The organism is Winogradskyella eckloniae (genome assembly GCF_013249045.1).
Taxonomy (GTDB): domain Bacteria; phylum Bacteroidota; class Bacteroidia; order Flavobacteriales; family Flavobacteriaceae; genus Winogradskyella; species Winogradskyella eckloniae.
In genome coordinates, this window is sequence record NZ_JABRWP010000010.1 from 57,672 (window position 1) to 115,342 (window position 57,671).

At 33.2% G+C, this 57,671-nt stretch carries 53 protein-coding genes (2 of these 53 cut by a window edge); 35 read left to right on the forward strand and 18 right to left on the reverse strand.

Going from position 1 to position 57,671, the window contains the following annotated elements:
- The 3 genes from HNV08_RS14590 to HNV08_RS14600 form a co-directional block, all read left to right on the forward strand.
- Positions 1 to 417, forward strand: partial view of an MFS transporter gene (locus HNV08_RS14590; protein ID WP_173282095.1) — the final stretch only. Its footprint begins 996 nt before the window's first position; only the last 417 of its 1,413 coding nucleotides appear in the window; its start codon lies beyond the left edge, outside the window; its stop codon occupies positions 415 to 417.
- A gap of 54 nt (positions 418 to 471) precedes the next feature.
- Positions 472 to 1,461: a T9SS type A sorting domain-containing protein gene (locus tag HNV08_RS14595; protein ID WP_173282096.1), complete on the forward strand. Its 990-nt coding sequence runs from the start codon at positions 472 to 474 to the stop codon at positions 1,459 to 1,461.
- A gap of 65 nt (positions 1,462 to 1,526) precedes the next feature.
- Entirely contained in the window at positions 1,527 to 2,531 is a 1,005-nt protein-coding gene (locus HNV08_RS14600) for a LacI family DNA-binding transcriptional regulator (protein WP_173282097.1), read from the forward strand.
- Between the two features lie 72 nt (positions 2,532 to 2,603).
- Here HNV08_RS14600 and HNV08_RS14605 read toward each other — a convergent pair whose 3' ends face one another.
- Positions 2,604 to 3,017, reverse strand: a complete 414-nt coding sequence (locus HNV08_RS14605; RefSeq protein ID WP_173282098.1) for a hypothetical protein — start codon at positions 3,015 to 3,017, stop codon at positions 2,604 to 2,606.
- A gap of 205 nt (positions 3,018 to 3,222) precedes the next feature.
- On the opposite strand from HNV08_RS14605, the gene HNV08_RS14610 reads away from it, so the two are divergent.
- The gene (locus HNV08_RS14610; RefSeq protein WP_206677694.1) at positions 3,223 to 4,548 is read left to right on the forward strand and encodes a M20/M25/M40 family metallo-hydrolase; all 1,326 of its coding nucleotides are present in this window, start codon (positions 3,223 to 3,225) and stop codon (positions 4,546 to 4,548) included.
- A gap of 23 nt (positions 4,549 to 4,571) precedes the next feature.
- The gene (locus HNV08_RS14615; RefSeq protein WP_173282099.1) at positions 4,572 to 5,174 is read left to right on the forward strand and encodes an alpha-ketoglutarate-dependent dioxygenase AlkB family protein; all 603 of its coding nucleotides are present in this window, start codon (positions 4,572 to 4,574) and stop codon (positions 5,172 to 5,174) included.
- Positions 5,175 to 5,188: 14 nt separating this feature from the next.
- Here HNV08_RS14615 and HNV08_RS14620 read toward each other — a convergent pair whose 3' ends face one another.
- The gene (locus HNV08_RS14620) at positions 5,189 to 6,427 is read right to left on the reverse strand and encodes a 3-deoxy-D-manno-octulosonic acid transferase (protein ID WP_173282100.1); all 1,239 of its coding nucleotides are present in this window, start codon (positions 6,425 to 6,427) and stop codon (positions 5,189 to 5,191) included.
- A 280-nt stretch (positions 6,428 to 6,707) separates the two neighbouring features.
- Between HNV08_RS14620 and HNV08_RS14625 the strand changes: the two genes are divergently transcribed.
- The 3 genes from HNV08_RS14625 to HNV08_RS14635 are packed head-to-tail and all read left to right on the forward strand — an operon-like array spanning position 6,708 to position 10,167.
- Positions 6,708 to 7,856, forward strand: a complete 1,149-nt coding sequence (locus HNV08_RS14625) for a DegT/DnrJ/EryC1/StrS family aminotransferase (RefSeq protein ID WP_173282101.1) — start codon at positions 6,708 to 6,710, stop codon at positions 7,854 to 7,856.
- A 3-nt stretch (positions 7,857 to 7,859) separates the two neighbouring features.
- A complete protein-coding gene (galE, locus tag HNV08_RS14630) occupies positions 7,860 to 8,879 on the forward strand; it encodes a UDP-glucose 4-epimerase GalE (protein WP_173282102.1) in 1,020 nt (339 codons plus the stop codon).
- A 10-nt stretch (positions 8,880 to 8,889) separates the two neighbouring features.
- The gene (locus HNV08_RS14635; RefSeq protein WP_173282103.1) at positions 8,890 to 10,167 is read left to right on the forward strand and encodes a metal-dependent hydrolase family protein; all 1,278 of its coding nucleotides are present in this window, start codon (positions 8,890 to 8,892) and stop codon (positions 10,165 to 10,167) included.
- A gap of 4 nt (positions 10,168 to 10,171) precedes the next feature.
- On the opposite strand, the gene lspA is transcribed toward HNV08_RS14635, so the two are convergent.
- The 3 genes from lspA to HNV08_RS14650 all read right to left on the reverse strand — a co-directional run bounded on the left by lspA (position 10,172) and on the right by HNV08_RS14650 (position 13,348).
- Positions 10,172 to 10,675, reverse strand: coding sequence for a signal peptidase II (gene lspA, locus HNV08_RS14640; protein ID WP_194242027.1), 504 nt, complete (start codon positions 10,673 to 10,675; stop codon positions 10,172 to 10,174).
- A gap of 12 nt (positions 10,676 to 10,687) precedes the next feature.
- The gene (gene fabD, locus HNV08_RS14645) at positions 10,688 to 11,581 is read right to left on the reverse strand and encodes an ACP S-malonyltransferase (RefSeq protein ID WP_173282104.1); all 894 of its coding nucleotides are present in this window, start codon (positions 11,579 to 11,581) and stop codon (positions 10,688 to 10,690) included.
- Positions 11,582 to 11,794: 213 nt separating this feature from the next.
- Positions 11,795 to 13,348: an NAD(P)/FAD-dependent oxidoreductase gene (locus HNV08_RS14650; protein ID WP_173282105.1), complete on the reverse strand. Its 1,554-nt coding sequence runs from the start codon at positions 13,346 to 13,348 to the stop codon at positions 11,795 to 11,797.
- 125 nt (positions 13,349 to 13,473) lie between these two features.
- On the opposite strand from HNV08_RS14650, the gene HNV08_RS14655 reads away from it, so the two are divergent.
- A complete protein-coding gene (locus HNV08_RS14655; RefSeq protein WP_173282106.1) occupies positions 13,474 to 14,478 on the forward strand; it encodes an App1 family protein in 1,005 nt (334 codons plus the stop codon).
- Here HNV08_RS14655 and HNV08_RS14660 read toward each other — a convergent pair.
- From HNV08_RS14660 to HNV08_RS14675, 4 genes are all read right to left on the reverse strand, one after another.
- A complete protein-coding gene (locus HNV08_RS14660; protein ID WP_173282107.1) occupies positions 14,475 to 15,089 on the reverse strand; it encodes a deoxynucleoside kinase in 615 nt (204 codons plus the stop codon). The two genes, HNV08_RS14655 and HNV08_RS14660, sit on opposite strands and share 4 nt — an antisense overlap.
- Positions 15,090 to 15,092: 3 nt before the next feature.
- Positions 15,093 to 15,887 (reverse strand): hypothetical protein, encoded by a 795-nt coding sequence (locus HNV08_RS14665; protein ID WP_173282108.1) that lies wholly within the window; start codon positions 15,885 to 15,887, stop codon positions 15,093 to 15,095.
- A 95-nt stretch (positions 15,888 to 15,982) separates the two neighbouring features.
- Positions 15,983 to 16,666 (reverse strand): response regulator transcription factor, encoded by a 684-nt coding sequence (locus HNV08_RS14670; protein WP_173282109.1) that lies wholly within the window; start codon positions 16,664 to 16,666, stop codon positions 15,983 to 15,985.
- A complete protein-coding gene (locus HNV08_RS14675) occupies positions 16,659 to 18,170 on the reverse strand; it encodes a sensor histidine kinase (protein ID WP_173282110.1) in 1,512 nt (503 codons plus the stop codon). The genes HNV08_RS14670 and HNV08_RS14675 overlap by 8 nt, the downstream gene beginning before the upstream one ends.
- 126 nt (positions 18,171 to 18,296) lie before the next feature.
- On the opposite strand from HNV08_RS14675, the gene HNV08_RS14680 reads away from it, so the two are divergent.
- The 3 genes from HNV08_RS14680 to HNV08_RS14690 all read left to right on the forward strand — a co-directional run bounded on the left by HNV08_RS14680 (position 18,297) and on the right by HNV08_RS14690 (position 23,004).
- On the forward strand, positions 18,297 to 19,157 hold the full coding sequence (locus HNV08_RS14680; RefSeq protein WP_173282111.1) for a GLPGLI family protein: 861 nt from the start codon (positions 18,297 to 18,299) through the stop codon (positions 19,155 to 19,157).
- A gap of 114 nt (positions 19,158 to 19,271) precedes the next feature.
- Positions 19,272 to 20,180, forward strand: a complete 909-nt coding sequence (locus HNV08_RS14685) for a GLPGLI family protein (RefSeq protein ID WP_173282112.1) — start codon at positions 19,272 to 19,274, stop codon at positions 20,178 to 20,180.
- Between the two features lie 100 nt (positions 20,181 to 20,280).
- Positions 20,281 to 23,004: a TonB-dependent receptor gene (locus HNV08_RS14690; RefSeq protein ID WP_173282113.1), complete on the forward strand. Its 2,724-nt coding sequence runs from the start codon at positions 20,281 to 20,283 to the stop codon at positions 23,002 to 23,004.
- Positions 23,005 to 23,081: 77 nt separating this feature from the next.
- Here HNV08_RS14690 and HNV08_RS14695 read toward each other — a convergent pair whose 3' ends face one another.
- The 5 genes from HNV08_RS14695 to HNV08_RS14715 all read right to left on the reverse strand — a co-directional run bounded on the left by HNV08_RS14695 (position 23,082) and on the right by HNV08_RS14715 (position 31,841).
- Positions 23,082 to 24,656 carry a hypothetical protein gene (locus HNV08_RS14695; protein WP_173282114.1) on the reverse strand — a complete coding sequence of 525 codons (1,575 nt, stop codon included), beginning with the start codon at positions 24,654 to 24,656 and terminating at the stop codon, positions 23,082 to 23,084.
- Between the two features lie 380 nt (positions 24,657 to 25,036).
- Positions 25,037 to 27,454, reverse strand: a complete 2,418-nt coding sequence (locus tag HNV08_RS14700; protein ID WP_173282115.1) for a sodium-translocating pyrophosphatase — start codon at positions 27,452 to 27,454, stop codon at positions 25,037 to 25,039.
- A gap of 158 nt (positions 27,455 to 27,612) precedes the next feature.
- A complete protein-coding gene (locus tag HNV08_RS14705; RefSeq protein ID WP_173282116.1) occupies positions 27,613 to 28,140 on the reverse strand; it encodes an inorganic diphosphatase in 528 nt (175 codons plus the stop codon).
- 126 nt (positions 28,141 to 28,266) lie between these two features.
- Positions 28,267 to 30,777 (reverse strand): DUF5686 and carboxypeptidase-like regulatory domain-containing protein, encoded by a 2,511-nt coding sequence (locus tag HNV08_RS14710; protein ID WP_173282117.1) that lies wholly within the window; start codon positions 30,775 to 30,777, stop codon positions 28,267 to 28,269.
- 86 nt (positions 30,778 to 30,863) lie between these two features.
- Positions 30,864 to 31,841, reverse strand: a complete 978-nt coding sequence (locus tag HNV08_RS14715) for a pyruvate dehydrogenase complex E1 component subunit beta (protein ID WP_173282118.1) — start codon at positions 31,839 to 31,841, stop codon at positions 30,864 to 30,866.
- Between the two features lie 175 nt (positions 31,842 to 32,016).
- Here HNV08_RS14715 and HNV08_RS14720 point away from each other — a divergent pair, with 175 nt between their 5' ends.
- The 7 genes from HNV08_RS14720 to HNV08_RS14750 all read left to right on the forward strand — a co-directional run bounded on the left by HNV08_RS14720 (position 32,017) and on the right by HNV08_RS14750 (position 39,025).
- On the forward strand, positions 32,017 to 33,042 hold the full coding sequence (locus HNV08_RS14720) for a T9SS type A sorting domain-containing protein (protein WP_173282119.1): 1,026 nt from the start codon (positions 32,017 to 32,019) through the stop codon (positions 33,040 to 33,042).
- Positions 33,043 to 33,160: 118 nt separating this feature from the next.
- Positions 33,161 to 33,907 (forward strand): electron transfer flavoprotein subunit beta/FixA family protein, encoded by a 747-nt coding sequence (locus tag HNV08_RS14725; RefSeq protein WP_173282120.1) that lies wholly within the window; start codon positions 33,161 to 33,163, stop codon positions 33,905 to 33,907.
- Between the two features lie 101 nt (positions 33,908 to 34,008).
- Positions 34,009 to 34,971 (forward strand): electron transfer flavoprotein subunit alpha/FixB family protein, encoded by a 963-nt coding sequence (locus HNV08_RS14730; protein WP_173282121.1) that lies wholly within the window; start codon positions 34,009 to 34,011, stop codon positions 34,969 to 34,971.
- A gap of 185 nt (positions 34,972 to 35,156) precedes the next feature.
- A complete protein-coding gene (locus HNV08_RS14735; RefSeq protein ID WP_173282122.1) occupies positions 35,157 to 35,771 on the forward strand; it encodes a bifunctional nuclease family protein in 615 nt (204 codons plus the stop codon).
- 15 nt (positions 35,772 to 35,786) lie between these two features.
- The gene (locus tag HNV08_RS14740) at positions 35,787 to 37,499 is read left to right on the forward strand and encodes a nucleoside transporter C-terminal domain-containing protein (protein ID WP_173282123.1); all 1,713 of its coding nucleotides are present in this window, start codon (positions 35,787 to 35,789) and stop codon (positions 37,497 to 37,499) included.
- A gap of 203 nt (positions 37,500 to 37,702) precedes the next feature.
- Positions 37,703 to 38,527 (forward strand): thymidylate synthase, encoded by an 825-nt coding sequence (locus HNV08_RS14745; RefSeq protein WP_173282124.1) that lies wholly within the window; start codon positions 37,703 to 37,705, stop codon positions 38,525 to 38,527.
- A 9-nt stretch (positions 38,528 to 38,536) separates the two neighbouring features.
- A complete protein-coding gene (locus HNV08_RS14750; RefSeq protein ID WP_173282125.1) occupies positions 38,537 to 39,025 on the forward strand; it encodes a hypothetical protein in 489 nt (162 codons plus the stop codon).
- 71 nt (positions 39,026 to 39,096) lie between these two features.
- Here the strand turns inward: HNV08_RS14750 and HNV08_RS14755 are convergent, their stop codons facing one another.
- A complete protein-coding gene (locus HNV08_RS14755) occupies positions 39,097 to 39,399 on the reverse strand; it encodes an isoamylase early set domain-containing protein (protein WP_173282126.1) in 303 nt (100 codons plus the stop codon).
- Between the two features lie 287 nt (positions 39,400 to 39,686).
- Between HNV08_RS14755 and HNV08_RS14760 the strand changes: the two genes are divergently transcribed.
- Positions 39,687 to 40,619 (forward strand): dihydrofolate reductase, encoded by a 933-nt coding sequence (locus tag HNV08_RS14760; RefSeq protein WP_173282127.1) that lies wholly within the window; start codon positions 39,687 to 39,689, stop codon positions 40,617 to 40,619.
- A gap of 77 nt (positions 40,620 to 40,696) precedes the next feature.
- Here HNV08_RS14760 and metK read toward each other — a convergent pair whose 3' ends face one another.
- Positions 40,697 to 41,950, reverse strand: coding sequence for a methionine adenosyltransferase (metK, locus tag HNV08_RS14765; RefSeq protein WP_173282128.1), 1,254 nt, complete (start codon positions 41,948 to 41,950; stop codon positions 40,697 to 40,699).
- 374 nt (positions 41,951 to 42,324) lie between these two features.
- Between metK and HNV08_RS14770 the strand changes: the two genes are divergently transcribed.
- From HNV08_RS14770 to HNV08_RS14830, 13 genes are all read left to right on the forward strand, one after another.
- The gene (locus HNV08_RS14770; protein ID WP_173282129.1) at positions 42,325 to 43,527 is read left to right on the forward strand and encodes a polysaccharide lyase family 7 protein; all 1,203 of its coding nucleotides are present in this window, start codon (positions 42,325 to 42,327) and stop codon (positions 43,525 to 43,527) included.
- A gap of 33 nt (positions 43,528 to 43,560) precedes the next feature.
- Positions 43,561 to 43,971, forward strand: coding sequence for an RrF2 family transcriptional regulator (locus tag HNV08_RS14775; RefSeq protein WP_173282130.1), 411 nt, complete (start codon positions 43,561 to 43,563; stop codon positions 43,969 to 43,971).
- Positions 43,972 to 44,186: 215 nt separating this feature from the next.
- A complete protein-coding gene (locus tag HNV08_RS14780; protein WP_173282131.1) occupies positions 44,187 to 44,807 on the forward strand; it encodes a phosphoadenosine phosphosulfate reductase domain-containing protein in 621 nt (206 codons plus the stop codon).
- Positions 44,808 to 44,816: 9 nt separating this feature from the next.
- The gene (locus HNV08_RS14785; RefSeq protein ID WP_173282132.1) at positions 44,817 to 46,910 is read left to right on the forward strand and encodes a HEPN domain-containing protein; all 2,094 of its coding nucleotides are present in this window, start codon (positions 44,817 to 44,819) and stop codon (positions 46,908 to 46,910) included.
- Positions 46,911 to 46,914: 4 nt separating this feature from the next.
- Entirely contained in the window at positions 46,915 to 47,688 is a 774-nt protein-coding gene (gene cobA / locus HNV08_RS14790; protein ID WP_173282133.1) for a uroporphyrinogen-III C-methyltransferase, read from the forward strand.
- Positions 47,689 to 47,737: 49 nt separating this feature from the next.
- The gene (locus HNV08_RS14795) at positions 47,738 to 48,787 is read left to right on the forward strand and encodes an NAD(P)/FAD-dependent oxidoreductase (protein ID WP_173282134.1); all 1,050 of its coding nucleotides are present in this window, start codon (positions 47,738 to 47,740) and stop codon (positions 48,785 to 48,787) included.
- The gene (locus HNV08_RS14800; protein WP_173282135.1) at positions 48,787 to 49,116 is read left to right on the forward strand and encodes a 2Fe-2S iron-sulfur cluster-binding family protein; all 330 of its coding nucleotides are present in this window, start codon (positions 48,787 to 48,789) and stop codon (positions 49,114 to 49,116) included. Before HNV08_RS14795 ends, HNV08_RS14800 begins: the two co-directional genes overlap by 1 nt.
- Before the next feature lie 164 nt (positions 49,117 to 49,280).
- Positions 49,281 to 50,006 (forward strand): serine O-acetyltransferase EpsC, encoded by a 726-nt coding sequence (epsC, locus tag HNV08_RS14805; protein ID WP_241697238.1) that lies wholly within the window; start codon positions 49,281 to 49,283, stop codon positions 50,004 to 50,006.
- A gap of 5 nt (positions 50,007 to 50,011) precedes the next feature.
- Complete coding sequence (gene cysM / locus HNV08_RS14810; RefSeq protein ID WP_173282137.1) at positions 50,012 to 50,893, forward strand: cysteine synthase CysM; 882 nt, start codon at positions 50,012 to 50,014, stop codon at positions 50,891 to 50,893.
- A gap of 250 nt (positions 50,894 to 51,143) precedes the next feature.
- A complete protein-coding gene (locus HNV08_RS14815) occupies positions 51,144 to 52,232 on the forward strand; it encodes an acyloxyacyl hydrolase (RefSeq protein ID WP_173282138.1) in 1,089 nt (362 codons plus the stop codon).
- Between the two features lie 4 nt (positions 52,233 to 52,236).
- A complete protein-coding gene (locus tag HNV08_RS14820; RefSeq protein WP_173282139.1) occupies positions 52,237 to 52,980 on the forward strand; it encodes a head GIN domain-containing protein in 744 nt (247 codons plus the stop codon).
- 92 nt (positions 52,981 to 53,072) lie between these two features.
- Entirely contained in the window at positions 53,073 to 54,074 is a 1,002-nt protein-coding gene (locus HNV08_RS14825) for a DNA cytosine methyltransferase (protein WP_173282140.1), read from the forward strand.
- A gap of 43 nt (positions 54,075 to 54,117) precedes the next feature.
- A complete protein-coding gene (locus HNV08_RS14830) occupies positions 54,118 to 54,612 on the forward strand; it encodes a hypothetical protein (RefSeq protein ID WP_173282141.1) in 495 nt (164 codons plus the stop codon).
- A 13-nt stretch (positions 54,613 to 54,625) separates the two neighbouring features.
- Here HNV08_RS14830 and HNV08_RS14835 read toward each other — a convergent pair whose 3' ends face one another.
- Both HNV08_RS14835 and gldA read right to left on the reverse strand, forming a co-directional pair.
- Positions 54,626 to 54,814: a hypothetical protein gene (locus tag HNV08_RS14835; RefSeq protein ID WP_173282142.1), complete on the reverse strand. Its 189-nt coding sequence runs from the start codon at positions 54,812 to 54,814 to the stop codon at positions 54,626 to 54,628.
- Between the two features lie 4 nt (positions 54,815 to 54,818).
- A complete protein-coding gene (gene gldA / locus HNV08_RS14840) occupies positions 54,819 to 55,712 on the reverse strand; it encodes a gliding motility-associated ABC transporter ATP-binding subunit GldA (protein WP_173282143.1) in 894 nt (297 codons plus the stop codon).
- A gap of 337 nt (positions 55,713 to 56,049) precedes the next feature.
- On the opposite strand from gldA, the gene HNV08_RS14845 reads away from it, so the two are divergent.
- Positions 56,050 to 56,877: a prephenate dehydratase gene (locus HNV08_RS14845; RefSeq protein WP_173282144.1), complete on the forward strand. Its 828-nt coding sequence runs from the start codon at positions 56,050 to 56,052 to the stop codon at positions 56,875 to 56,877.
- Positions 56,874 to 57,671, forward strand: the 5' portion of a protein-coding gene (locus HNV08_RS14850; protein WP_173282145.1) for a pyridoxal phosphate-dependent aminotransferase. It continues 345 nt past the right edge of the window; only the first 798 of its 1,143 coding nucleotides appear in the window; it begins with the start codon at positions 56,874 to 56,876; the stop codon falls past the right edge of the window. Before HNV08_RS14845 ends, HNV08_RS14850 begins: the two co-directional genes overlap by 4 nt.

A 57,671-nucleotide genomic window follows, 5' to 3' on the forward strand; every position in this document is an offset into this window, starting at 1 on the left:
TTTTTATTTATTCCTGGTAAACCTTATATGTTTCTATTTGCTTTACCATTTTTCTCATTTGGAATTGGCGGATTGTTTACATTAATGATGTCAATGACCGCAGATGTGATTGACTTAGATGAGTTAAAAACAGGGAAACGACGAGAAGGTGTTTTTGGAGCGATATATTGGTGGATGGTCAAGTTTGGTTTTGGGATTGCAGGAGGATTAAGTGGAGTCATTTTAACTATTATAGGTTTTGATTCTGCATTAGAAGTGCAGCCAGAAAGTGCCATATCTGGTTTAAGGTTATTCTTTTCTGGATTTCCAATTTTAGGAACTCTTATTGCCATGTATATCATGCGAAATTATGATGTTACGGAAGCACGTGCCAATGAAGTTAGAGAAGAATTAAATAGACGAAAGACGATGTTGTAATTGGAGTTCTGAAACTTTTTTTATAAATTAATAACTATAAATAAATAAACAATTATGAAAAAAACTACATTTTTAATTTCAATGCTAATAGTTAGCATAGTATCCTTTGCTCAAAGTAATATTACTTTTAGTGTGGATATGGCAGGACAAACATTTACACAAGCCTATGTAAGTGGAAGTATTAATGGATGGAGTGGAGATGCAAATCCATTGACAAATACCTCAGGAACAATTTGGGAGGCAACTTTGCCTTTAAATGATGGTGAATATGAGTATAAATTTACGTTCGATAATTGGGCAGGCCAAGATAGCTTTTCTCAAGGTGATATTTGTACAATTACTAATTATGGTAATACCAATAGAAGATTAGTTGTTGCAGGTGCCGATATGGTGTTACCAACAGCAATGTTTGGTGCATGTGCAGAAAATACGGATGGCAATGATGGCCCTTTTACCGTTACCTTATCTGTTGATATGAGTGGTTATACAGGAACCATAGGAACTGTTTTTGTGAATGGTGAAAACTTTAATTCACAAGGATTTGGAGCATGGTGTGGATCTTGTGGAAATGAAATGACAGATATGGGAAGTGGTATTTGGGAAAAAACCCTGACGTTAGAAGAGTTTGCTTACCAATTTAAGTTCACCGTTGATGGTTGGACTGATCAAGAAAGTTTTAATCCTGGAGATCCTGAAACTTCAACAGATGGAACTTTTACGAACCGATATATTAAGGTAGATGGAAACAAAACGCAGAGCTATGTATGGAATGCGCCACAACAAACTTTAAGCATAGCATCGGTTGGGTCGCAATTAGACAATCTTAGAGTGTATCCTAATCCTGCGGTAGATGCTTGGCATATTATTACAGATACTATTATGGTAAGTGTAGAAGTCCTGGATATTTTAGGGAAAAACGTTGTTATGGTGCATCCTGAATCTTCTGAAGTAGAAATAAATGCATCAGAATTTAATGACGGTATATACTTAGCCAGAATTACAACAGCTTTGGGTACACAAACGATGAAATTGATTAAAAACTGATATAAGAATTTTTTAATATCAGAATTAAAGAGCGTATATTATACGCTCTTTTTAATTTAAAAAGTATGACAACACTAAAGGAATTAGCTAAGCTCTTAAATATTTCGGTTTCTACCGTTTCAAAAGCACTAAATGATAGTCATGAAATAAGTGAAAATACAAGAATACGTGTTAAAGGGTTAGCCGAAAAACTTAATTATAAACCCAATAGAATAGCACAGCAATTAAAAACAAATAAATCAAAAACCATCGGTGTTATACTTCCAACGGTTACAAATCCGTTTTTTGCTGAGGTGTTACACGGTATAGAAAAGACGGCAACAAATAACGATTATGATATCATTGTGTGTTTGTCTAATGAAACTTTTATTAAGGAAAAACGGAGTCTTGAATTGTTGTCTAATGGAAGTGTTGATGGATTTATAATGGCCGTTGCAAGAGAAAGTCAGGTAAAAAATGAGACTGCGCATATTTTGGAGGTTATTGATAGTAAACTTCCTGTATTAATGTTTGATAGAGTCGTTAATGAAATCACATGTAATAAGGTCATAGTTGATGATTTTCAATCGGTATATGACGCAACTACATATCTAATAGAAACAGAAAAAAGAAAGCACATTTTATTGGTAAGTAATATTGAAGAACTCAGCGTAGGTAAATTGAGAACTGAAGGTTATGTTAAGGCATTAGAGGATCATAAATTAAAACCTCATATTTTAAAATTAGATCATGCCGTAGATACAGATATAGAAAAAACAATACATGATTATTTGAAGGCTAATGATACAATTGATGCCATTTTGTCCATAGACCATATTACCGGAATAGTGGCTATAAATATGGCAAAGAAATTAAATCGAAATATTCCAAAGGACCTGTCAGTTCTAGGTTTTGGTTTTGATCACACGCCACTCTTAGCAAGTCCTAAAATTTCAATAATACATCAAAAAGCACACGAAATAGGTGAGATATCTTGTAAGTTATTAATTGATAGTTTAAAAAATGACACTAATAAATTACAAACAGTTGTGATACCTAGTAATCTTAAATTAAGTGAATCTACTATGTAAATTCTGTAAAAATTGCCACAAAAAAAAGCCTGATATAACATCAGACTTTTTGTATTTTAGATAAAAGAAATATTACATTCCTTTTACTTTATCTACAGCACTTTTACCTGCTTCTTTTGCTCCGTCAACTGCATTTTTTCCAGCTTCTTTAGCACTGTCTACTGCATCACTAGCAGTTTCTTTTACGCTATCAACAGCGTTAGCAGCACCTTCTTTTACGCTATCTACAGCATCACCAGCAGCTTCTTTAGCGCCATCAACTGCATCACCAGCAGCATCAACAGCATCATTAGCAGCACCTTCTACAGCATCAGCAGCGCTATCTACAGCATCTCCTGCAGCGTCAGCAGCATCTTCTAAAGCATCACCTGTAGCATCAGCAGCGTTTTCAACAGCATCAGCAGCATTTTCAGCAGTTTCTCTACAAGAAGTAAATGATAATCCTAATACAGCAACTAGTGCTAAACTTAATACAACTTTTTTCATTTTAATAGTTTTAGTGTTAATTTTTGTTAATGCACGAAAATAGTAATTTCAACGTAATTTTAACATTAATTTTTGAATTATTCTCTGTACAACTTTGGTATATACGTATATAAGATAGGGTTTGGACTTTAATTTCTTGTTTTTTTTAATCTCACAACTGCTATTAATATTAAATTTACAGATAGAATATTTATAACCACTTCCTATGATACCTTTTAAAGTCTTTAATAAGAAAATACCCTTTGCTCTAGTAGTGTTAACGATGTCAATGTTTGGTTTTGCACAAAACAATAGACTAGAACGAAAAATTGTGAAAGCAGTTGATAAACATCTAGATGGTGCTATTGAATTGATAAAAACGTCTGTTAATATCAATAGCGGTACAATGAATTTTGAAGGTGTTAGAGCGGTTGGTACATTGTTTCAAAATGAACTCGATAAACTAGGGTTTCAAACTCAACTTACAGACGGGACGGCATATTGCAGAGCCGGACATTTAGTGGCGACAAAAAAAGGTACAAAAGGACCAAAGATTTTAATGATAGGACATTTAGATACTGTTTTTGAATTAGATAGCCCTTTGCAAGAATATACTATGGAAAACGATTCTATTATGAAAGGTCCTGGTGTTGCCGATATGAAAGGTGGTGACGTGATTATCATTTTAGCATTACAAGCCTTAAAAAATGCAGGTGTATTAGAGGATATGACCATAGAAGTTATTATGACAGGTGATGAAGAAAAAAGTGGAAAGCCTCTAGAATTGTCTAAAAAAGATTTAATAGAAGCCGCAAAACGTTCTGATATAGCCTTAGGATTTGAAAATGGGGATAACAACCCCAAAACGATTGTTGTTGCTCGTAGAGGTTCGTTAGATTGGGAACTTAAAGTGTCTGGTGTTCGGGCCCATTCTTCGCAAATATTTTTGGATGATGTAGGCGTAGGTGCAATCTATGAGACATCGAGGATTTTAAATGAATTTTACAAACAACTCTCTAAAGAAAAAAACTTAACATTTAATCCTGGTTTTATAATTGGAGGTACAGCATTAAAGCCAGATGCAGATGCAACTGGAGGGCATGCTTATGGAAAATCTAATGTGGTCTCTCAAGAAACCATAGTACGTGGCGATTTACGAGCAGTTTCTTTAGACCAATTAAAAAAAGCAAAAGAAACTATGAAAAAGATTGTTTCTGAAAGCTATCCAAAAACCGAAGCACAACTTGTGTTTTCTTCAGGAGGTTATCCGCCATTATCATTATCAGAAGGAAATACAAAGTTGTTAAATTATTTTAATACTGTAAGCGAAGATTTAGGGTTTGGCTCAGTGACTGCGGTTAACCCAAGACATGCTGGAGCTGCCGATATATCATTTACTTCAGAATATGTAGATATGGCCATTGATGGTTTAGGACTAACAGGAGGTGGTGGAGATCATACAATCTATGAATCTGGTAATTTAAATACGGTAGAAAGACAAGCAAAAATTACCGCAGTATTAATGTATAGACTAGTAAATTCTAAGTTTTAGAATACCATTTAAAATGATTTCTTTTGGATTTATTTAATGCGGACATAAATTTAAACCACCTTCCATTTGATGGCATCGTTAATTATTATGGTCCTATAATGCCTATAAAAAAAGCTCAAGATTATTATGAAAGATTACTTCGTAATATTAATTGGGAAAATGATAAAGCCATACTATTTGGGAAGCTTATTGTTACCAAGCGTAAGGTGGCTTGGTATGGAGATCAGGAGTTTAATTACACCTATTCTAACACTACAAAGTACGCCTTGCCTTGGACTACAGAACTTTTAGAACTAAAGGAACTGGTAGAAAAGAAATCGGGAGAAACCTATAACTCTTGTTTGCTTAATTTATATCATACAGGCGAAGAAGGCATGGCATGGCATAGTGATGGAGAAAAAGATTTAAAAAAAAATGGTGCAATTGGCTCATTGAGTTTTGGTGCGGAACGTAAATTCATGTTTAAACATAAAGTGACCAAACAAAAGGTAGATTTTTATCTCGAAAAAGGAAGTCTTTTAGTAATGAAAGGAGCAACACAAACCAATTGGTTACACCGTTTACCACCAACTAAAAAAGTAAAAAAACCAAGAATAAATCTAACGTTTAGAACCATAACGTTGTAATTGAAAATATAGGTCTAAGCTTCTAAATATTTCATAATCTTATGGACAGCCCCTTTGTTAGAATCTATATAGTTTTTATTAATATTACCTTGATTTTTTCTAAGCGTTTCGTCAGTAATTAATGTTGCTAAAGTAGTATTAAATGCAGTAGCATTGGGTACACTAATAACACCTTTTAAATCAATTAGCCTTTGCGCTTCAGGAAATTTATCGTAGTTTTTTCCTATTAGTATCGGAATGCCAAAAACAGCAGGTTCTAATATGTTATGCAGTCCTGTAGTACCAGCTCCTCCACCAACATAAGCCATATCAGCATAACGGTATACTTTGCTTAAATAGCCAATAGTATCTAGGATAAAAACAGAATAGCTTGAAAGATCTAATTGGTCATTTAATTCAGAATAACAAACGGTTTCTACACGTAATTGTGATTTTAAAGAGGTGATATAACTAGGCTTTATGTTATGTGGAGCGATAACAAATTTTATATTCGGATTAGTATTAGAATTAATAAAATCGAGATATAGTTTATCATCCTCTGGCCATGTGCTTCCAAAAATAATACATGTTTTATTATTTTTAAAAGCTTCAATAAAGGCAACGGTATTGTCTGTGTTTAATTGGTTATTAACACGATCAAATCTTGTGTCACCAGAAACTGTTATTGTATTATAATCAATGGTTTCAAGTAATAATTTTGAATTTTTATCTTGAGTAAAAATATGGTTAAAGGCAAATAAGGCAGATTTGGTATAGCTGCCATACCATTTAAAAAATGTTTGATCTTTTCTAAAAACAGCAGAGATAAGTATCGCTTTTAATTGTCGTTTTTTGAGTTCATTTAAAAAGTTGGGCCAAATTTCGTACTTAACAAATAAGGTGTAATTAGGATTTGCTATATCTAGAAATTTTTTAGCATTTGCCTTGGTGTCTAAAGGTAAATAAACAACGACATCCGCAATTTTAGCGTTCTTTCTAACCTCATATCCTGAAGGTGAAAAAAAAGTAAGGACTACTTTATAATTTGGGTATTTTGCCTTTAAAGCTTCAAAAACAGGAAGTCCTTGTTCGTATTCTCCTAGCGAAGCACAATGAAACCAAAAAGTATGGTCTGTAGGTTTTATTGAATTTTGAAGTTGTAAATAGGTGTTTTTTCTACCATCAACACCTTGTTTCAATTTTGTATTGAATACGGCCAAAATTCGAATAAAAAAACTAGCGATATAAATTCCTATAGAATAGAGTGCTTTCAAATACTAATATTTATGCTAAAATACAGTTCTTTCAATTAATTACGTTGTTATAGCGCGTACAATTTTGTATTTTCGCTTAGCTCATCTGTACTTTTCGTTTTTAACCGAGAATGTAACAAAAAATATAGAATTGAACCTATTTTTGAAAAGGAGAGCTCATAATACATTAGAAATTAGCTAAACATATTAGGATTCTAGATTTTCACTACGCATAAGTATAAATTAAAGCTTACAGAGCAACTAGTGGTCTTAATTATTTACCAAAATGTAATCTTAGAGAATGAAAAAAATTCAAATGGTTGACCTTCAGGGTCAATATGCAAAAATAAAAGATGTTGTAGATCCTTCCATTGAAGAGGTAATGAATAGTGCAGCATTTATTAATGGTCCTAAAGTACATCAATTTCAAAAAAATCTTGAAGACTATTTAGGCGTAAAACACGTTATTCCTTGTGCTAATGGTACAGATGCTTTGCAGATTGCTATGATGGGCTTAGGATTACAGCCTGGAGACGAAGTGATTACGGCAGATTTTACATTTGCTGCAACTGTAGAAGTTATTGCATTATTGCAATTAACACCCGTTTTAGTGGATGTTGATCCAGTTACATTTAACATTGATGTTAATGCTATTAAAAAGGCAATTACCCCAAAAACAAAAGCGATAGTACCTGTACATCTGTTCGGTTTGCCAGCAGAGATGGATGATATTATGGCATTGGCTAAGGCTCATAATCTTTTTGTTATTGAAGATAATGCGCAAGCTATTGGTGCAAGTTATACACATAGCGATGGCCGAAAAACTAAAGCAGGTGTTATTGGAGATGTTGCATCGACCTCTTTTTTTCCTTCAAAAAACTTAGGTTGTTATGGTGATGGTGGTGCAATTTTCACAAATAATGATGCTTTAGCACATCGTATTAGAGGGATTGTAAACCATGGAATGTATGAGCGTTATCATCATGATGTGGTAGGTGTAAACTCAAGGTTAGATTCTATACAAGCTGCCGTTTTAGATGCAAAACTACCACACCTTAATTCGTATAATACAGCAAGGCGTAGTGCAGCCAGAAAATATAATGAAGCCTTTAAAAATCATCCAAGTATTATTACACCGACAGGTTTAGATGCTGATGATCACAGTGATGAACACGTATTTCATCAATACACGTTAAATTTAAAAGGTGTAGATAGAGATGCTTTGGTTGCTCATTTGCAAAGCAATAACATACCTTGTGGTGTATATTATCCTATTCCATTGCATAGACAAAAAGCTTACAGCGATGAGCGTTATAATGAAGCTGATTTTACAGTAACTAATCAACTCGTAAAAACAGTAATTTCATTACCAATGCATACAGAATTAGATGATGAACAAATTAATTTTATAACAAGCACTGTGCTTAATTTTATAAATAGCAATTCTTAAAACATGAAAATATTAGTTACAGGAGGACTGGGTTTTATTGGTTCGCATACCGTTGTAGAATTACAGAATGAAGGATTTGACGTTGTAATTATTGACGATTTATCTAATTCTACAGTAAAAGTATTAGATGGTATTGAAGCGATATCAAAGAAAAAGCCACTTTTTGAACAATTAGATTTAAAAGTAAAATTAGACGTCCAAGATTTTTTTAAACGTCATAGTGATATTGTGGGCGTTATTCATTTTGCAGCAAGTAAAGCTGTAGGAGAAAGTGTAGAAGCACCCTTAAAGTATTATGAAAATAATATCACCACGTTAGTTTATTTGCTACAAGAATTAAAAGGGTTATCTAAAAAGAATTTTATTTTTAGTTCATCTTGTACAGTATATGGCCAAGCAGATGAATTACCAATTACAGAAAATGCACCTGTAAAACCTGCAGAGTCGCCATACGGTAATACAAAACAGATAGGCGAAGAAATTATAAGAGATACCTGTAAAGTTAACGATGATATCAATGCTATAGCCTTGAGGTATTTTAACCCAATTGGAGCGCATCCTTCTACTGAAATAGGCGAATTACCTATTGGAGTACCGCAAAATTTAGTGCCATTTATTACACAAACAGGTATAGGTATGCGTGAGCAACTTTCCGTTTTTGGTGGTGATTACCCAACATCAGATGGTACGTGTGTTAGGGATTATATTCATGTCGTTGATTTAGCGAAAGCTCATGTTGTAGCACTAAAGCGCTTGTTAGAACATAAAAACGAATTAAATTATGAATTTTTTAATCTAGGAACAGGCAAAGGAAGTACTGTTTTAGAAGCCATACAATCCTTTGAACGCGTTTCTGGTAAGGTATTAAACTATAAAATTGTAGACAGAAGAGAAGGCGATATTACAGCAGCATATGCAGAAACGACCAAAGCCAACAAAGTTCTTGGCTGGAAAACACAGTTAAATTTAGATGATGCCATGGATTCTGCATGGAAATGGGAACAAAAAATTAGAAATACATAAAAATCAACTTATGAAAATTTTACTTCGAATTCTTGTATTGCTTTGTTCAATTTCGTTGACTGCACAAAATACTTATTTGCATTGCGGAAAATTAATAGATACAAAATCGGGTAAAATACTTAAGGAGAAAACAATCATAATTACTGGAAGTAAAATAAAGTCTATAGAAAACGGTTATTTAGATTCAACTAATAGTGAAGACGTAATGGTTGACTTAAAGTCTAAAACCGTTATGCCTGGTTTAATTGATATGCATGTTCATATCGAAGGAGAAACCAATCCTAAATCATATTTAGAAGATTATACATTAAATGACGCTGATATAGCGTACAACTCTGTGAACTACGCAAATATTACATTAATGAGTGGTTTTACAACAGTAAGAGATTTAGGAGGATCTGGTGTAAATGTTTCCTTAAGAAATGCAATAAATGCCGGAAAAATAACTGGTCCAAGAATTTTTACAGCAGAAAAAGCATTAGCTACAACAGGAGGTCATGCAGATCCTACAAATGGCGCTAAAAAATCTATTATGGGAAATCCTGGACCTAAAGAAGGTGTTGTGAATGGTGTAGAAGATGCAAAAAAAGCAGTGAGACAACGTTATAAAAACGGAGCAGATCTAATTAAAATTACAGCAACAGGTGGCGTTTTAAGTGTGGCAAAAAGTGGCCAAAACCCACAGTTTTCTGTAGAAGAAATAAAAGCTATTTGTGAAACAGCTGATGATTACGGATTTCATGTTGCCGCACATGCACATGGCGACGAAGGAATGCAACGTGCTATTTTGGGAGGTGTAAAAACTATAGAGCATGGTACGCTTATGAGCGAAGAAACCATGGCATTAATGAAAAAACATGATGTTTATTTAGTGCCTACAATAACAGCCGGAAAATTTGTGTCAGAAAAAGCAAAAATTGACGGTTATTATCCAGAAATTATTGTGCCTAAAGCATTAAATATTGGTCCTAAAATTCAAGATATGTTTGGAAGAGCCTATAAAGCTGGAGTTGGCATAGCATTCGGAACTGATGCTGCAGTTTTCTATCATGGAGATAACGGTAAAGAATTTGGCTACATGGTTGAAGCTGGAATGCCTGAAATGGAGACGCTTCAAAGTGCCACCATTACAAATGCCATGTTGTTGAAAATGGAAAATGAGATTGGACAAATTAAACCTAATTATATTGCCGATATTATTGCTGTAGATGAAGATCCAACTAAAAACATTTCTACAATGGAGAATGTCACTTTTGTGATGAAAGAAGGTGTTATTTATAAGCAATAAATAATTAAGCAGATTGCTGTAATTTATTTTCTTTTTTTCTATGAAGAAAACCACTCCATAGTAACATAACCATTCCTAAAGACACAGAAAGATCGGCAACATTAAAAATTCCGGTTTTAAATACACCACCTAAATTAATAAAGAAAAAGTCAGTGACTTGACCAAATACAATTCTGTCAAAAACATTTGCAATTCCACCACCAACAATACAACAAAAAGCAATTAAGCTTAATTTGTCTAGTTCTTTTGTTTTTACAATATAATAGATAACGTAACCTAAAACAATTGTAGGTAACACTAACAAGAATATTAATCTAAGTGTAGGATTCATATCGCTTCCCATACCTAAAAAAGCACCTTTATTTTCAACCCAAATTAATTGAAAATACTCGCCAATGACGTCTATTACTTTCTTAAATTCTAAGGTGTTTCGTACTATTACTTTAGAGATTTGATCAATAGCAATATTAAAAATAATAAGTAGTGTAATAAATAAGTTTCTATTCAAAATAAATAAGATTTAAGCATTAGTTTCGAACGTAGCTGATGCTGTTTCAGATGCTCTATTTATTTTCTTTACCAAACCTTGTAAAACTTTGCCAGGACCAACTTCAGTAAATAGCGTTGCGCCATCTTCTATCATTTGTTGCACAGACTGCGTCCAACGTACTGGTGCAGTTAATTGAGAAATTAAATTAGCTTTTATTTCGTTTTCATCAGTAATGGCAGAAGCGGTTACATTTTGATAAATTGGGCAATTTGGTTTACTAAATGTTGTGTTTTCAATCGCTGCTGCTAATTCTTCGCGAGCTGGTTCCATTAATGGCGAATGAAAAGCACCACCAACAGGTAATACTAAAGCGCGTCTTGCACCTGCTTCTTTTAGAGATTCACATGCTTTATTTATGGCTTCTACATCACCCGAAATAACTAATTGACCAGGGCAATTATAGTTTGCAGCAACGACGACACCTTCTGTTGTAGCACATACTTTTTCTACAATGTCATCGTCTAAGCCTAAAACTGCAGCCATAGTACTTGGCTGTAACTCACAAGCCTTTTGCATTGCTTGAGCACGTTGTGAAACCAATTTTAATCCATCTTCAAAGGTTAAGGCTCCAGCAGCTACTAACGCCGAAAATTCTCCCAATGAATGACCAGCTACCATATCTGGTTTAAATTGCTCACCTAATGTTTTTGCTAAAATTACAGAGTGTAAAAAAATAGCAGGTTGCGTCACTTTTGTTTCTTTTAAATCTTCCGCAGAACCTTCAAACATAACATCTGTTATTGAAAAGCCTAAAATCTCATTTGCTTTTTCAAATAATTCTTGAGCTAAAGGTGAGTTTTCGTAAAGGTCTAATCCCATTCCTGAGAATTGTGCTCCTTGACCAGGAAATATATATGCGTTCATTTTTATTAAAATTAGTTAGGCAAAAATAGATATAAAATATCAATTTATATAGTTCCTTAAATTTTGGTTATTTATTCAATTTAAACTTAATACTAAATAACGAAATGTTCTTTTGTATTCAGCTATATACCATACAATTCAACGGGTTGCCATTTTGTATTTAAGGTGCGTTTTTTTAAATGATCATTATTTTTAAAACGAGACAAAAGCTTATTATTGACAAGCTGCTTCAGCACAACGCTCGCCATCCATAGCTGCAGAAATAATTCCACCAGCATATCCACCACCTTCGCCACAAGGAAATAAATTAACAACTTCTGGATGTTCTAAAGTTTCTGTCCTTGGTATACTAACAGGTGATGAGGTTCTAGATTCTACACCAATAATATTAGCTTCTTCGGTATAGTATCCTTTCATTTTCTGTCCAAAAGCTTTAAATCCTTTTCTTAATGAACCACCAATTATTTTAGGTAATAAAGAGTGTAATGGAGCGGAATTTAGGCCTGGTTGATAAGACGTTTCGTTTAGGCTAGTTGATGTTTTTCCTTCCACAAAATCCGTTAGTTTTTGTGCAGGTGCAGATTGTTTTCGCCCTCCAGAAGTAAAGGCTAAACGTTCTAAATCTTTCTGATATTCTAGAGCTTTTAGAGCACCAAAATGCTCGTATTTATATAAATCTTTATCTGCGTTTATTTCGGTAACAATACCTGAGTTGGCGAATTTATTATTTCGTTTAGAAGGCGACATTCCGTTAACAACGACTTCACCATTGGCTGTTGCAGCAGGTACAATAAAACCACCTGGACACATACAAAAGGAATAGACACCTCTATTATTTATTTGTTCTACCAAACTATATGCAGCAGCAGGCAATAATTCGTCTCTTGGTTCACCTGTACAGTGGTACTGAATGCCATCAATAACCTCTTGCGGATGTTCTACGCGCACTCCCATGGCAAACGATTTCGCTTCAAGTTTAATGTTTTTGTCATGCAATAAATAGAATATATCTCTTGCCGAATGACCTGTTGCTAAAATTACCTTTTCTACATCAAGTTCTTTTCCGTCTAAAAGTTGAAGCGCAACAATCTTATTATTTTTTATTGTGAAATCCGATACGCGAGATTCAAAATGAACTTCGCCACCATGTTTTATAATGGTTTCGCGAATATTAGATACCACTTTAGGTAATTTATTTGTGCCAATATGCGGATGCGCATCGACTAAAATTTGATCGGTTGCACCATGAAATACTAAGTTTTCAAACACTCTACGAACATCTCCTCGTTTTAAACTACGAGTGTATAATTTTCCGTCAGAATAGGTGCCAGCACCACCTTCGCCAAAACAATAATTAGAATCGTCATTAACAAAATGGTCTTGGTTAATGGCTTTTAAATCGCGTCGTCTATCTTTTACATTTTTTCCGCGTTCTAAAACAATGGGCTTAAAACCTAATTCTATACAACGCAATGCGGCATACATTCCTGCTGGTCCAAAACCAATAATATGAATAGGTTTTGCATGAGAAACATCTTTATAATCAAAGTGATATTCTGAGGTTTCTGGCATGGGTTCATTAATGTAAACTTCAACCTTGTAGTTAAAAATGATATTTCGCTTACGCGCATCAATCGATTTTCTTAGAATTTTAATTCCGGTAATTTCAGAAGTCTTCACATCCATAAGGTAAGCCGCTTTTTTAAGTATCTTATCTGGCTGTTTTTCTTCGTGTAAATTGATGCGTAATTGTAAGGCTCTAATCATGTGGCGAAATTAATTATAATAATGAAGACTTATAGTTTATACATCTAAATTTAGATAAAATAGTTAAGATGATTTTTTAGCACTCTAGATTTTACTATCTTGAAAAATATTAAAAATATTTTCATTTGAGCTGGTTAAAGAAAGATCCTTTACAGATTATTGCTTTTCAAGGATACGGAACAGATACTCATTTTTATGCACGTGGAAGAGCATTAGAAGATGAGTCCATAGATCTAGATGAACAGCATATTTGGCACCTTATTGTAAATACTTGGAAACGATTTGAAACCGATGAAATTAAAAATGTTGGCGTGCGAATTAAGTTGCCAAACAATAAAATTCTTAAAGGTGTAACAGATCAAAAAGGGTATTATAAGTTTGAAGAAAACTTAGAAAATTTAAAATCACTTACCAATGAAGAAGGTTGGCTGTCGTTTGTATTGTCTTATGATAGTGCCAATTTAAAGCGTACCATTCAGAATAAAAACAGGTTTCCTGGTGAGGTGTTAATTCCATCTACTAAAGCGCAATTTGGTGTAGCAAGCGATATAGATGATACCATTTTGCATACAGGTGTTGCATCTACTTTAAAATGGAAAGTAATTTATAATTCTATATTTAAGCATGCTAAAAATAGAATTCCTTTAGAAGGTGCGGCAGAATTTTATCACAAGTTACATCGTGGAGCGTCTGGAGAAAATGCAAATCCTATATTTTATGTTAGTCATAGTCCATGGAATTTGTATCGTTATTTAGAATTGTTTCTAAGACAAAACAAATTTCCTAAAGGTCCTATTTTATTAAGAAGTTTAAGTAATTTTTTGAAAAAGAAACCGCAAGATGAAAAACCTCAAAAGCAAAAAGAAATTCTTAACCTTTTAAAAACCTATCCTAACTTGCCATTTATTTTAATAGGAGATAGTGGAGAGCATGATCCTGATATCTATATGGAAATTGCTGAAGAATTTCCAGAAAGAATATTGGCGATATACTTAAGGAACGTAAAACATAAAAAGAAGATGTTACGCGTAAAAAGTCTTTCTGAGAATTTTAAAACAACGCCTATGTTACTCGTAGAAAATAGCAATCAGGCCATTGAGCATGCCAGAATACACGGGTTTATTGCTTAGAATAATCCGTTAATTTGTGCATCAATTTTATTAATGATACCTCCTAAGTCTTCAGGATTAGCAACAAAATCTAAATTGTCTACATCTATAATTAATAAATTTCCTTTATCGTATTTAGAAATCCAAGCCTCGTAGCGTTCATTAAGTCGACTTAAATAATCGATACTAATAGTGTTTTCGTAATCGCGTCCTCTTTTATGGATTTGTGCGACTAAATTAGGTATAGAACTACGTAAGTAAATAAGTAAATCTGGTCCTTTTACAAAAGATTCCATTAATTCAAATAACGAAGAATAATTTTCAAAATCACGATTGGTCATTAAACCCATGGCGTGTAAGTTGGGTGCAAAAATATGTGCATCCTCATAGATTGTTCTGTCTTGAATGATATCTTTACCGCTATCGTGAATTTGGTTAACTTGTCTAAATCTACTATTTAAAAAATAGACCTGTAGGTTAAAACTCCAACGTTCCATCTGATTATAAAAATCATCTAAATACGGATTATCAACTACATCTTCTAATTGTGCTTCCCACTTAAAATGTTTCGCTAGTAATTTTGTAAGTGTAGTTTTTCCGGCTCCAATATTTCCTGCAACGGCTACATGCATAATCTAATCTAATTTTAATTGGTATTGATATAGTAAATTTTCTCGGTAAATATACACCGTTTCATTGGTTACCAAAAACTGTTTTATTAACATTTTTGGATGTTTAACAGGTAATATTTCTGTTTGGTTTTTTTCTAAGATAAACAAAGAATCTTCTTTTTTTAAAACCAAATGCGCTTCGTTAAATGCCAAACTTTCGTAGCCTGTGTTTTTCAGTTTTCTTATTAAGCTTCCAAAATAATTATAGATATAAAGATAATTTTCAGTGAGTAAGAAGCAATAATTATAATCGCTTTTTAAATCTAATACTTTAGATTGTACTGGTACTGTTTTTAGTTTGGTTTTGTTTGAAGCATAATCGTATAATTCTAAATATTGAAAATCTTCATTAAATAACCAAAGTGTATTGTTGTAGCCAGAAGATACAAAAGATACATTTTTGTAAGTAGTGTTAGAATTAAAATCTATTTTAGAAATTTCTGCCAAGCGATTATCTAAAATTATAACGGTATTAAAATCTTTGTAAAACAGATTTAATTTTAAAGGGTTAAAGGTGTTTGCTGACGAAATTTCGCCCAATTGAAAATTAGAATAACTAATTATGGTGTCCTTTGTTTTTTTATGGAAGGTGTTATTTTCCGTTGAATAATAGATGGTTTTGTAATTATCTATTCCAAAAATAGATTTCGCTTTTATTGTGGTAGAATCTTTTAAGGTTGCAGTAGCCTGTTGCGAGTTGTTTTCTTGAGAAAAGCCCAAAAAACTTGATATTAATAATAAAAGGAAAAGCTTTTGCATAGAGTTTTACCACTTAAGACTGAAAAATACAAAATTGTATGAGTATATAACGCTTTAGGGTTGTAGTAATTTTAAATGCAAATAATTTATTAGGATTAAAACGTTAATTTATAGCCAAATCCACGCACATTAATAATCTGTATGTTTTGGTCTTTTTGTAATTTTTTACGCAGTTTACTGATAAAAACATCCATGCTTCTTGCGGTGAAAAAATCATCAGTTCCCCAAAGTTTATTCAGAATTAAAGAACGGTCTAAAACCTGATTTTTATTTTTGATGAGATGAAACAATAAATGTGCTTCTCTGTGAGTGAGTTGAACGGACTCCTCATCCACATAGCTCAATTGTTGTTTAGGAAAATCGAAAGTGAATTGACCAAGCGTTATACGCTCAGCTATTTTTTGCGTTTTAGTTCTATCTACTAAATTATGCACTCTAACAATAAGTTCTTCCATGCTAAACGGTTTTTTTAGGTAGTCATTGCCGCCAATAGAAAAGCCTTCAACCACATCTGCAGTTTGAGATTTTGCCGTTAAAAATATAATTGGGATAGTATCATCTATAGCTCTAATGTCTTTAGCTAAAGTAAAACCATCTTTTTTAGGCATCATAACATCTAGGACTAAAATATCTGGAGTTTCAGTTTGATATTTTTTAAGAGCAATGTCTCCATTTTCGCAGAGGATAACCTCAAAATTTCGAGTTTCTAAACTCTCTTTTATAATCTGTCCTAATGCGGCTTCGTCCTCAGCCAATAAGAGTTTAATTTTATTAGCCATTGGGAAGTGTAATTTTAAAAGTGGTTAAATTTTTATTTAATTCTAAATCTATAGAACCTTTATGTTTTTCTATAATCGTTTTGGTGTAGTATAAACCAATTCCAAAGCCTTTTACATCGTGTTGGTTGCCTTTAGGTACGCGATAAAATTTATCGAAAATTTGTGCTTTATTGGTTTTAGTTAGGCTGTTTCCGTTATCAGAAATTAAAATTGTAGAATGCGTTTTGTTGGTCTTAAACGTAATAGTAATTTCTTCTCCACCATATTTTATGGCATTATCTAAAATGTTATTTAAAGCATTTTCAATATGAAATAAGTCGGCAAAAACGATGACGTTTTCAAGTTGAGAATTACATCGTATGGCTTTTTCTGGAAATTGAATTTTATAACGATTGGTTAGCGTTACTAGTAGTTCTGATAGGTTAAAGTTTTCTTTTTTTAGCTCTAAGTTATTGCTGTCTAAGGTTGCGGTTTCAAGCATTTTTTCAACCATAATGTTTAATTTACCTAATTGTTCTGATGACATATTTAGATACTTCTTGGTCTTCTCTTTGTCTTCAATGGCATTAAAATTATTTATACTTTCTATGGCTGCACTAATGGTCGCTATGGGCGTTTTAAACTCGTGAGTAATATTACTAATAAGATCGTTTTTTACTTCGGCTAGTTGCTTTTGGTCACGTATAATTTTTAAAAGATAAAATAAGATGCTAATGACAGCAAGTATAAGAAGTGTAGAGATGAGTAAGCCTCCCAAAATCCGTTTTAGAATCACTTTAGTTGTATTGCTGAAGTCTATTTGTAATGTACTGTTATCTGGTAAAAAAGTGGATTTAGAGGTGGTTGATAAAATTTCAGAGTCTTCTGAAAATGTAGGCGTTGTAGGTGATGCTTTTTTTTCAAGGAAGTTTTTAAAAAAATTCTCATTTTTAAAATGTAAAACAAAATCAACATTTAACTGTTTTCGGGTAAGTTCATTATAAAGTAGACTATCTAGTTTTATTAAATTGATACTATCATTATTAATAGAAAACATAACCTTAGATGTTAACATTTCAATTTTTGAAGCCTTTAGACTATCGCTTTGTTTTGGTTCTGTAAATAAGTGTTTGTTGTTTTTAATGCGTTTTTGCAGCATTAAGGAGTCTGCTTTGAGTCCTTTAATAATTGTAATACCATCAATGGTATTCGGTTCAATGTCGTTTAGATTTGTAAATTCTTTATCGGATTCTTTAATGTTTTTTAGTAGGTTAGAAAGTTTTTGATTTTCTTTTAAGTCGCCTATTTTTTTGTCGTTTTCAAAAAACACGCTAAACGTTGTGCGCTCTGCTAAATCCGCATAATAGTCATCTACGGCTTTATCTAAACTAATTTGTACATCGTTAATGAGTTGTCGTTTGCTCGTTTGGTAATTTTTATAATTCCAATAGACTTGTATACTAATTGTAACAAGGATAACAACAACAATGGTGTACAAAACCCACTTGTATCTTCTATCATTCATACACCAAATGTATAAAGTAAAACTTTAGCAGTCACAATGGGTTAACACTCGTTAACGTTGGTTAACATAAATAGTGGTTTGATTTTTAGATAATTGTAGTATATTAATCAAAAAACATACTATATCATGAAAAATCTCTCAATTCTATTCTCATTGTTATTTATTCTTGTGGCATCATCAGTTTTAGCTCAAGATTTTCAAGGCGTCGCGACTTACCGAACGCAACGCAAAATTGATATTAAAATGGATAGCACTAAGATGAATGATGCTATGCAAACCAAAATGATTGAAATGATGAAAAAAGGATTTCAGAAGACGTATACATTAACCTTTGATAAAACATCATCTTTATACAAGCAAGAAGTAGAATTAGATAAGCCTCAAGTGGGTGGAGAAATGACGATGTCTTTTGGGAATAGTGGTGACGATGTCTTTTATAAGAATATAAAGGATAAGAATTATGTAGATCAAAAAGAAACCATGGGAAAAAAGTTTTTAATTAAAGATTCAATAACGACTATTGAGTGGAAATTAGAGACAGACACAAAACATATTGGCGAGTATACTTGTTTCAAGGCCACTTACATTAAGCAGGTACCTAAAAGAAAAAAAATCAATTTTAGTAGTAATTCAAATAAAAAAACGGAGGAAGCTGATGAGAATAAAGACGAAGCGGTAGAAATGGAAGATCGTATCATTACGGCTTGGTATACACCTCAAATACCAGTGAGTAATGGACCTGCAAAATACCAAGGTTTACCAGGATTAATATTAGAGGTTCATGACGGAACGCTTACTGTGATTTGTAGCCAAATCATTATAAATCCTGAAGAAAAAGTAGAGATTGTAGAACCTACAAAAGGAAAAGAAGTAAACCAAAAAGAATATAACGACATTATGGACAAGAAAACCAAGGAAATGATGGAGCGTTATGCACCTCGTAAAGGTGGTAAAGGCGAAAGCTTTAGTATTACAATAGGAGGTTAATAGTATTAACATAAGTTTAACAAGTAAAGGTTTTACTTTTTGTGTTTTACTGAGTCTTACCAGATGTAAGATTAACTAATTTTGTTATTCAGTAAAAAACTTAGAATATTATAAATGAAAAAATTACCATTAAAAGTTGCTCTGTTATTAACTGTATTTTTAACGAGTGCATCCGTATTTGCTCAAGATTTTCAAGGAAAAGCGTATTACCAATCTAAAATCACTATGGATATGGAGGGCATTGGAGGACCAGATGCTAGTCCTGAACGAAAAAAGCAAATAGCAGAACGTATGAAAAGCTTTTTAGAAAAGGAGTATGTGTTAACCTTTAATCAGGCTGAATCCATTTATAAAGAAGAAGAGAAATTGGCAGCTCCAGGTGGTGGAAGAGGATTTGGAGGATTTGGAGCAAGTTTAACAGGTGGTCCAAAATATAAAAATGTAAAAACTAAAGAGGTTATTACGGATCAAGAATTTTTTGGTAAAAAGTTTTTAATTGTAGACGAATTAAAAAACTTAGAGTGGAAAATGGGTACAGAGACCAAACAAATTGGTCAGTATACATGTTTTAAGGCAACCGCAACCACCACATCTGATGCGTTTGATTTTAGTGTTTTTAGACGACGTGGTAGAGGAGGAAGAGGAAATGATAGAGAGGAAAGCACAAAAGAAAAGGATAGTACAAAGCGTGAGGTAAAAGACAAAACGAAGGACTCAGAAACTAAAGCACCAAAAACAATAGAAGTCGTGGCTTGGTATTCACCACAAATACCAGTGAACCAAGGACCAGATGGATATTGGGGATTACCAGGCTTAATATTAGAAGTGAATGCAGACCGAACAACTATTTTGTGTACAAAAATTGTTCTAAATCCTGAGGAGAAAGAAGCTATAGATAAGCCTAAAAAAGGTGATGAAGTTACACAGGCGGAATACAATGACATTGTAACAAAAAAAATGAAAGAAATGCAAGAATTGCGTGGCGGAAGAGGTGGCCGAGGAGGTGGCCGAGGACGTAACTAATTTAGAGTCATTTTTATTTTCGCAACCACATATCAATGAGTAAGGGTTAACCAAAAATTGATAAAGCAAAAAATAAATACAACAATCACAACCAAATTATATGAAGAATGTTTTAGCGCTATTATGTATAGTAATAGCAAGTAGTTCCTTTGCCCAAATAAAGCTGCAAGGTGTCGTAAAAGATAGTATAGGTACACCTTTAGAACTCGCCAATGTAATCGCAATTAACAAAGATTCTAATTCATTAGAGTCTTACGGTATAACCGATGCCAGCGGAAAATTTGTATTGTCTTTAACAAAGAATACCTTATACAATATTCAAATTAGTTATATCGGCTTAAAATCTATTGATGAAACCATACAAACAAAAGATGTCGATATAACAAGAAACTTTAGTATGGTTGCTGATAATATGCTCGATGCTGTAGAGATTACCTACGAAATGCCAGTAACTATAAAAGGAGATACATTAATCTATAATGCAGATTCCTTTAAAAATGGGTCTGAACGGAAACTAGAAGATGTCCTTAAAAAACTGCCTGGTGTAGAAATAAATGATGATGGACAAGTTGAGGTAGAAGGAAAGGTTGTAGATAAATTAATGGTTAACGGAAAAGATTTCTTTGATGGCGACTCAAAATTGGCTACAAAAAACATCCCATCTAACGCTGTTGATAAAGTACAAGTATTACGAAATTACTCGGAAGTTGGTCAGTTAAGTGGTGTGCAGAATAACCAAGATAACGTGGCAATAAATATTAAATTAAAGGAAGGTAAAGAAAACTTTTGGTTTGGTGATGTTACAGTAGGAGGAGGTGTAGCGCCTTCACCAAACGATAATTTGTATTTAGCACAGCCCAAATTATTTTATTACAGTCCAAAGTATAGTATTAATGTTATTGGAGATTTAAATAACGTAGGTGAAGTTGTATTAACAGGTAGAGACCTTAGAAATTTTGGAGGAGGATTTAGACCACCTAGTAACAATAGTGGTACAAGTATCAATCTTGGAGATAATGGATTACAAGGTCTAACCAACTTGGGAGATGCTCAAAGTATAGAATCTAAATTAGGTGCTATTAATTTTAGCTATGCACCAAATAAGGCATTAGACCTTAGTGGATTTATTATCTACAATGCCAATAGGTTAAAAACAAGACAGGAGAGTTTTGTACGTTATACAGATTCGGATTTAGGAATTCCAGATGAAGAAACAGAACAAACCGGACGAGAAGCAACCAATCAAGGCTTAGCGAAACTAAGTGCTAGTTATAAACCAAATGTAAATAACCAATTAAATTATGATGTTTTAGGTCGTATTTCTGATGACTCTGAAATGAATAATGAATTTTCTACAGTAGTTGGTACAACCAATCAGTTAGATGAAGCAAAACCATATAGTATTAATCAAAACGTTAACTACTATTACACCCTAAATGAAACAAATATTTTTGCTTTTGAAGCGCAACATTTATTAAAAGATGAAGATCCATTTTACAATGTTGTAGGTTTAAAAGATGAAGATGCTTTTGAAAACACTGCTAGTGCATTAGGATTAGATGTTAACCAGAATGACTATAATCTTAATCAAGAAAGACGAATAAAATCTAATCAATTAGATGCTAAATTAGATTACTATAATATCTTAAATTCTAAAAGTAATATCAATTTTACTTTAGGAACCATATTGAGTAATCAACAATTTGACTCTAATATATTTCAATTTTTAGATGATGGTACATTCTTTGACCCAACAGCGACGTTAACAAATGATGGTGATTTGTTACGAAACGAAAATGATATAGAATATAATTTTAGTGATGTGTACTTAGGGCTTCATTACACCTTAAAAACAGGTAAGTTTACCATTACTCCTGGGTTTTCAGTACATGCTTATGGAAATAAAAACACGCAGTTTGGAACAACTTACGAAGATAATTTCTTAAGATTACTTCCAGATTTTGAAACAAGAATTCAGTTTAAAAAGAGTGAAAGTTTAACCCTAAGTTATAATATGCAAAACTCCTTTACAGATGTTACGAGTTTAGCAGAAGGGTTAGTATTAAATAATTACAATAGTATACAATATGGAGAACCAAATTTGCAAAATGCACTTTCTCATAACATCAGTCTGCGTTATTTTAGCTTTAACCTTTTTAATTACACTAATGTTTTTGCGTTCTTTAACTACAATAAAAATATAGATCAAATTAGATCACTTACAGATTTTGATAATGTTATTAGAACAAGCACTTATTTTAATTCTAATTTTGCAGATGAAAGTGTGTCTACCTTTGGGCGTATACAACGTACATTTGGAAAGTTAAGAGCTAGTTTAAGAGCTAACTTTAACTATAGTAAAATAAATCAATTTGTGCAGGATGAAAGATCGGTAAATGAGAGTTTTACTCAAAGTTACACACCAGAATTGAGTACTAATTTTAGAGAGTGGCCAAACGTTACTTTAAAATACCGTCATAGTATCAGTAATACAAATCAAGGAGGCGATGATATTAAGTATACTACGAGTGCGCCATCTGTAGAGTTTGATGCTTACATTTGGGATTCGTTAACGTTAAAAACAGATTACGCTTACACGAATCAAAGTAGTAATATTGCACCTTCAGAGTCTTACCAAACGTGGAATGCTAGTTTAGCGTATCGAAAAGATCAAGATGCTAAATGGGAATACCAAATTAAAGCAAGTAACCTTTTAAACATAGATTCTAACGTAAATAATGGGTCTAGTAATATTTCGGTTTACAGTTCTGAAACCTTTATTTTGCCAAGGTTTATTACTTTTAGATTGACTTATACTTTGTAAATATTTTAATTTTTAAAATTGAAAAGCTTTCAATTCATATATAGAATTGAAGGCTTTTTTTATTTTTTTATAGATTTTTAATAATCTCTCAAAACGTGTACAACACCATTTATAGTATGTTGAGTATCATCAAAAATTTCGAAATCTCCACTGAAATTAATATCTATATACTCACCAACAGCTCCAAGAGAAGTTAGGTTGTATGTAATATTGTCTGTAGAAGCCATGTTTAAACACTCTCGAAGCGTAAAACCTGTGTCACTTCTGTCATTTGTGTTATACCAATCTAAAAAGTCATAAGTCCCTTCATAATTTGAATCATTTAAAGCTCCAAACATAAAAAAGCAAATTTCATTATCTTGAACTGGATAATATGCAATTTTAAGTTCTGGATGAATATGATAAGAAGTTGACGGAATTACATCAAGAATAGCAGTGAAATTACCTGTAAAAGAAACCAAATCTTCATTGTCAATTCTATATTGAATAAATTCTGTGATAGTATTACAGGCACTAATAGTTCCAATATTAGTTAAAGGTGTAGTAAACGTATAGTTGATATTATCCGTGGTTTGAAGATTTAAAAAATCACTACCTTTAATTTGGAATGTATTATCATCAGTACAACGTAATAAATTAATTTCAAATGTACCATCATCAACAGTATTAGTGAATGTTTGATTTGCATAGAACAATTGTACATAGCCATCAGTTACCATATTGTCATTACAGGTGTAAAAGTTTCCGATAATAGATTCAACAACAATATCGTCATTTTCTGGTAAAGTAACTGTGATACTAGAATCTGAATTAAATGGCCCTATGATATCAGAAAATAAAGTTTCATTATCACAAGGATCATAACTGTAAATATCTATTTCTAACGATTCTCCACTAGGTACCATTCCGCAAAGCTCACCTTGGTTATTTATATAGCCTGTACGAGCACCATAAGTAGCACTTGTAATAGTAACAGCAAGGTTCCTTAATAAGTTGTTTTCAATGTCTGTAGTTGTAACACAAAGCGCAATAGTTTCAGCAGGAATATCCCAATTCCAAAAAGAGAAATGAGATACAGTGCCAACATACATATTGCCTTGCAACGTTGCTTCTCCTTCTTCTTTCCAATAGCCATTCACTTCATCAAAATACCATAATGGAATCGTTGCAGGTGCAATAGACATTAAACTGGCATCAACCTGTATTTTAATTTCAGAAGTAGAGCCTTCTGCTAAATTTAATTCTTCTCCACCAGAACCTCTTAATTCTACAGCCAGCATGCCAAGAGTCTGTAACATACGTTCTGCACCTTCTTCATTTTGAGCATATAACATACCAGGCATTTGTATCGTCATATCTTCATTTACAGGGTCTAAATGATGCATTATAATATCTACCGATCCAAAGTAAGCAGAGCCATCTTCTTCAATAAAATTGCCATCAAAGCTAACCGAACTTCCATTTGCTAAAGATACAGTTTCACTATTACCTCTATTTACTGTGCCAACGATGTTAGCCTCTAATAGCATAATTGTAACTTTATTCGTTCCGTTAGATGGTATTATGCTGCGAGATCCATGAATATAGCCTATTTTATCTGCTTTGATGTAACCAAAACGTTCTTTTACATTGGCATCTTTAATTAAAAACACACCATTATTATCTGTAATAGCTGTGTCATTGCCTATAGTAATTGTAACACCTTCAATTGGGTTATTGTTAGTGTCAACGATGTTGCCTAGAAAATCTCTTGAAATGGTATTTCCAAAGTATTCAGAAAATGTATTTGGGATTATTTCCTATTGATCTCCTCCTGGATTTCCATCATCTTTTTCACAAGAGTTAAATGAAAGATAAAATAATAGAAGAATTGTAAGTAAAACTTTGTTTGATTTCATAGCTGATTATCTGTGGTTATATTCAATAGATTGGAAAAGCTCAAAATGGTTGCGTCTAAATTCTTACAACAAAAAAAGAACCTCATAAAATTATTATGAGGTTCTATATTAAAGTATAATTATGTTGACTACTATTATTTAGAAATATCAACACTTTCTATAGTTCTTTTAGTCTTGCCATCAGAATTGTTTATAGATGTTTCAAAAGCAGCTAATTCTTGTTTTACTTCGGCTTCTGTACCTTCAAAAATAATAGTTTCTACAACCTTTTTTCCATTCTTAATCGTGGAATAGTCAACAGTAGCTTTTGCTAAATCTTGCGAAGCAATAGTCATTTCTATAGAAACGTCTTCTTCATTGCTAGCTAAACCAGTTTCTTCAGTGTGTCCTCCTAAAATAGGAGCAATCACTAAACCAATTAAACAGGTCAATTTAATTAAGATGTTCATTGATGGCCCTGAAGTATCTTTAAAAGGATCACCAACAGTATCACCAGTTACAGCAGCTTTATGTGCTTCAGAACCTTTATAGGTCATTTCTCCATTGATTTCTACTCCAGCTTCAAAAGATTTCTTTGCGTTGTCCCAAGCACCACCTGCATTGTTTTGGAAAATTGCCCATAGTACACCAGAAACAGTTACACCAGCCATATAGCCACCTAACATTTCTGCAATGGCTAAAGAATCCATTCCAAAAATCATTGGAACAAAAGCGATAATTAAAGGGAAACCAATAGTTAATAAACCAGGTAACATCATCTCTTTTAAAGATGCTTTAGTAGAAATCGCAACACATTTGTCATATTCTGGTTTTCCAGTACCTTCCATAATTCCAGGAATGTCTTTAAACTGACGACGTACTTCATGTACCATTTCCATGGCTGCTTTTCCTACGGCATTCATAGCTAAAGCAGAAAATACGACAGGTACCATTCCACCAACAAATAACATTGCTAAAACAGGTGCTTTAAATATATTAATACCGTCAATACCAGTAAAAGTTACGTAAGCAGCAAATAAGGCTAAAGATGTTAATGCCGCAGACGCAATGGCAAAGCCTTTTCCTGTTGCTGCAGTGGTATTACCAACTGAATCTAAAATATCTGTACGTTCTCTTACTATTGGTTCTTGTTCACTCATTTCTGCAATACCTCCAGCATTATCAGATATTGGTCCAAATGCATCAATAGCTAATTGCATTGCAGTTGTTGCCATCATGGCAGAGGCCGCTAATGCTACTCCATAAAATCCTGCAAATGCATAAGATGCCCAAATTGCACCTGCAAATAAGAGAACAGAAGGGAAGGTTGAAATCATTCCTGTTGCTAATCCTGAAATTATATTAGTACCAGCACCTGTAGATGATTGTTGTACAATTTTTAAAATAGGACGTTTCCCTAATCCTGTGTAGTACTCAGTAACAGATGAAATAACAGCACCAACAAATAAACCTACTAAGGTGGCGTAGAAAACGCGCATTGCAGAAATATCAACTAAACCTTCACCAAAGAATTCCATACGCATGGTTTCTGGTAACATATATTTACATAACCCAAAACAGGCTAGAGCAACTAAAATAATAGACGTCCAGTTACCTTTATTTAAAGCTCCCATGACTTGAGATTCTTTAGCCTCATTGTTATTTATTTTTACCAGCATTGTGCCTATAATTGATATAATAATACCTACACCAGCAATGGCCATAGGTAACAAGATAGGACCAATACCACCAAATGCATCAGAGATTGCGCCTCCCATATCTTTTATAACATAGTTTCCTAAAACCATAGCTGCTAAAACAGTTGCGACATAAGAGCCAAATAAATCTGCTCCCATACCAGCGACATCACCAACATTATCACCTACGTTATCTGCAATAGTAGCAGGATTACGAGGATCATCCTCTGGAATACCTGCTTCAACCTTACCTACTAAATCGGCTCCAACATCGGCAGCTTTTGTATAAATTCCACCACCAACTCTAGCAAATAAAGCGATAGATTCTGCACCTAAAGAAAAACCAGCTAATGTTTCTAATACAATGGTCATATCCATGGTGTTGGTCCAAACGCCACCCATAAATACATGGAAAAAAACGATAAAGAAAACAGTTAATCCTAATACGGCTAAACCCGCAACACCTAGTCCCATAACTGTACCACCTCCAAAAGAAATTTTTAGTGCATTTGGTAAACTTGTACGTGCAGCTTGTGTTGTTCTAACATTGGTTTTGGTTGCTATTTTCATACCTATATTTCCAGCAAAGGCAGAAAAGACAGCTCCGAATATAAATGCGATGACGATTAACCAATGTGTGGTTGGTACTATAAAAGACACAATGGCAAGAAGTATACTTACTATGACAACAAATATACCTAGTAATTTGTATTCTGCATTTAAAAAGGCTAGAGCACCTTCATAAATATGATCTGAAATCTCTTTCATTTTGCCGTTCCCAGCATCTTGCTTCATTACCCATGCTTGTTTAATTATCATATAAATTAAACCTAAAGCTGCCAAAGCTATTGGCATATAAATCATCATTGATTCCATACGTTTTTTAAATTTTGATTAGTTTTTTGCTCGGCAAAAGTAGTAAAATGAATCAAATTTTACGAAAAAAGCAATATCAATTACTTGATATTGCTTTTTTGATAATTTAATGGGTAAATATTTATAATTCCGAAAACGATGTAGTTTCGGCAATTTTATTAAATAGTGAATGTACGTTTCTTTTTGTGTTCACTTTCGTCGTAACGCTTAACACATTCCTGATAAATTTGTACAGCCTCTTCTGCATTTCCCCAATCACCTACATCTACTTTCTTTTTTTCTAAGTCCTTGTAAACTCTAAAAAAGTGTTCAATTTCTTTTAATCGATGTGGATTTAGGTCACTTATATCTTTATTATTACTCCATATAGGATCTGATACTGGCACGCAGATTATTTTTTCATCTGGCCCTTTTTCATCGGTCATATGAAAAACGCCAATTGGACGCACTTCCATAACGACCATTGGAAAAGTAGGTTGATGACCTAATACTAAAACATCTAAAGGATCACTATCTAGTGCTAACGTTTCAGGTATAAAACCGTAATCACCTGGATACATCATAGAAGAGAAAAGCATACGGTCAAAACGGATTTTATGTAATGTAAAATCGTATTCGTATTTATTTCGACTTCCTTTAGGGATTTCAATTAAGACATCAAAGGTTATTTCTGGAGTTTCAGACATGTTAAATTTATTTAATTATTTACAAAAAGAATACCTTTTTTAATTGCGTAATTCTTACTTTAATTTAGAGTGTAAATATAACGTAATGTGGTGTTTTTGCCAAAGGAATGGCTGGCATAATTAATTCTAAAAATAAAACCCAAAACTACCAGTGATTCCAAATCTTCTGGCATCTACATGGTCTAAGTAATTGCCTCTAAAGTTAAAATCTAATCGCAATACTTTAAAAATGTTGGCAACACCAAAGCTGTATTCGTAATACATTCTGCTGTCTGGTGCTATTAAAGGAATTTCAACAGGATTGCCTGTTGTGTTTAATGCTATGTTATCATCTGATAATTCTCCCCAAACACCTCGTAAGCCTAATATAGCTCTAAGGTTATATTTTTTTAAGAACGGAATTCGAGAGAAAATACGTCCATTAAAATTATGTTCTAAATGTACGGAACTATAGGTGTCCGTTACAAATTCATAAAAATCTAACTGAGGAAAGGTATTATATATAGAAAAATAGGTTTGGTTACCTGGTACTACATTAAGTAAGGCAAGTGGAACATCACCAAAGGTTTTGCCAGCCTCTATAGAGGTTGTTAGTCGGCCAAATCCTCCAATTTGCCATGGTTGAATATAAGAAAACTGAACTTTGGTATAATCAAAATCACTACTAAACCAATTGCGATCACCTCGACTGATCTGTGCAAATAATCGTGCAAAATTACTGTTCTTTTCTCTGCGCTCTACTCCAAATCCTGTCATTTCTCGGTTAGGGAAATAGGATAGGGATAAGCGCGATTCAAATTGGTTTATTTCTGAAGAAATACCAGTATTTGATTCAATATCATTATAATCTAAACTAAAGGTTGGTGAAGCAGAACGAAGTTGTCTATAGCTTCCGTCTAACCGTATTTCAAAATTTCTTGCTGGTTCTACGGAAATTCCTAGGTTGGTTAATCTAATGCTTGTGAGTTTGTCATTAGAGCCTGTCCCTATAATTGATGACGATGCTAAACTTCTGCCTAAAACGTCGGTAGAACTTGTGAGGCTTGCTCCAATTTGTTCTACATCTCGTCTATTTCCTCCAAAAATTGTGAGTCTGCTTCGCTTGTTCAATAACCATTTACCTGAAATGCCGTATTTAAATTTATCGTCTTTAAAGCCATATGCTAAAAAACCTTCTATTCGCCATAAATCGTTAGGACCAAAGTAGGTTCTTCCTCCTGTTCTTAGTCTAATACCTTCTACTTCGTTATAGCCAAAGGTTGAGAAAATTGGACCATAATCGAGATTTAAACTTGGGAATTCAATATAACCTGAAGCTAAAATACTTCCTAAGTTATACATTCTTTTGAATTTTTTTACAGTTTTTAGGGTGTCTAGCATTTTATAAACGCCTTTCTCATCCTTACTTAATTCTTCTAATCTATTTGTTTCCCAAAAGTCATCTTCTCTATTGTAAACGTCTTCTTCATAATTATAGACGACCTTGTCATAGTATTTTTCATCTTTTTCCTGGTCAAATTTATAATTGTCATATATCGTAGTACGTTTTCCGTAGATACCTCGAGATTTCTCTTTTTTATTCATGGAAAAGTCAGACAAGAAATAATCGCGTTTTATGAGAAATAATGAATCATTTAATACATCAAATTCTTGTTCTATATAGATTTCTTTTACCCAATTGATATTGGCACTTTTTGAAGCTTGTAGATTGATTTCTTTAATTGCATATGTAGAATCATTTACCCAGAAATCGCCTTTAAAGGTTAGTTCGTTTTTCCGTCTTGGGTAGTATATAATATTATAACACCATCTGTTATCTATAAAGGCACTGTCGGATAATACATAATTATAGGTTTGTACACCTGTTCTGCTTAAAGGGCTTACAAAACTCTTATCAAAAAACTTTAAGTAATTGTCATAGACACTATATTCTGAATAGAGATCATCAATAAAATCAATAATTATCTGATTGTTACTGAAACCAGAATTTTTATTTCCAATTAAGTCTTCACGTTCTTTGTTAATGACATTATCTCCTGCGATTTTTTTTACGGATTCATTTAAGAAAATAGGAAGGTAGGTTTTTCCGGTAACGTTAGAAGTGTCTACCTCTTCAAAAACAAATTCCATCCCTTTAAAAAGCTTACTTTTAATTAAAGCGCTATCAATAGTATTGAGATCGAACTCTACTTTTTCGTATTGATCGTATTCGTATTGTTTAAACTGACTTAATCCATTTGCGCGTTTACGTTCCCATATTTTCTTTAGAATTCGTATTGCGGGATTTTCTGATGCTTTTTTAGATTGTTTTCCAGTTACAATTAAAACTTCATCTAACGAAGATTCTTCTTCTATTAGCGTAAACTTTAGCTCGTAATTAATCCTTTTTGTTAACGGAATTTCGATGGTTTTAAAACCAACAAATGATATCACTACGGTTTCCCAGTTTTCTTCAGATTCTAAATAAAATTTACCATCTTCATTAGTAATGGTTCCTATTGTAGACCCTTTAAACATAACATTGGCAAAAGGAATAGGAGTGTTGCCCTCATCAATGACATGACCGCTTACTTTTGTTTGCCCAAAGGCAGAGAAAAGACTGAGTCCAAAAAAAATAAAAAGTAGTTTCAATTTCATAATAAAAAATAAACTTCATCAACAACCATGCTAATTTAATTGCTTAGGGTTGTTAATGAAGTTTATAAAACGCAGAATTCTGCAATTTATTTGTACATCACTTTTTTTACTGCTTTAATAACGTCTTCGCTATTAGGTAACCATTCTGCTAATAATACAGGAGAATATGGTGCAGGTGTATCTGCGGTGTTTATTTTTACAATAGGTGCGTCTAGGTAATCAAAGGCTTCAGACTGCACTAAATAAGTGATTTCAGTTGATACGTTTCCAAAAGGCCACGCTTCTTCTAAAATAACTAATCTATTGGTTTTTTTTACAGATTCTAAGATTGCTTTGCGATCTAAAGGACGTACTGTACGTAAATCTAAAATTTCACAAGATATACCTTCTTTAGCCAATTCATCAGCAGCTTTATAGGCTTCTTTTATAATTTTACCAAACGATACAATAGTAACATCAGTTCCTTCGCGTTTAATGTCTGCAACACCAATAGGAACAACATATTCGCCTTCTGGTACTTCACCTTTATCACCATACATCTGCTCACTCTCCATAAAAATAACAGGATCGTCATCTCTAATGGCCGCTTTTAATAAGCCTTTAGCATCATAAGGATTAGAAGGGACTATAACTTTTAAACCAGGTGTGTTAGCAAACCAGTTTTCAAAGGCCTGTGAGTGTGTAGCTCCTAATTGACCTGCTGAAGCAGTAGGTCCTCTAAAAACAATTGGGCACTTAAATTGCCCACCAGACATTTGTCTAATTTTTGCTGCGTTGTTTATAATTTGATCAATACCAACCAATGAGAAGTTAAAAGTCATATATTCTACAATAGGACGGTTGCCTGTCATTGTAGATCCGATAGCGATACCTGCAAAACCAAGCTCAGCAATTGGTGTATCAATAACACGTTTTGCACCAAACTCATCTAACATACCTTTTGATGCTTTGTACGCACCATTATATTCTGCTACTTCTTCACCCATAAGATAAATACTTTCATCTCTGCGCATTTCTTCGCTCATGGCTTCACAAATAGCTTCTCTAAATTGAATTGTCTTCATGTTTATTTTTTTGTTCGAATAGCAAAAATAATAATTATTGCTTATATAATAACATTAAATGTGTTTCGAATAATGAAAAAAATTGTAAATTTATTTATAAATAAATAATTAAAATTCCATGATTGATAAGAATTGCGTTTTTCTATGTTTGCTAGTTATTGTTTCTAACTATGTTTTGGGACAAGAAACAATTCTATGTCCTTTGCAGTCGGATATTCTGAAAATAGAAAATTCTACTAATATTCCCACTATTTCATATAATACTGATGACACTATTTCTTTAACATTTTCGGAACAGTACGTAACTGATATTTTTGCCGAGTATACCATTTATGATTTTTATCAAACTTTTCCTGATACGAGTGGTGCACTTTTAGATTATTATACTGTGGTGCATGGAAATAAGGATTTAATTAATGAAGTGTATCTTACTGTACCACAAAACGTGCTATATATTGAAAATGATTATCCTTTTGGAGCTATTAATAATAACATTATCAATTTAGTAGACGGTAAAACATTTAGAGTCATAAAGACTTGCAGTGATAATCCTGAGACTGGTCAGTACTGTTCGGATACAGAAGCAACTGTGCCAGAGACTTTAGATATTAATATTAAGTTCTCCTATAATTCCGTTACAGATATTATGAATATTGAAACTGCGGATAGTACTTCGCCTTGTGGCAATTATTTTTCAGTAGATTATAAAGGGTTTTCAACGGGAATGCAGCTATGGTACTCAAATCCAGGTATTATTTCAGAATCTAGTCCCAGTGAATCTTGTCATAGTTTTGAAGAAAAATTATATCAAATTCTAGGTGTTGAATGTCAGGGTTTGAATGTTGGTGGTTTATCAATTTATACAGAAGTCGATACAGGTAATTTAATATTGAATAGAGAGACAGCGGTGTTTTCTTCAGATTTGGTAGTGTTACAAGAAAATAATCTTTCGATAACTGAAAACGATTTAGATGATATAGAACTTTTTCAAATTAAGAATAATCCGTATTTACAATCTAGTCATCTCAATGATCAACTTTTTAGTATTCGCATTTATGATATTTCAGGTCAACACATATTGACAGCTGAAAAGTTTGAGGAAAACAGCGTAAATATTTCAAATCTATCAACAGGGTTATATTTCATTAATGTAATAGATGTAGATAATCGACAAAAAATCTTCAAATTTTTGAAAAATTGACAGTTTAATCCCGTAATACTGACATTTTGAAAATTTTATTATGCACGCATAGTAAAATTTCAATATTTATATTTATCTTCGTCCTGAATAAGTAGACGTTTAAATAAATCATTTTTATATGAAAATATTAGTATGTATTAGCCACGTGCCAGATACAACCTCAAAGATTAATTTTACAGAAAGCGATTCAAAATTTGACACTAATGGAGTGCAATTTGTAATCAACCCTAATGACGAATTTGGTCTTACACGTGCCATGTGGTTCAAAGAAAAGCAAGGTGCAAGTGTAGATGTTGTAAATGTAGGTGGCCCAGAAACTGAACCAACCTTAAGAAAAGCATTAGCGATAGGAGCAGATGCTGCCATTAGAGTGAATGCACCTGCAACAGATGGTTATGCGGTGGCAAAACAATTAGCAAAGGTTGTAAATGACGGTAGTTATGATTTGGTTATAGCTGGCAGAGAATCTATAGATTATAACGGAGCAATGGTCCCAGGCATGTTAGCTGGCATGATTGGAGCAAATTTTATAGCCAATTGTATTGGTTTAGAAGTTGAAGGAACGACGATCACGGCTGTTAGAGAAATTGATGGCGGAAAAGAAACAGTAAGTTCTGCTTTGCCTTTAGTTATTGGAGGTCAAAAAGGCTTAGTAGAAGAAAGTGATTTACGTATACCAAACATGAGAGGTATTATGATGGCACGTAAAAAGCCATTAACAGTAGTAGACGCAGTAGAGGCTCATGCTGGTACAAAAGCCGTAAGTTTTGAAAAACCAGCTCCTAAAGGTGCGGTAAAACTTGTTGATGCTGATAATATAGATGAATTAGTCAGCTTACTACATAACGAAGCTAAAGTGATTTAGTGGAATTATTTTTTTCCGAACTGGTTTCGGAATCTTAAAACATTAAAGAAAGTATTAATATGTTCTTGATAGAGATTCAAGAAAATTTATAAATAAAATTTATGTCAATTCTAGTATATACAGAATCCGAAAACGGAAAATTAAAAAAAACAGCTTTAGAAGTTGTCTCTTATGCTAAAGCTGTAGCAGACCAAATGGGTGGATCCGTAACAGCTGTTGTAATAAATGCAGAAGAAGCAGAATCGCTTGGAAATTATGGCGCTTCAAAAGTACTTCTAGTGAAAGACGACAGTTTAAAATCTTTTGATGCGAAGAAATATGCAGCGACCATAGCAGAAGCGGCAAAAAACGAAGATGCAAAAGTTATTATAGTAAGTTCTAGTGCAGATAGTAAATATTTAGCACCATTATTAGCGGTTGGTTTAGAAGCAGGATATGTTTCTAATGTGGTAGCCGCACCATCAAGTACGTCTCCTTTTACGGTAAAGCATACAGCGTTTACAAATAAAGCATTTTCTAATTCTGAAATAACAACAGATGTAAAGCTTGTTGGATTATCTAATAATTCTTTTGGAATAGTAGAGGTTTCAGGTAGCGCTATTGTCGAAGATTTTAGTCCAGCAATTCCAGATTCTGGTGTTTCTGTTGTGTCAGTAGATAAAGCAACAGATAAAGTAAGTATTGCAGATGCAGAAGTTGTTGTTTCAGGAGGAAGAGGACTTAAAGGACCAGAGAATTGGGGAATGATTGAAGAATTAGCTGAGGTATTAGGTGCAGCAACGGCATGTTCTAAGCCAGTTTCAGATTTAGGATGGCGACCACATAGCGAACACGTTGGGCAAACAGGTAAGCCTGTGGCATCAAATTTATATATTGCCATTGGTATTTCTGGAGCTATTCAGCATTTAGCAGGTATTAATTCTTCAAAAGTAAAAGTGGTTATAAATACAGATCCAGAAGCACCTTTCTTTAAGGCTGCAGATTATGGTGTTGTAGGAGATGCATTTGAGGTTGTACCAAAATTAATTGAAAAATTAAAGGCTTTTAAAGCTGCAAATGCATAATTTTATTACCTTTAAACTTCAATACATAGTCCATTTCGTATGGATTAAGTAACAATAAGGACTGTTTAAATTTAGAAATTTCTTCTATACTAACCTTTTATCGAAAGTATAGAAGAAATTAACCAAATCTGTAATTTACAGTTGGTAAAGTCCAAATTTAAACGGTTCTTTGTGTTTTATAAATTATGAGTTTAGTTCGATTAAATATAAAAGGCATTTCTTACAGTCAAACCCAAAATGGTGCCTACGCTTTAATACTTAATGAAGTTGATGGAGATCGAAAGTTGCCAATAGTTATTGGTGCTTTTGAAGCCCAATCTATCGCTATTGCTTTAGAAAAAGAAATTCGTCCGCCACGTCCACTAACACATGATTTATTTAAAAACTTCGCAGATCGATTTGACATTGTCGTAAAACAAGTCATCATTCATAAATTAGTTGATGGTGTATTTTACTCTAGCTTAATTTGTGAACGCGATAAAATTGAAGAAATTATTGATGCCAGAACGAGTGATGCTATAGCTTTAGCACTGCGTTTTCAAGCACCAATATTTACCTATAAAAACATTTTAGATAAAGCTGGTATATATCTTAAAGTTAATCCTAAAAAGGATGATGAAGAACAAGATAGTATACTTGTTGACGACCTCATTGTCGAAGAAATTGAAGCCGCTTCCTTAGAGCAAGATGGCTATAAAAACACCTCTTTAGATGAGCTCAATGCACTATTAGATGAGGCTGTAAATAATGAAGATTATGAAACAGCAGCCAAAATTAGAGACGAAATATCTAAACGCTAACCAATATTACATTTTATGAATTATTTTTTCAAGGCCCTTCTTGCAATCTTCATTGGATTAACCTCAATTACAGCTCAAGAACTTGAAAAAACATGGGAATCTACCGAATCTGGAAGTGCATATAAAATCTTAGAATTTAATAATGGAGAATTTAACTTTTCTTCAGACACTAATACCAGTTTAAAAGGTGATTATATGTACCAGAATAATTTATTGGTCCTATATCATAATGACTCATTAAACTCAATTAAAAGGTATAAAATAACAGAATTAACGGATTCTACTTTGGTCTTTTCTGGGCGTGAGATGCGATTTAATCTTATCTCAAAAAAAGCGATCGAATCAACTGATGAAACCATTGTGGAAGACACCATAATACCTAATCAAGGCTTTTCTTTTACAAGTTTATGGCGAGGCGCTTTAGGCATGGTAACCTTGATTTTTATCGCATTTTTATTCAGTAGTAACCGACGAGCAGTTAATTGGAAAACAGTTGGAATTGGATTATTATTTCAACTCATTATTGCAGTAGGTGTTCTAAAAGTGGATGTCGTTAAATCGGCATTTGAATTTGTTGGTCAAGGTTTTATTGCTATTCTAGGATTTACTCAAGCTGGTAGTGAATTTTTGTTTGGTGGCATGTTAGATGTCAACTCTTTTGGATACATATTTGCGTTTCAAGTATTACCAACCATTATATTTTTCTCTGCCTTTACATCAGTGCTATTTTATTTAGGACTAATTCAGAAAATTGTAAAAGGAATGGGCTGGTTGTTATCTAAAATTTTAGGGATTTCAGGAGCTGAAAGTTTAAGTGTTGCAGGTAATATTTTCTTAGGTCAGACTGAAGCGCCACTGCTTATAAAAGCGTATTTAGAGAAAATGAATAAGTCTGAGATTCTATTAGTTATGATAGGTGGAATGGCCACAGTGGCAGGTGCTGTTTTAGCGGCTTATATTGGATTTTTAGGAGGTGAAGATGAAGCTTTACAGTTGTTTTATGCTAAGCACTTATTGGCGGCATCAGTAATGGCTGCACCAGGAGCAATAGTTATTTCAAAAATATTATTTCCACAAACAGAAGCTGTCAATACAGATGTTACGGTGTCTCAAGAAAAGATAGGATCTAATATATTGGAAGCCATTGCAAACGGTACCACAGAGGGCTTAAAATTAGCTGTAAATGTAGGCGCAATGCTATTGGTGTTTGTAGCAATTATAGCCATGGTAAATGGTATACTCGGAGGTATTGCAGGCTTTGATGGTATTATTATTGAAAGTTGGAATATACATTGGCATTTTACCTCGCTCAATGAAATTATAGCAGAAAACACACCATATGATGGCTTGTCTTTAGAATTTATTTTAGGCTATGTATTTGCACCATTAATGTGGTTAATTGGTGTCGCCAAAGAAGATATGGCTTTAATGGGGCAACTGCTTGGAATTAAATTAGCTGCTAGTGAATTTATAGGTTATATACAATTAGCAGATTTAAAGAATGCAGCGAGTGCTACGCATTTAACGTACGAAAAATCAATAATCATGGCAACTTATATGTTGTGTGGTTTTGCCAATTTTGCTTCAATAGGTATACAAATAGGAGGTATAGGTTCTTTAGCTCCAGGTCAACGTAAACAATTATCTAAATTTGGAATGAAAGCATTAGTTGGTGGTACTTTAGCGTCATTGGTGTCTGCTACAATTGCAGGTATGATAATTGGGTAGAAAACAGCCCCTTTGTCCTGCGGACATTTCCCCAGAGAGGAAAATTCAATATTGAGAATAGCTACGCAATTCGTTAATAACTTTTGATATCTGACTATCAGTATTAAGAATTATTTTAATGCATTTTAATTAAATTCGTTTCCTAAATATATTCTTAATTATTTTGAAAGTTTCTTCCCATTGGGAAGACGGAAGATGGGCTTATGAAACAATACCACGACTTAGTAAAACACGTCCTAGCCGAAGGCAACGACAAAGGTGATAGAACAGGAACAGGAACGAAAAGTGTTTTTGGTTACCAAATGCGTTTTGATTTAAGCGAAGGTTTCCCAATGGTAACGACTAAAAAGTTGCATCTAAAATCTATAATCTATGAATTGCTTTGGTTTTTAAAAGGGGATACCAATACCAAATATTTAACCGAAAATGGTGTGAGAATTTGGAATGAATGGGCTGATGAAAATGGCGATTTAGGACCAGTTTATGGTCATCAATGGCGTAATTGGGCGAGTGAAGAAATTGACCAAATAAAAGAGGTTATTGCAACTTTACAAAATAATCCAAACAGTCGTAGAATGTTGGTTTCGGCATGGAATCCTTCTGTTTTACCAGATACTTCAAAGTCATTTTCAGAAAATGTAGCCAACGGAAAAGCGGCATTGCCTCCATGTCATGCATTCTTTCAATTTTATGTAGCAGACGGGAAATTATCGTGTCAATTGTATCAGCGTAGTGCAGATATCTTCTTAGGAGTGCCTTTTAATATTGGGTCTTATGCATTATTTACCATGATGATGGCGCAAGTTTGTGGTTACGAAGCTGGTGATTTTATTCACACATTTGGTGATGCGCATATTTATAACAATCATCGAGAGCAATTAGAATTGCAAATATCTAGAGCTCCAAGACCATTGCCGAAAATGATTTTAAATCCTGAAGTAAAAGATATTTTCGACTTTAAATTCGAAGATTTTACCTTAGTAGATTATAATCCGCATCCACATATTAAAGGTAAGGTCGCCGTTTAGATATACTGCATGAAAATATTTCTTATAAGTTTTGTTGTATTGTCTTGCGTCCTTATTAGTTGGCAAGGAAAGGCCGTTGATCAATATAAATTTGATTCTATTTCAACTAAAACGTCATTGCTAAGGCAAGGTACAATGGGCAACGTAAAAATAGAAGAAAAAACATATCCTGTTTACAGAGGTTGCGACAAAAATTTAAGCTTTGAAGAAACCAAAAAATGCACTACAGAAAAAATTATAAATTATATAAAAGTTAGCTTTAATTATGAGTTAGCTGATAAAGCGTTTCCTACGGCAAAAGAAACTCAGTTTCAAGTCGATTTTATTATAAATGAGAAAGGAAAAACGGAAGAGATTAATGTTAAAGCACACCATAAGGCGGTTGCCATGGATGTAATTCAACTTATAAAAAGGATGCCTAAATTTAAAACGGTAGGCACTACCAACGGACAACCCGTTAAAACACCTTTTAGTGCATTAATGACAGTATACCTTTGATTAGAAAACAAAAAAGCATCTCAAAAATTAATTGAGACGCTTTGTAAATGTCTTAATGTAAGAACTTTTTCTTATAAATTAATAACGCTGTTCTCTGCTCCAGCAAAATCATTCCAAGCATAAGAATCTGCTTGCTCATCGTTTTGGTAAATTTTACCATCAACGAGATATTTAAATTCATAAGAATTGTCTTTCTCTAAATCAACAGTGCCTTTGAAAGTTCCGTTCTTTAATTTTTTTAATTTTGTAGCTTTTTTAGTGTTCCATTCATTGAAGGTTCCTAATACAACTACACTTTTCGCCTCCTCTGCAGGTACAGAAAATGTTACCTTACAAACTGGTTTACTTTTTAAATACTGCTTTTTAATTGCCATAATAAATAATTTAATAACGATGCAAAAGTATAAAACAAACGCACACGTTTATTTGATTAAGCCACTAAAAACTAAAGAATTATGAATTTCGCAGTATTATGTTTGGTTTTTGTCTAAGTAAGTAATAAATAAACATATATTTTAATGTATTAGTAATTGCTTTGAGCGATTCTTTGTGCTTGATTTTCAGCGATATCGATTTCGAAATTGAAAATATTTTTAACTCTGTGTATTACAACTGAAAAAAAGTTAAAAAAAAGGTATATTTATACTATTAAATAACAGTTATGTTTGGAAAGAAAAAACAAATTTCTACTATAGATAAAGACCAGTTAGAGCTTATAGAAAATGCTCAAAAGCGAATTAAGCAAAAGAAGCGTCTATATATTCATTTTGTTATTTTTTTAATCGGTTCAGTATTATTAATCTTATCTGAAACCGTTTTAGGAATTGGTAAAAATTTAAAAATTGCTGGTATCAATTGGTTTGTGTTTGCAATTATCGGTTGGTTGTTTTTACTGATATATCATTTTGTAAGTGTTTTTATTACTAATAAATTTATGGGCAAGGCTTGGGAAAAACAGCAGCTTGATAAACTCGTAAATCAACAACAAAATAGAATTGAAAAGTTAAAGCAAAACTTTTTAAAAGAGGAAACGAAAATGGCGCAGACCCAAGCGTATAATGAAAGTAAGGCTGATGTTGTGAGTTCGGAAAAAAAAAAGACTTCTGAGTTGACGATTATTGTAGCAGCAGGAGAAAATAATGCCATAGGTAAAGACAATAAGTTAATTTGGCATTTAAGTGATGATCTGAAACACTTTAAGGCGTTGACTAATGGACATCATATTATTATGGGGCGTAAAACGTTTGAAAGTTTCCCAAAACCTTTGCCAAATAGAACTCATATTGTTATCACTAGACAGAAAGATTATCAGGTGCCTGATGGAATCATTACGGTTAACTCTTTAGAAGATGCTCTAGATGCTGCTAGATTTGATACGCAACCTTTTATAATAGGAGGCGGTGAGATTTACAAACAAGCAATGTCTATTGCTGATAAAATTGAAATAACAAGGGTGCATTCTGTTTTTGAAAATGCAGATACTTTTTTTCCAGACATTGATAAAACAAAGTGGAAAGAAGTAAACAGAACAACGCATGAAGCCGACGAAAAACATGCTTACGCGTTTTCATTTATCACCTATTTAAAAATGTAATAGGATAACCATAAATAAAAAAACACCCTAACTAAATTTATGTTAGGGTGTTTTTTTTTGAATGAATGAGATAGCTCTTATAAGTTAAAAGCCTTTTTTACTTTATCTACATAGTCTAGTTTTTCCCAAGTGAATAATTCAACGTCTAAGTCAATGGTTTCACCATTTGGTTGCTGAAAAGATTTACTAACAATTTCATTTTGTCTTCCCATATGGCCATATGCGGCTGTTTCGCTATACATGGGTTGACGTAATTTTAAGCGCTCTTCAATTGCTGCTGGTCTCATATCAAAAAGTTGTTCTACTTTCTTAGCAATTTCGCCATCCGTTAAATTAAATGGGCAAGTACCATAAGTTTCAATAAAAATTCCCATTGGTTCTACAACACCTATAGCATAAGAAACTTGCACTAATACTTCTTCACACAAGCCTGCTGCAACTAGGTTTTTTGCAATATGTCTAGTAGCATAAGCGGCACTTCGATCTACTTTACTTGGATCTTTACCTGAAAATGCACCACCACCATGAGCGCCTTTACCACCATACGTATCTACAATAATTTTTCTACCTGTTAAACCAGTGTCACCATGAGGACCACCAATTACAAATTTCCCTGTAGGATTAATATGGTATGTAATATCGCTATTAAATAAGGGCTTTATATGCTCTGGTAACTTCGCTACAACTCTAGGAATTAAGACGTCTATAATATCCGTTCTAATTTTAGATAGCATTGCTTCGTCTTCGTCAAATTCATCATGTTGGGTAGAAACTACAATAGCATCTATGCGTTGAGGTGTGTTATCATCGCTATATTCAATGGTCACTTGGCTTTTAGAATCTGGTCTTAAATAAGTTATGTCCTTATTTTCGCGACGTAATTCAGCAAGTTCAATTAAAATTCTATGTGACAAATCTAATGCAAGCGGCATATAGTTGTCGGTTTCGTTGGTCGCATAACCAAACATCATACCTTGGTCACCTGCACCTTGTTCTTCTTTTGTTGCTCTATCTACACCACGATTAATCTCTTCAGACTGCTCGTGTATAGCAGAAAAAACACCACAAGAATTACCATCAAACATATACTCACTTTTAGTATAGCCAATTTTATTAATTGTATCTCTAGCTATTTTTTGAACGTCTAAGTACGTTTTTGATTTTACTTCACCAGCTAATACAACTTGCCCTGTAGTTACTAATGTTTCACAAGCCACCTTTGATTCCTTATCAAAGGCTAAAAAGTTATCGATTAATGCATCGCTAATTTGGTCTGCTACTTTGTCTGGATGTCCTTCAGAAACACTTTCTGAAGTAAATAAATATGCCATAAATCCTATTTTTAGGTTAGAGTCGTTGAAAAAAAATAAGATTGCAAATTTGCTAGAGAAGTTCTAAACTTTACTGCTTTAGCATTTTTTGTTTCAGTTGAATTTTTCAACGTCAGAGGTTGCAATCAGATCAAATTTTTCCTCTAAAATGTTTTGATACCACAAAAGTAGAAAAATTAAATGAACTTTAAATTCATTTCAGTTTTTTTTATGATTTAACAACATTAATTATTTATGCCTGATTTTTACTACTTTTGAGCGAAGCCTTATAAATCTCTCAACTCAAAGTTTTTATATTTAATGCAAAGGCTCAATTGAAAACGCGAAAGGTGTTTTCTTGAAGAATAACAGTATATAATTAAAAGAATAAATAAATGAAAGTTTTAACACGTCTCTACATCTTGGTGTTTTTTATGGTTTTGTGTAATTGTAGTTCTAAAGATTCTGATGAAGTAGAACAGCATGAAAATTTAACAATGTCAGCAATTACAGAGTTCTCGGCTAACGAACAAACACAATATGTATCTGTAGTTTCGAATTTAGATTGGAGTGCAAGTACCACTGCAGATTGGATTTCGGTGTCTCCATCTAGTGGTGAAAATAGTGGTACATTATATATAACAGTACAACCTAATGAAACAGCAACTATTAGAACAGGTGTGGTAAGTGTTATAGGTGGAAGCATTTCTAGAGCCCTAACTATTTCTCAAGCTGCAGGAGCAGAAAGCTCTGGTTTAAATCCTAATCTGGCACCTTCAGAAAATTTTGATTTATCAACATGGAAGTTAAGTATACCAGATGATCAAGGAAACGGAACCGCATCGACTATTACAGTTAGTGAAATAAATCAAGGCTATCAAAACAGTGCATACTTCTATACAGCTGCGGATGGTGGTATGGTTTTTAAATGTCCTGTGGCTGGGTTTACCACATCTACAAACACCAGTTATACCAGAGTAGAATTACGTGAGATGTTAAGAGGAACAAATACAAGTATAGGTACACAAGGTGTTAATGGAAACAACTGGGTTTTTGGTACAGCACCTGCTGCAGATATTAATGCAGCTGCCGCTTACGATGGTGAAATGAACGCTACACTAGCCGTAAATCATGTTACTACAACAGGAAGTAATAGTCATGTTGGACGTGTCATTATTGGTCAAATACATGCCAATGATGATGAGCCCATTAGATTATATTATAGAAAGTTACCGAATAATACATTAGGGTCCATATATTTTGCGCACGAACCTACAGATGGCAATGGCGATGAGCAATGGCATGAAATGATAGGCTCTAGGAGTAATAATATTGCTAATCCAGAAGATGGTATTGCATTAAATGAAGTATTTAGTTACACAATAAAAGTTATAGGTGATAGTTTAACGTGTACCATAAAAAGAGAAGGTAAGGCTGATGTTATAAAAACTATTGATATGGTAAACAGTGGTTTTAATGTAGGCGGACAGTACATGTATTTTAAAGCAGGTCTGTATCAAGCCAACAACACTGGTAATGATGATGACTATGTACAGGCAACATTTTATGAATTAAATAAATCACATACCGTAAATTAGTATTTCACTTTATAAACTACTTACATTCGCAATATGTTATCAAAAAAGACAAAATACGGAATAAAGGCCTTAGTGTATTTGGCGAAGCAAGAAGATAGAATGCCTGTGCAAATTTCTGTTATTTCTAAATCAGAAAATATCTCGCGTAAATTTTTAGAAAGTATTTTATTGTCTTTAAGAAAGAATGGATTGTTAGGATCAAAAAAAGGAAAAGGAGGAGGTTATTACTTATTAAAAGATCCCAAAGACATTCCTATGACAACTGTAATGAGGTTATTAGAAGGTCCTATTGCAATGGTGCCTTGTGTGAGTTTAAATTTTTATGAAAAATGCGATGATTGCCTAGATGAAGAGGCATGCGCCGTAAATAAACTTATGCTAAAAGTACGTGATAATACTTTAGATATTTTTAGAAATACAACCTTGGCAGACTTGTCTAATTAACAAATTCTTAATATTTAGTGCTTATTTTTTCGAAATTTTTATAAGATTTTTTGAAATAAATGTTTTATGTTTGTATTATCCTATTAAATCGATAGGAATTAAAGAATAGTAAATTAATAGCAACGCATTAAAAGTATAACATAAGGCCATCAGAATTCAAACACATTAAAGATTGGTACTTATGGAATGCACTTTAGAAAATATATAATCAAATAATGATAGACATTGATATAGACGTTTGGAACAAGAAATTAAGGGATAAAACACCTGTCGAAATTGCAGAATGGGCTTTAAAGCTTACGGATAATTATATTGTAACCACAAGTTTTGGAATATATTCTTCTGTTTTATTAAGTACAATGTCTCAACTCGATAAAGATATCCGCGTAGTTTGGTGTGATACACTTTATAATCAACCGACTACTTACGAGCATGCAGAAAAATTAATAGAAAAGTATAATCTAAATATTCATAAGTATCAAAGTTTATATACTAAAGAGGAGATTGATGCTACTATAGGTTTACCAAGTTTAGAAGATGATAATCATGCTGTGTTTTCGGAAGCCGTAAAATTAGAACCGTTTAGGAGAGCTTTAAAGGAGCAAAATCCAGACATATGGTTTACAAATATTAGAGTTAGACAAACAGAATATAGAGACAAGAAAGATATTTTAAGTTATAGTAAAGATGGCATTCTTAAAGTCAGTCCATTTTACTATTGGAGTAATGAAGATTTAGATCAATATATTGAAGAACGTCAATTGGCCAAAAACAATTACTACTTCGATCCAATAAAAGCATTACTTAATAGAGAATGTGGCATTCACCTTCAATAACTACAACACATGCAAAGTTTTAGAACAGAAATAGAAAATCCGGTAGTAGAAAAGGATATCATTGAATTAGCTAATAAAATTGAGCTTTTTAACACTGGTAAAATTGATGAGGAAAAGTTTAGAAGTCTTCGATTAGCGCGAGGTGTATATGGACAGCGCCAAGAAGGTGTGCAAATGATTAGAATTAAGTTGCCATATGGTAAGGTAATGAGTAATCAGCTGCGCAGAATTTCTGAAGTTTCAGACGAGTATTCTAGAGGTAGATTACATATCACAACACGTCAAGATATACAGATTCACCATGTAGATTTAAACAGAACGCCAGAATTATGGGCAGAGTTAGAACGTGATGACGTTACCTTAAGAGAAGCTTGTGGTAATGTCGTAAGAAATGTAACCGCTTCAGAAACGGCTGGTATTGATGTCAATGAGCCTTTTGATGTGTCACCATATGCAGATGCCTTATTTAAGTTCTTTTTACGTAACCCAATTTGTCAAGAAATGGGGCGTAAATTCAAAGTATCTTTTTCTGCAACAGATGAAGATACTGGCTTATCGTATTTACATGATTTGGGTTTTATTGCCAAAATTGAAAATGGTATACGAGGATTTAAAGTTATGGCAGCTGGTGGTTTAGGGTCGCAACCACGTCACGCAGAAATATTATATGATTTTTTACCTTCAGATAAAATAATTCCAGTAATGGAAGGCGTACTACGTGTGTTTGATCGTTATGGAGAGCGTAAAAGCCGTGCTAAAGCTCGAATGAAATTTTTATTAAAAGACATCGGACTAGAGGCTTTTAGAAAATTAATTGAGGAAGAGCAAAAAGCAATTGAATTTAAAAGCGTTGCCATTGATGCAGCATCTTATGTAGCTTCAACTCCTGTTTCAGTAGAAGCACCAAAGGTTGAAATAAAAAATGAAGCAGCATTTAACTTATGGAAGTCAACAAATTTAATTCCTCAAAAGCAAAGCGGTTATGTAGCTATAGGAATCAAAGTATTATTAGGTGATTTTTATACTGATAAAGCACGTTTATTAGCAGACTTGGTAGATAAATATGCAGCAGGTGAGATAAGATTAACCTTGCGACAAAATATTGTAATACCGTTTGTAAAAGAAGAATTGATTCCGTTGTTCTATCAAGAATTAGAAAAATTAAATTTTGTAGAAGCTGGTTATAATAAAGCCGTTGATATTACAGCCTGTCCAGGAACAGATACTTGTAATCTAGGTATAGCGAGCAGTACAGGAATTTCTGTAGAGTTAGAAAGAGTCATAAAAGCAGAATATCCTCAGTATTTAAAAAACGAAGATCTTATTATTAAAATTAGTGGTTGCATGAATGCTTGTGGACAGCATAATATGGCCAACATAGGTTTTCAAGGGATGACAGTAAGAACACCAGATAAATTAGTTGCACCTGCATTACAGGTCTTATTAGGTGGTGGAAATTTAGGAAATGGTAACGGAATATTTGCTGATAAGGTTGTAAAAGTACCTAGTAAAAGAGGACCTGAAGCATTAAGACGTGTTTTAAATGATTTTGAAGCTAATGCTAACGGTAAACCTTTTGTAGAGTATTATAAAGAAAAAGGAGAAAAGTATTTCTATGATTTCTTAAGTGATTTACAAGATGTTTCTAATCTAACTCAAGAAGATTTTATTGATTGGGGAGAGGAAGAAAAATATGTTAAGGAAATCGGTATTGGTGAATGTGCAGGAGTCGTTATTGATTTAATTGCAACATTGTTTTTAGAGAGCGATGAAAAAATAGCCAATGCTAAAGAAGCTTACGACAATAAAGTCTATTCAGGTGCAATTTATTATGCATATCAATCCATGGTAAATTCAGCAAAAGCATCATTGTTAGCAGAAAATAAGAAAACAAATACACATGCCAGTATTATTTCTCAATTTGATGAACTCTTTGTCGCATCTGGGAAAATTGCGTTAGGCTCGTCGTTTGCAGATATTATTTACCAAATAAAAGCCTATGCACCTCAACAAGATTTTGCAAAAAATTATATAAATGCAGCACAACAATTTTTAACTAACGTAAGGGAATATAGAGCCTCTCAGGTTGCAGTAAATATCTAAAATTATGACACCAAGATTAACCATAGTCGGCGCAGGTCCAGGCGATATAGATTTAATTACAGTTAAGGCGATTAAAGTAATTAAGTCTGCAAATGTCATTTTATACGATGCACTTGTTAATGTAGAATTATTAGAATACGCTTCACCCAATGCCGAATTAATTTTTGTAGGTAAACAAAAAGGATGTTATGCGTATCATCAAAATCAAATCAATGAACTTATCGTAGAACGTGCTTTAAAATTTGGACACGTTGTTCGGTTAAAAGGAGGAGATCCGTTTATTTTTGGTCGTGGTTCAGAAGAATTAGAGTACGCTAAAGAATACGCTATAGAAGTGGCATTTGTGCCAGGTGTATCATCTTCTGCGGCTGTACCAGCATCGCAAGGAATTCCATTGACCAAACGCCATGTTTCCGAAAGTTTTTGGGTCATTACAGGAACAACGCAGTCGCATAAAATTTCAGGAGATATTGCCTTAGCAGCCAAATCTACGGCAACGGTTGTCATCTTAATGGGCATGAGTAAGCTTTCAGAAATTGTACAAATATTTTCAAATGTAGGGAAGTCAGAAACGCCTATCGCCATTATACAAAATGGAACACGAGTAAATGAAAAAGTTGGTATTGGAACGATTTCAAATATAGAAGCTATAGTTGAAGAAAAACAGTTAACCAATCCTGCGATAATAATTATAGGAGACGTTGTCAACGCACGTGTAGATCTTTCAGATATTTATTCTAGAGCAGATTTAGCGTATCAAAAAGCCAAAAGTGCTTAATAAAAATAAAAAACAAATTGATTAAGAATTAGTCGAAAAAAGATAGATTATGATTAAAACAGATATACTAATAATAGGAGCAGGACCAACAGGTTTATTCACAGTATTTGAAGCCGGTTTGTTAAAATTAAAGTGCCATTTAATTGATGCGTTACCACAACCTGGTGGTCAATGTTCTGAATTGTATCCTAAAAAACCAATTTATGATATTCCTGGATTTCCAGAAATACTAGCCGGTGATTTAACGTCCAATTTATTGCAACAAGGGAAACAATTTCAACCTGGATTTACCTTAGGAGAACGTGCAGAAACTATAGAAAAACAAGAAGATGGTAGTTTTATAGTTACAACAAATAAGGGGACACAACACCATGCCCCAATTGTTGCTATTGCAGGAGGATTAGGTAGTTTTGAGCCAAGAAAACCAAAATTAGACAACATAGAAAAATATGAAGATAAAGGTGTGGCTTATTTTATCAAAGATCCAGAAGTTTATCGTGATAAAAAAGTAGTCATCGCAGGTGGAGGAGATTCTGCTTTAGATTGGAGTATTTTTCTCGCAGATGTAGCAGAAGAAGTTACGTTAGTGCATAGACGAAATGAATTTAGAGGTGCATTAGATTCTGTAGAACGTGCGCAAGAATTAAAATTAATTAATAAAATTAATATCATTACACCTGCAGAAATTACAGCATTACATGGTGATGAAAAAATTGAAGGTGTTTCTATAACTAAAGATGGACAAACTGAAAGAATAGATGCAGATGCCTTTATTCCGTTATTTGGTTTATCTCCAAAATTAGGACCTATTGGTGATTGGGGACTTGAGATAGAGAAAAATGCGATAAAAGTAGATACTTTAGATTATCAAACCAACATTCCTGGTATCTATGCGATTGGTGATGTAAATACTTATGAAGGAAAATTAAAATTAATACTTTGTGGTTTTCATGAAGCTACATTAATGTGCCAATCTGCTTATAAAAGATTAAATCCTGGTAAAAAGTTTGTACTTAAGTATACAACGGTGAGTGGTATTGATGGATTTGATGGTACAAGAAAAGAGTCTCCAAAAGCAGTTGTAAAGGCTATTGTATAATGCAAGACGTTACCATATATATAACGGATAGAGAAGGTGAAAAGCATACTGTTTTAGCACCTACAGATATGGCCATGAACTTAATGGAAGTTGTAAGAACTTATGAGTTAGCGCCAGAGGGAACGATTGGTGTATGTGGCGGAATGGCAATGTGTGCATCTTGTCAATGCTATGTGACTTCAGATCATAAAATAAATGCTATGGAGGATGAAGAAGATGCCATGTTATCTGAAGCGTTTAACGTTAAAGAAAATAGTAGACTAAGTTGTCAGATTCCTATTACCGAAGCTTTAAATGAGTTAGAAATAGAATTGGCTCCAGACGTTTAAATTTGTTTTAATTAATTTAATTTAGCCAGTTGTCATGATATAATGAGTAACTGGCTTTTTTAGTTTGTAGAATTATTAAAATGAAAACCGTAAACTCCGTTGTAAATTAGCGACAGATTTAACGATAAAGTTTAAAATTAAGTTTTAAAAATATGGATGCTTCTATGCATATACCCAATGGATTTAAGGAACAAGTAGAAGAATTAGCTAAAGCATTATTCTATTGTGTTGTAGAAACTTCTGTAAATGAAGATCTACAATTAGAAAAATTAAAATCGTCCTTTTTTGAAATATCTAAAGGTTTGGATTGTGGTGTTTGCGAATTAAAATGGGAACAATTTAAGCAAGGGTTAAAAACACTCAGACCTATTCTAAGATTAGATGCAGAAGCTGCATTTAATAATGATCCTGCAGCAAAAAGTTTAAGAGAAGTTTACCTCGCTTATCCAGGTTTTTATGCTATAACAATGTATAGAATTAGTCATGTTTTATGGAATATTAAAATTCCTATTTTACCTAGAATGATTAGTGAATATGCGCACGGTGTAACAGGTACAGATATCCATCCTGGCGCTAAAATTGGACAATCATTTTTTATAGATCATGCTACAGGTGTTGTCATTGGAGAAACGGCTGTTATCCATAATAATGTCATAATTTACCAAGGTGTTACATTAGGAGGCATTAAAGTAGAGAAAGATATGGAAGGCGAAAAACGGCATCCAACAATTCTAGATAATGTGACCATATATGCAAATGCTACGATTTTAGGAGGTGATGTCGTTATCGGAAAAAATAGCACTATTGGTGCAAATGTTTGGATTACTCAATCTATACCAGAAGGATCATTGGTAACCTATAAATCAGATATAAGAATTTCTAATAAATAAACGTAATGAGTATTTTAAATCAAATAGGTAATACGCCATTAGTAGAAACTATAAATTTAGTAACTAAACCTCAAGTAAAACTACTTTTAAAATTAGAAGGAAATAATCCAGGTGGCAGTGTAAAGGATAGGCCAGCCTATAATATGATTTCTGAAGCTATAAAACGAGGTGACATAAAAAAAGGAGATCGTTTGGTAGAGGCTACAAGTGGTAATACAGGTATTGCTCTAGCTTATGTTGCGCAATCTTTTGGTTTAAAAATGGCATTAGTTATGCCAGAAAACTCAACAGAAGAGCGGGTTAAAACCATGCGAGCATATGGTGCGGAAGTCATTTTAACTTCAGCAGAACAAGGTATAGAAGGCTCTAGAGACGTTGCGTTTAGCATGAGAGATCAACAAGGCTATACATTGTTAAATCAGTTTGAAAACAACGATAATTGGATGGCACATTACAAAACCACAGGACCAGAAATTTGGAGAGACACCAAAGGAAAAATCACTCATTTTGTGTCTGCCATGGGAACGACTGGCACTATAATGGGAACCTCTACATTTTTAAAAGAACAGAATAAGGCTATTCAAATTATAGGCGCACAACCAGAAGATGGATCAAGAATTCCTGGCATAAGAAAATGGTCGCCAGAATATGTGCCTAGTATTTTCAATAGATCAAAAGTAGATCAGGTTATTGAAGTCAGTGAGCAAGTTGCAAAAGCGACTACAAAAAGACTCGCCAAAGAAGAAGGTATTTTTGCGGGTATGAGTAGTGGTGGATCTGTGGCCACAGCTTTAAAATTAATTGAAACCATAGAAAAAGGGGTTGTGGTCGCTATTGTTTGTGATAGAGGCGATCGTTACCTGTCTTCAACACTTTTTGATGACTAAGTTTTCATAACAATTTGATTGATTTTACTTAACAAAGAAGTCATTTTAATAGGTGAAATTCGCACTGTAATTTAAAACCCCAAAGCGATGAGATTACTCAGAAAAAAGAATAAAGAATTTAAGTTTTTTGTTCAGATTTTAATGTTAGCTATTATTTCTTTGATAGCTGCGTATTTTGTAAAATAGACTTCTTTAGGCTTTGCATCATTAATCATAATTATTGATTATTTTTACTCATCAATAATTCTCCATGCAAAAACTAATTATTTCGTTTTTTTTGTTCTCTTGTATAGTACTGAGTGCCCAAAAAGAAACAAATAATTCATACATAGATTTTAATTATTTTAGAGGTAATATTGCGCTTCATAATAATGATATTCTTCATTTGATAAATAACCATCCCGAAGGTTTTATTTTTAGTTGGAATAAAAAAACGTTTGGCAATCAAAGTTGGGAGCAACGCTATGGTTATCCAGATTACGGTGTGTCTTTTGCGTATCAAACCTATAACAATGACATATTAGGAAATAACTATGCCTTATATGCGCATTATAATTTTTATTTTTTTAGACGTCATCTCATGTTGCGTATTGCTCAAGGATTAGCATATAATACCAATCCTTATGATAAGTACACTAATCCCAAAAATGTGGCCTTTGGTTCTGATATTTTAAGTGCCACTTATGTAATGCTCAATTATAAAAAGGAGCGTCTTTTTAAGCGTTTTGGGATACAGGCAGGTTTAACCTTTACGCATTATTCTAATGCCAACATTAAAGCGCCGAATACCAGTGTAAATACCATGTTAGTAAATGCAGGACTAACCTATAATTTAGATGCAGAAGATGCCGTGTTTAAAACCACAGCTGTAGATTCGTTTCCAAAGAAGATAAAGTTTAACATGGCGTTTAGATCTGGTATTAATCAAAGTGATATTGTTGGTAGTAAACAATATCCGTTTTATATATTTTCTGGTTATGCAGATAAAAGATTGAGTGCTATAAGCGCGGTACAGTTTGGTACAGATGTCTTTTTTTCTAATTTTTTAAAAGAATTAATTTACTATAGGTCCATTGCTTTTCCGGAAGATGAGGTGTCTGGAGATGAAGACTATAAACGAGTTGGTGTTTTTCTTGGACACGAACTATTTATAAATAGATTATCTGTAATTTCTCAATTAGGTTACTATGTGTATTATCCATATGATTTTGAAGGTCGAACTTATATAAGAGTAGGTTTAAAGCGATATTTTGGTCAAAAAATCTTTGGAGCCGTAACCTTAAAATCTCATGGAGCGAAAGCAGAAGCTGTAGAGTTTGGTTTAGGTATAAGACTTTAAAACAATGAAAAAAATAGTTTACATCGTTATTCTTTTTCTTTTTGCATGTAATAGTGAAGAGGTAAATGATTGTTTTCAGACTTCCGGAATTACTGTGGAACAAGAGGTTGTTGTATCAAATTTTGAAAGCATTTTGGTAAATAGAGATATAGAATTAATCATTACCGAAGGGTCAGAATATAAGGTCACAGTACAAACTGGAGAAAATTTAATTAATGATGTGGTAGTGGAAATTGCAGGTAGTCAATTGGTTTTAACAGATAATAATTCATGTAATTTTGTACGATCTTATGGTGTAACAAAAGTATTTGTAGAGGCACCAAACCTCAATGAAATAAGAACATCTTCTCAATATTCGGTGTCTTCAATTGGTGTTTTAAATTATAGCGCACTAACGCTATTGTCTGAAGATTATAATGGAGGCAGTGATTTTACTGTTGGAGACTTTATACTTTCGATTAATTCTAGTCAACTCAACGTTGTGTCTAATAATTTGTCATTCTTTTATATTAATGGCTATGTAGATACTTTGGTTGTTGGTTTTTATTCGGGAGTTGGTCGATTTGAAGGCGAAAATTTAATAGCAGAAAATGTTTCCATTTATCATCGAGGGAGCAATGATATTATTGTAAATCCGCAACAGTCATTATCAGGAACACTATTAGGAACAGGTGATTTAATAGCTGTAAATCAACCTGCAAATATTGATGTAGAGCAATTATATACTGGTCAGCTTATTTTTAATTAAATGAATACTTGCTAAATTTGCTAAACGAGGCGCAAATTATTATTTTGCTTAAATTGAAAACATGACCAATCCGAAGCGCCACAACTAGATTTATGCCAAACACACTAAAATATATAGACTTATTTTCTGGAGCTGGAGGATTTTCTTTAGGTTTTGATAACTCAGGTTTTCAGAATGTTTTTTCCGTTGATATAGAACCCAATTTTTGTAAAACCTACAAGCATAATTTTGCAGATCATCAGCTCATAGAAAAAGACATTTGCGATTTGTCTAATGCAGAAATAGAATATTTAAAAGACAATAATGAGATTGATGTTGTCATTGGAGGACCACCTTGTCAAGGCTTTAGCATGGCAGGCAATATTGGTAGAAAATTTATCGATGATCCTAGAAACAGATTATTTAAAGAATTTGTAAGAGTTGTAAAAGTAGTAAAGCCAAAATTCTTTGTTATGGAAAATGTGGCAAGGCTATATACTTATAATAAAGGAACAATAAGAGAGGAGATCATTTCAGATTTTAAAAAATTGGGTTATACTGTAGATTGTAAGATTCTTAATTCCGCGGATTATGGTGTGCCACAAGTGAGGAATCGTGTTATTTTTATAGGCTCTTTAAAGGCACAAGATATTGTTTTTCCACCTGCTGAAGTAGCACAATATATATCAGTAAAAGAAGCATTATCTGCTTACCCTAAATTGGCCTCTGGTGAAGAATCAACCAAAGTGCCTAACCATATTGCCATGTCACATTCTGAGCAAATGCTTACTAAAATGAGTTACGTATCAGATGGTGGAGATCGAAATGAAATCCCAGAACATATAAGACCAAAGTCTGGTGATATTAGAAAATATATAAAGTATGCCAGTGATAAACCTTCGGTTTGTGTTACAGGTGATATGCGCAAAATCTTTCATTACGAACAAAATAGAGCTTTAACCGTTAGAGAGCTCGCTAAGTTGCAATCATTTCCAGATGATTTTGTGTTTAAAGGCACCAGAATATCGCAACAACAACAAGTAGGAAATTCGGTTCCGCCAAAAATGGCAGAAGCCATAGCAAGAGTCATTATTAAAATGAGTCATCAGGATTAGAATTCCGTACTTGGTTTTTATTGTATGTTTTAGTTTTCTAAATATGATTAAAATACAAGTAACAGAGCAAGATAAGTTGTTTGCAAAGCAACAAATAGAGGCTTTTAAGAAAATAAAAGCTGGCAGTTGGCGCTATAAAAATGTTGAGGCTTGGCGTGGTATAGTTTGCGAATTATTAGCGAGTCAATGGCTCGCAGAAAAATTTAGCATAGACCAATTAGCAAAAGGACTTGATGATTCTGGTATAATTGATGAGTGCGATATGATTATCAATTCTAAAAAGGTTGAAATAAAATCCGCAACAAAAAATTACTTTAAATATTTAATGCCAAAAATTCATGATGTTAGAGATCAGCCAAAGGATATTTATATTGGTGTTAAATACAATGAAACTGTTGAGCCCAACGAAATACAAATTATAGGCTCCATAAAACGATCTGAGATTTTAAAGTTTCCGGTAAAGCAAAATAAAGGCGCACCATATTATGAAGTGCCATTAACTAAATTACTGCCAATAAGACCAAGCACATTTAGTTAAAATCGAGGTCGTTTTACCAAATTAATAGTCCAATAATTATTGCGATTATGGCACAACCGACACGTCTATTCCAATCTTCTTTTAATATCATGTGAAACGGTTTTTTGCCCATAAAAAAACACCAACGAAATGCAGCACCAATAAGTTTTGGCAAGGACTCAATAATTCCTGTAAATAAAACTTCAACGATAAATTCGCCCATTAATTTAGCTTGTTAATTCTCTAAACAAACTTTCTAAACTCGCGTTTTTCTGATTCAGTTGTAAAATCTTCAATTCATTGTCGTGTGCAAAATCAAAAACATGAGAACGCATATCTTCTTTTGTAGAGAATGTAATTTCATATACAAAACTATGCGTGTTTTTTACAGCAGTAACTTTTGGCAATTTTAACAGAAAAGCATCTTCAACTCTGTAGTCAAACTCAACAATAACAATTTGTTCTTGGCCTTCTCTTAAATCTTTTAAATACTTGTCTGCAACAACTTCTCCTTTATTAATAATAATAACGCGGTCGCACATGGCTTCAACCTCTTGCATAATATGAGTAGAGAGAAACACAGTTTTTTCTTTACCTATGGTTTTTATAAGATTTCTAATATCAACTAATTGATTTGGGTCTAAACCGGTTGTGGGTTCATCTAAGATTAAAACATCAGGATTATGTAACATAGCATTTGCCAAACCAACACGTTGTCTGTAGCCTTTAGAAAGCTGATTGATTTTTTTGTGAGCTTCTGGTGTTAAGCCTGTTAATTCAATAACGTCATTAATTCTAGACTTTGGCGTGCCGTAAACATTAGCATTAAAGTTTAAATACTCTTTTACATATAAATCTGTGTAAAGCGGATTATGTTCTGGTAAATAACCAACACAGCTCTGTACACTCGTTTTATCTGTAGCCACATCAAATCCGTTAACGTTGGCAGAACCTTCAGAAGCGTCTATATAGGTGGTTAGAATTTTCATCATGGTAGATTTGCCAGCACCATTTGGGCCCAAGAAACCAACAATTTCAGCATCTTTAACGTTAAAGGATACATCGTTAAGTGCTTTTTGATCTTTATATATTTTAGTAATGTTTTTTACTTCAATCGCCATATAAGAAGAATTTTATTCAAAAATAGGTAAATCAGAATATTGAACCTCTTTTTTTATTAAATCTTTAAAACTTTAGGAAAAATTATAAAAAATCATTTCTACAATTTTGATTTGTAAAAATAATAATTACATTAGCTGTATAATTACAACAATGAACATTTCTAAAGCATATTATAACTGGTTTTATTTCTTTTTTAGCTAAAGGAACGAGACTGAATATGTATTATTTAAATATAAATTATAAAGTCTCGATTTAATCGGGACTTTTTTTTGTGCAACAACGAAAAAAAAATGTTTCTTGAAGCGATCAAGACCTAAAACAATAAGACGATAAAGTTTGAAAAAGCCAATTGCAATACAAGGCATAAAAGGATCATTTCACCATGAAGTGGTTCAGAATTATTTTAATGTAGATTCTGAAGTTGTAGAATGTATGTCATTTGATAGCGTAGTGAATGCGTTATTAGAAAAGAAAACCGATGAGGTAGTTATGGCATTAGAAAATTCTATAGCAGGTTCAATTATTCCTAATTATGCACTTATTGATAGTTATAATTTAAGCATTGTCGGTGAATATTATTTGGGTATAGAACATTGTTTAATGGCCTTAGGAGGTCAAACTATTGAAGACATAAAAGAAGTGCATTCTCACCCAATGGCATTACTACAGTGTAAGTCTTTTTTTAGAGCTTATCCGCATTTAAAATTAGTAGAAGCAAAAGACACAGCAGATGTGGCTAAACAAATTGCTGAGCAACAAATAAAAGGCATTGCTGCCATAGCTAGTAAAAATGCGGCGGCCTTATATGGCATTAATTTATTAGCAGAAAGTATACAAACCATAAAACATAACGAGACAAGGTTTGTAATTGTAAAACGCAACGACCTACAAAAAGATAAAAGTGTAATAAATAAGGCATCATTAAAATTTGAATTAGATCACAAAAGAGGAAGTTTAGCGGCTATATTAAATGTATTAAGTGATTGCAGACTGAATCTAACAAAAATACAATCCTTACCAAAAATAGAAACACCTTGGAAATATGCTTTTTTCGTAGATGTCACTTTTGATACGTATAAGGATTACGAAAAAGCCATTGCTATATTGAGTTTAATGGCAGAGAATTTTAAAATTCTGGGAGAATATAAAAACGCAAGACGATGATAGAAGTAGCAAAACGTTTACAAAACGTTGAAGAATATTACTTTTCTAAAAAACTAAGGGAAGTTGCGCTTTTAAAAGCACAAGGAAAACCGATTATTAATCTAGGTATTGGGAGTCCAGATTTAGAACCTCCTTTTAAAGCCTCTATGGTATTACAAGATAGTTTGGCAGATGAAAAAGCACACCAGTATCAAAGTTACCAAGGGTTACCAGAACTAAGAGAAGAAATAGCAAACTTTTATTGCAGACAATATAATGTTCATCTAAGTGCGCAAACTGAGGTACTGCCATTAATGGGTAGCAAAGAAGGTATTATGCATATTTCTATGGCTTTTTTAAATAAAGGCGATAAAGTTTTAGTACCAAATCCTGGGTATCCAACCTATTCTTCTGTCACTAAATTATTAGAAGCAAAACCAATTTATTACGACTTAAAGGAAGCTAACAATTGGCAGCCAGATTTTAGTGCCTTGGAGCGTTTAGATTTAAAACGTGTAAAGATTATGTGGATTAACTATCCACACATGCCAACGGGTAGCAAAGCGGATAATAAGTTTTATGATAAAATAATTGCTTTTGGAAAACGACACGATATATTAATTGTAAACGACAATCCATATAGCTTTATATTAAATAACAACCCAATTAGTATTCTAAGATATCAAGATGCAAAAGAAGTTTGTTTAGAGCTCAATTCATTGAGTAAAACGTTTAATATGGCTGGTTGGCGTGTAGGCATGTTGGCTGGTAGTTACGATTTTGTAAGTGCTGTATTGCGTGTAAAGAGCAACATG

Excerpts from the sequence above, each read along its gene's own strand:
- HNV08_RS14595 (WP_173282096.1), top strand. The coding sequence starts at position 472 with ATGAAAAAAACTACATTTTTAATTTCAATGCTAATAGTTAGCATAGTA.
- HNV08_RS14600 (WP_173282097.1), top strand. The coding sequence starts at position 1,527 with ATGACAACACTAAAGGAATTAGCTAAGCTCTTAAATATTTCGGTTTCT.
- HNV08_RS14605 (WP_173282098.1), bottom strand. The coding sequence starts at position 3,017 with ATGAAAAAAGTTGTATTAAGTTTAGCACTAGTTGCTGTATTAGGATTA.
- HNV08_RS14610 (WP_206677694.1), top strand. The coding sequence starts at position 3,223 with ATGATACCTTTTAAAGTCTTTAATAAGAAAATACCCTTTGCTCTAGTA.
- HNV08_RS14625 (WP_173282101.1), top strand. The coding sequence starts at position 6,708 with ATGAAAAAAATTCAAATGGTTGACCTTCAGGGTCAATATGCAAAAATA.
- galE (WP_173282102.1), top strand. The coding sequence starts at position 7,860 with ATGAAAATATTAGTTACAGGAGGACTGGGTTTTATTGGTTCGCATACC.
- HNV08_RS14635 (WP_173282103.1), top strand. The coding sequence starts at position 8,890 with ATGAAAATTTTACTTCGAATTCTTGTATTGCTTTGTTCAATTTCGTTG.
- fabD (WP_173282104.1), bottom strand. The coding sequence starts at position 11,581 with ATGAACGCATATATATTTCCTGGTCAAGGAGCACAATTCTCAGGAATG.
- HNV08_RS14650 (WP_173282105.1), bottom strand. The coding sequence starts at position 13,348 with ATGATTAGAGCCTTACAATTACGCATCAATTTACACGAAGAAAAACAG.
- HNV08_RS14660 (WP_173282107.1), bottom strand. The coding sequence starts at position 15,089 with ATGCATGTAGCCGTTGCAGGAAATATTGGAGCCGGAAAAACTACACTT.
- HNV08_RS14665 (WP_173282108.1), bottom strand. The coding sequence starts at position 15,887 with ATGCAAAAGCTTTTCCTTTTATTATTAATATCAAGTTTTTTGGGCTTT.
- HNV08_RS14670 (WP_173282109.1), bottom strand. The coding sequence starts at position 16,666 with ATGGCTAATAAAATTAAACTCTTATTGGCTGAGGACGAAGCCGCATTA.
- HNV08_RS14675 (WP_173282110.1), bottom strand. The coding sequence starts at position 18,170 with ATGAATGATAGAAGATACAAGTGGGTTTTGTACACCATTGTTGTTGTT.
- HNV08_RS14680 (WP_173282111.1), top strand. The coding sequence starts at position 18,297 with ATGAAAAATCTCTCAATTCTATTCTCATTGTTATTTATTCTTGTGGCA.
- HNV08_RS14685 (WP_173282112.1), top strand. The coding sequence starts at position 19,272 with ATGAAAAAATTACCATTAAAAGTTGCTCTGTTATTAACTGTATTTTTA.
- HNV08_RS14690 (WP_173282113.1), top strand. The coding sequence starts at position 20,281 with ATGAAGAATGTTTTAGCGCTATTATGTATAGTAATAGCAAGTAGTTCC.
- HNV08_RS14700 (WP_173282115.1), bottom strand. The coding sequence starts at position 27,454 with ATGGAATCAATGATGATTTATATGCCAATAGCTTTGGCAGCTTTAGGT.
- HNV08_RS14705 (WP_173282116.1), bottom strand. The coding sequence starts at position 28,140 with ATGTCTGAAACTCCAGAAATAACCTTTGATGTCTTAATTGAAATCCCT.
- HNV08_RS14710 (WP_173282117.1), bottom strand. The coding sequence starts at position 30,777 with ATGAAATTGAAACTACTTTTTATTTTTTTTGGACTCAGTCTTTTCTCT.
- HNV08_RS14715 (WP_173282118.1), bottom strand. The coding sequence starts at position 31,841 with ATGAAGACAATTCAATTTAGAGAAGCTATTTGTGAAGCCATGAGCGAA.
- HNV08_RS14725 (WP_173282120.1), top strand. The coding sequence starts at position 33,161 with ATGAAAATATTAGTATGTATTAGCCACGTGCCAGATACAACCTCAAAG.
- HNV08_RS14730 (WP_173282121.1), top strand. The coding sequence starts at position 34,009 with ATGTCAATTCTAGTATATACAGAATCCGAAAACGGAAAATTAAAAAAA.
- HNV08_RS14735 (WP_173282122.1), top strand. The coding sequence starts at position 35,157 with ATGAGTTTAGTTCGATTAAATATAAAAGGCATTTCTTACAGTCAAACC.
- HNV08_RS14740 (WP_173282123.1), top strand. The coding sequence starts at position 35,787 with ATGAATTATTTTTTCAAGGCCCTTCTTGCAATCTTCATTGGATTAACC.
- HNV08_RS14745 (WP_173282124.1), top strand. The coding sequence starts at position 37,703 with ATGAAACAATACCACGACTTAGTAAAACACGTCCTAGCCGAAGGCAAC.
- HNV08_RS14750 (WP_173282125.1), top strand. The coding sequence starts at position 38,537 with ATGAAAATATTTCTTATAAGTTTTGTTGTATTGTCTTGCGTCCTTATT.
- HNV08_RS14755 (WP_173282126.1), bottom strand. The coding sequence starts at position 39,399 with ATGGCAATTAAAAAGCAGTATTTAAAAAGTAAACCAGTTTGTAAGGTA.
- HNV08_RS14760 (WP_173282127.1), top strand. The coding sequence starts at position 39,687 with ATGTTTGGAAAGAAAAAACAAATTTCTACTATAGATAAAGACCAGTTA.
- metK (WP_173282128.1), bottom strand. The coding sequence starts at position 41,950 with ATGGCATATTTATTTACTTCAGAAAGTGTTTCTGAAGGACATCCAGAC.
- HNV08_RS14770 (WP_173282129.1), top strand. The coding sequence starts at position 42,325 with ATGAAAGTTTTAACACGTCTCTACATCTTGGTGTTTTTTATGGTTTTG.
- HNV08_RS14775 (WP_173282130.1), top strand. The coding sequence starts at position 43,561 with ATGTTATCAAAAAAGACAAAATACGGAATAAAGGCCTTAGTGTATTTG.
- HNV08_RS14780 (WP_173282131.1), top strand. The coding sequence starts at position 44,187 with ATGATAGACATTGATATAGACGTTTGGAACAAGAAATTAAGGGATAAA.
- HNV08_RS14785 (WP_173282132.1), top strand. The coding sequence starts at position 44,817 with ATGCAAAGTTTTAGAACAGAAATAGAAAATCCGGTAGTAGAAAAGGAT.
- cobA (WP_173282133.1), top strand. The coding sequence starts at position 46,915 with ATGACACCAAGATTAACCATAGTCGGCGCAGGTCCAGGCGATATAGAT.
- HNV08_RS14795 (WP_173282134.1), top strand. The coding sequence starts at position 47,738 with ATGATTAAAACAGATATACTAATAATAGGAGCAGGACCAACAGGTTTA.
- HNV08_RS14800 (WP_173282135.1), top strand. The coding sequence starts at position 48,787 with ATGCAAGACGTTACCATATATATAACGGATAGAGAAGGTGAAAAGCAT.
- epsC (WP_241697238.1), top strand. The coding sequence starts at position 49,281 with ATGCATATACCCAATGGATTTAAGGAACAAGTAGAAGAATTAGCTAAA.
- cysM (WP_173282137.1), top strand. The coding sequence starts at position 50,012 with ATGAGTATTTTAAATCAAATAGGTAATACGCCATTAGTAGAAACTATA.
- HNV08_RS14815 (WP_173282138.1), top strand. The coding sequence starts at position 51,144 with ATGCAAAAACTAATTATTTCGTTTTTTTTGTTCTCTTGTATAGTACTG.
- HNV08_RS14820 (WP_173282139.1), top strand. The coding sequence starts at position 52,237 with ATGAAAAAAATAGTTTACATCGTTATTCTTTTTCTTTTTGCATGTAAT.
- HNV08_RS14825 (WP_173282140.1), top strand. The coding sequence starts at position 53,073 with ATGCCAAACACACTAAAATATATAGACTTATTTTCTGGAGCTGGAGGA.
- HNV08_RS14830 (WP_173282141.1), top strand. The coding sequence starts at position 54,118 with ATGATTAAAATACAAGTAACAGAGCAAGATAAGTTGTTTGCAAAGCAA.
- HNV08_RS14835 (WP_173282142.1), bottom strand. The coding sequence starts at position 54,814 with ATGGGCGAATTTATCGTTGAAGTTTTATTTACAGGAATTATTGAGTCC.
- gldA (WP_173282143.1), bottom strand. The coding sequence starts at position 55,712 with ATGGCGATTGAAGTAAAAAACATTACTAAAATATATAAAGATCAAAAA.